General features: G+C 72.1%; 45 protein-coding genes, 1 rRNA gene, 3 pseudogenes and 1 riboswitch. Of the genes and pseudogenes, 30 read left to right on the top strand and 19 right to left on the bottom strand.

Annotation, left to right across the window (positions count from 1 at the left end; translation table 11 throughout):
* From rrf to ABVB68_RS33085, 11 genes and pseudogenes are all read left to right on the top strand, one after another.
* A 5S ribosomal RNA gene (rrf, locus tag ABVB68_RS33135) occupies positions 1-95 on the top strand; the annotation flags it as partial.
* 108 nt (positions 96-203) lie between these two features.
* Positions 204-812 carry a cardiolipin synthase ClsA gene (gene clsA, locus ABVB68_RS33130; protein ID WP_353604884.1) on the top strand — a complete coding sequence of 203 codons (609 nt, stop codon included), beginning with the start codon at positions 204-206 and terminating at the stop codon, positions 810-812.
* Between the two features lie 113 nt (positions 813-925).
* Complete coding sequence (locus ABVB68_RS33125) at positions 926-3,421, top strand: sugar phosphate nucleotidyltransferase (RefSeq protein WP_353604883.1); 2,496 nt, start codon at positions 926-928, stop codon at positions 3,419-3,421.
* A gap of 168 nt (positions 3,422-3,589) precedes the next feature.
* Positions 3,590-4,504 carry a DUF881 domain-containing protein gene (locus tag ABVB68_RS33120; protein ID WP_353604882.1) on the top strand — a complete coding sequence of 305 codons (915 nt, stop codon included), beginning with the start codon at positions 3,590-3,592 and terminating at the stop codon, positions 4,502-4,504.
* Complete coding sequence (locus tag ABVB68_RS33115; RefSeq protein ID WP_003988855.1) at positions 4,501-4,833, top strand: small basic family protein; 333 nt, start codon at positions 4,501-4,503, stop codon at positions 4,831-4,833. The genes ABVB68_RS33120 and ABVB68_RS33115 overlap by 4 nt, the downstream gene beginning before the upstream one ends.
* A 5-nt stretch (positions 4,834-4,838) precedes the next feature.
* Positions 4,839-5,687, top strand: a complete 849-nt coding sequence (locus ABVB68_RS33110) for a DUF881 domain-containing protein (RefSeq protein ID WP_353604881.1) — start codon at positions 4,839-4,841, stop codon at positions 5,685-5,687.
* Positions 5,688-5,877: 190 nt separating this feature from the next.
* Entirely contained in the window at positions 5,878-6,708 is an 831-nt protein-coding gene (locus tag ABVB68_RS33105; RefSeq protein WP_353604880.1) for a zinc-ribbon and FHA domain-containing protein, read from the top strand.
* Between the two features lie 43 nt (positions 6,709-6,751).
* Complete coding sequence (gene ftsR / locus ABVB68_RS33100; protein WP_353604879.1) at positions 6,752-7,489, top strand: transcriptional regulator FtsR; 738 nt, start codon at positions 6,752-6,754, stop codon at positions 7,487-7,489.
* 85 nt (positions 7,490-7,574) lie between these two features.
* Complete coding sequence (locus tag ABVB68_RS33095; RefSeq protein WP_004934251.1) at positions 7,575-8,048, top strand: bifunctional nuclease family protein; 474 nt, start codon at positions 7,575-7,577, stop codon at positions 8,046-8,048.
* A gap of 259 nt (positions 8,049-8,307) precedes the next feature.
* Positions 8,308-8,997, top strand: coding sequence for a MerR family transcriptional regulator (locus tag ABVB68_RS33090; RefSeq protein ID WP_353604878.1), 690 nt, complete (start codon positions 8,308-8,310; stop codon positions 8,995-8,997).
* 219 nt (positions 8,998-9,216) lie between these two features.
* A pseudogene (locus tag ABVB68_RS33085) lies at positions 9,217-10,545 on the top strand (DNA polymerase IV); the annotation flags it as partial.
* Between the two features lie 380 nt (positions 10,546-10,925).
* Here ABVB68_RS33085 and ABVB68_RS33080 read toward each other — a convergent pair.
* The gene (locus tag ABVB68_RS33080) at positions 10,926-11,297 is read right to left on the bottom strand and encodes a PRC-barrel domain-containing protein (protein WP_353604877.1); all 372 of its coding nucleotides are present in this window, start codon (positions 11,295-11,297) and stop codon (positions 10,926-10,928) included.
* A 119-nt stretch (positions 11,298-11,416) separates the two neighbouring features.
* Positions 11,417-11,511, top strand: a riboswitch (glycine riboswitch).
* 167 nt (positions 11,512-11,678) lie between these two features.
* Between ABVB68_RS33080 and gcvP the strand changes: the two genes are divergently transcribed.
* On the top strand, positions 11,679-14,564 hold the full coding sequence (gene gcvP, locus ABVB68_RS33075; protein ID WP_353604876.1) for an aminomethyl-transferring glycine dehydrogenase: 2,886 nt from the start codon (positions 11,679-11,681) through the stop codon (positions 14,562-14,564).
* Positions 14,565-14,613: 49 nt separating this feature from the next.
* On the opposite strand, the gene ABVB68_RS33070 is transcribed toward gcvP, so the two are convergent.
* From ABVB68_RS33070 to modA, 4 genes are read right to left on the bottom strand one after another with little or no spacing between them, the layout of a single operon-like run.
* Positions 14,614-15,033 carry a TOBE domain-containing protein gene (locus ABVB68_RS33070; RefSeq protein WP_353604875.1) on the bottom strand — a complete coding sequence of 140 codons (420 nt, stop codon included), beginning with the start codon at positions 15,031-15,033 and terminating at the stop codon, positions 14,614-14,616.
* Between the two features lie 28 nt (positions 15,034-15,061).
* Positions 15,062-16,147, bottom strand: coding sequence for an ABC transporter ATP-binding protein (locus ABVB68_RS33065; RefSeq protein ID WP_353604874.1), 1,086 nt, complete (start codon positions 16,145-16,147; stop codon positions 15,062-15,064).
* Positions 16,148-16,200: 53 nt separating this feature from the next.
* Positions 16,201-17,076 carry a molybdate ABC transporter permease subunit gene (gene modB, locus ABVB68_RS33060; protein ID WP_353604873.1) on the bottom strand — a complete coding sequence of 292 codons (876 nt, stop codon included), beginning with the start codon at positions 17,074-17,076 and terminating at the stop codon, positions 16,201-16,203.
* Positions 17,073-17,894 carry a molybdate ABC transporter substrate-binding protein gene (gene modA / locus ABVB68_RS33055; RefSeq protein WP_353604872.1) on the bottom strand — a complete coding sequence of 274 codons (822 nt, stop codon included), beginning with the start codon at positions 17,892-17,894 and terminating at the stop codon, positions 17,073-17,075. The genes modB and modA overlap by 4 nt, the downstream gene beginning before the upstream one ends.
* A gap of 224 nt (positions 17,895-18,118) precedes the next feature.
* Here modA and ABVB68_RS33050 point away from each other — a divergent pair.
* Positions 18,119-18,381 (top strand): annotated as a pseudogene (locus ABVB68_RS33050) (hypothetical protein); the annotation flags it as partial.
* A gap of 186 nt (positions 18,382-18,567) precedes the next feature.
* Here ABVB68_RS33050 and ABVB68_RS33045 read toward each other — a convergent pair.
* The 5 genes from ABVB68_RS33045 to ABVB68_RS33025 form a co-directional block, all read right to left on the bottom strand.
* A complete protein-coding gene (locus ABVB68_RS33045; protein WP_353604871.1) occupies positions 18,568-18,963 on the bottom strand; it encodes a TOBE domain-containing protein in 396 nt (131 codons plus the stop codon).
* A gap of 305 nt (positions 18,964-19,268) precedes the next feature.
* Positions 19,269-21,227 (bottom strand): APC family permease, encoded by a 1,959-nt coding sequence (locus ABVB68_RS33040; protein WP_353604870.1) that lies wholly within the window; start codon positions 21,225-21,227, stop codon positions 19,269-19,271.
* A 482-nt stretch (positions 21,228-21,709) separates the two neighbouring features.
* A complete protein-coding gene (locus ABVB68_RS33035; RefSeq protein WP_353604869.1) occupies positions 21,710-22,240 on the bottom strand; it encodes a universal stress protein in 531 nt (176 codons plus the stop codon).
* A gap of 346 nt (positions 22,241-22,586) precedes the next feature.
* Complete coding sequence (locus ABVB68_RS33030; protein WP_353604868.1) at positions 22,587-22,793, bottom strand: DUF5999 family protein; 207 nt, start codon at positions 22,791-22,793, stop codon at positions 22,587-22,589.
* Between the two features lie 281 nt (positions 22,794-23,074).
* Positions 23,075-23,659: a hypothetical protein gene (locus ABVB68_RS33025; RefSeq protein ID WP_353604867.1), complete on the bottom strand. Its 585-nt coding sequence runs from the start codon at positions 23,657-23,659 to the stop codon at positions 23,075-23,077.
* Between the two features lie 568 nt (positions 23,660-24,227).
* On the opposite strand from ABVB68_RS33025, the gene ABVB68_RS33020 reads away from it, so the two are divergent.
* Together ABVB68_RS33020 and ABVB68_RS33015 are read left to right on the top strand one after the other, a co-directional pair.
* A complete protein-coding gene (locus ABVB68_RS33020; RefSeq protein WP_353604866.1) occupies positions 24,228-25,745 on the top strand; it encodes a glutamate-cysteine ligase family protein in 1,518 nt (505 codons plus the stop codon).
* A 351-nt stretch (positions 25,746-26,096) separates the two neighbouring features.
* Positions 26,097-26,891 carry a CPBP family intramembrane glutamic endopeptidase gene (locus ABVB68_RS33015; protein WP_353604865.1) on the top strand — a complete coding sequence of 265 codons (795 nt, stop codon included), beginning with the start codon at positions 26,097-26,099 and terminating at the stop codon, positions 26,889-26,891.
* Between the two features lie 325 nt (positions 26,892-27,216).
* Here ABVB68_RS33015 and ABVB68_RS33010 read toward each other — a convergent pair whose 3' ends face one another.
* A complete protein-coding gene (locus ABVB68_RS33010; RefSeq protein ID WP_353604864.1) occupies positions 27,217-28,029 on the bottom strand; it encodes a PhzF family phenazine biosynthesis protein in 813 nt (270 codons plus the stop codon).
* Between the two features lie 460 nt (positions 28,030-28,489).
* Between ABVB68_RS33010 and ABVB68_RS33005 the strand changes: the two genes are divergently transcribed.
* Positions 28,490-29,116 carry a PadR family transcriptional regulator gene (locus ABVB68_RS33005; protein ID WP_353604863.1) on the top strand — a complete coding sequence of 209 codons (627 nt, stop codon included), beginning with the start codon at positions 28,490-28,492 and terminating at the stop codon, positions 29,114-29,116.
* Between the two features lie 296 nt (positions 29,117-29,412).
* Here the strand turns inward: ABVB68_RS33005 and ABVB68_RS33000 are convergent, their stop codons facing one another.
* Entirely contained in the window at positions 29,413-29,841 is a 429-nt protein-coding gene (locus tag ABVB68_RS33000; protein ID WP_353604862.1) for a type II toxin-antitoxin system Rv0910 family toxin, read from the bottom strand.
* Between the two features lie 289 nt (positions 29,842-30,130).
* Positions 30,131-30,235: pseudogene (locus tag ABVB68_RS32995) on the bottom strand (oxidoreductase); the annotation flags it as partial.
* A gap of 172 nt (positions 30,236-30,407) precedes the next feature.
* Between ABVB68_RS32995 and ABVB68_RS37085 the strand changes: the two are divergent.
* The 3 genes from ABVB68_RS37085 (at position 30,408) to ABVB68_RS32975 (ending at position 33,407) form a co-directional block, all read left to right on the top strand.
* Entirely contained in the window at positions 30,408-31,196 is a 789-nt protein-coding gene (locus ABVB68_RS37085) for a Clp protease N-terminal domain-containing protein (RefSeq protein ID WP_503006437.1), read from the top strand.
* Between the two features lie 69 nt (positions 31,197-31,265).
* Entirely contained in the window at positions 31,266-32,270 is a 1,005-nt protein-coding gene (locus tag ABVB68_RS32980; protein ID WP_353604861.1) for an EamA family transporter, read from the top strand.
* A 192-nt stretch (positions 32,271-32,462) separates the two neighbouring features.
* Positions 32,463-33,407, top strand: coding sequence for a DMT family transporter (locus ABVB68_RS32975; protein WP_353604860.1), 945 nt, complete (start codon positions 32,463-32,465; stop codon positions 33,405-33,407).
* A 219-nt stretch (positions 33,408-33,626) separates the two neighbouring features.
* Here ABVB68_RS32975 and ABVB68_RS32970 read toward each other — a convergent pair whose 3' ends face one another.
* A complete protein-coding gene (locus ABVB68_RS32970; protein WP_353604859.1) occupies positions 33,627-34,307 on the bottom strand; it encodes a pyridoxamine 5'-phosphate oxidase family protein in 681 nt (226 codons plus the stop codon).
* A 50-nt stretch (positions 34,308-34,357) separates the two neighbouring features.
* Here ABVB68_RS32970 and ABVB68_RS32965 point away from each other — a divergent pair, with 50 nt between their 5' ends.
* A complete protein-coding gene (locus tag ABVB68_RS32965; RefSeq protein WP_353604858.1) occupies positions 34,358-35,689 on the top strand; it encodes an aminotransferase class I/II-fold pyridoxal phosphate-dependent enzyme in 1,332 nt (443 codons plus the stop codon).
* Between the two features lie 169 nt (positions 35,690-35,858).
* Here ABVB68_RS32965 and ABVB68_RS32960 read toward each other — a convergent pair whose 3' ends face one another.
* Positions 35,859-36,791 (bottom strand): DMT family transporter, encoded by a 933-nt coding sequence (locus tag ABVB68_RS32960; RefSeq protein WP_353604857.1) that lies wholly within the window; start codon positions 36,789-36,791, stop codon positions 35,859-35,861.
* A gap of 74 nt (positions 36,792-36,865) precedes the next feature.
* Here ABVB68_RS32960 and ABVB68_RS32955 point away from each other — a divergent pair, with 74 nt between their 5' ends.
* A complete protein-coding gene (locus ABVB68_RS32955) occupies positions 36,866-37,768 on the top strand; it encodes a LysR family transcriptional regulator (RefSeq protein ID WP_353604856.1) in 903 nt (300 codons plus the stop codon).
* A gap of 60 nt (positions 37,769-37,828) precedes the next feature.
* Here the strand turns inward: ABVB68_RS32955 and ABVB68_RS32950 are convergent, their stop codons facing one another.
* Entirely contained in the window at positions 37,829-38,299 is a 471-nt protein-coding gene (locus tag ABVB68_RS32950) for a pyridoxamine 5'-phosphate oxidase family protein (protein ID WP_353604855.1), read from the bottom strand.
* Positions 38,300-38,449: 150 nt separating this feature from the next.
* Here ABVB68_RS32950 and ABVB68_RS32945 point away from each other — a divergent pair, with 150 nt between their 5' ends.
* The gene (locus ABVB68_RS32945; protein WP_353604854.1) at positions 38,450-39,094 is read left to right on the top strand and encodes a cysteine hydrolase family protein; all 645 of its coding nucleotides are present in this window, start codon (positions 38,450-38,452) and stop codon (positions 39,092-39,094) included.
* 177 nt (positions 39,095-39,271) lie between these two features.
* Here ABVB68_RS32945 and ABVB68_RS32940 read toward each other — a convergent pair whose 3' ends face one another.
* Complete coding sequence (locus tag ABVB68_RS32940) at positions 39,272-39,835, bottom strand: Rieske (2Fe-2S) protein (RefSeq protein ID WP_503006435.1); 564 nt, start codon at positions 39,833-39,835, stop codon at positions 39,272-39,274.
* 172 nt (positions 39,836-40,007) lie between these two features.
* Between ABVB68_RS32940 and ABVB68_RS32935 the strand changes: the two genes are divergently transcribed.
* The 7 genes from ABVB68_RS32935 to ABVB68_RS32905 all read left to right on the top strand — a co-directional run bounded on the left by ABVB68_RS32935 (position 40,008) and on the right by ABVB68_RS32905 (position 46,101).
* The gene (locus ABVB68_RS32935; protein ID WP_353604853.1) at positions 40,008-40,778 is read left to right on the top strand and encodes a HipA family kinase; all 771 of its coding nucleotides are present in this window, start codon (positions 40,008-40,010) and stop codon (positions 40,776-40,778) included.
* Positions 40,779-40,795: 17 nt separating this feature from the next.
* Positions 40,796-41,224: a DUF3037 domain-containing protein gene (locus ABVB68_RS32930; RefSeq protein ID WP_353604885.1), complete on the top strand. Its 429-nt coding sequence runs from the start codon at positions 40,796-40,798 to the stop codon at positions 41,222-41,224.
* A 149-nt stretch (positions 41,225-41,373) separates the two neighbouring features.
* On the top strand, positions 41,374-42,135 hold the full coding sequence (gene fabG / locus ABVB68_RS32925; protein WP_353604852.1) for a 3-oxoacyl-ACP reductase FabG: 762 nt from the start codon (positions 41,374-41,376) through the stop codon (positions 42,133-42,135).
* 30 nt (positions 42,136-42,165) lie between these two features.
* Positions 42,166-42,927: an SDR family oxidoreductase gene (locus ABVB68_RS32920; protein ID WP_353604851.1), complete on the top strand. Its 762-nt coding sequence runs from the start codon at positions 42,166-42,168 to the stop codon at positions 42,925-42,927.
* Positions 42,928-43,120: 193 nt separating this feature from the next.
* Positions 43,121-44,698: an ABC transporter substrate-binding protein gene (locus tag ABVB68_RS32915; protein WP_353604850.1), complete on the top strand. Its 1,578-nt coding sequence runs from the start codon at positions 43,121-43,123 to the stop codon at positions 44,696-44,698.
* A gap of 97 nt (positions 44,699-44,795) precedes the next feature.
* Positions 44,796-45,479: a uracil-DNA glycosylase gene (gene ung / locus ABVB68_RS32910; RefSeq protein ID WP_353604849.1), complete on the top strand. Its 684-nt coding sequence runs from the start codon at positions 44,796-44,798 to the stop codon at positions 45,477-45,479.
* A gap of 106 nt (positions 45,480-45,585) precedes the next feature.
* Positions 45,586-46,101, top strand: a complete 516-nt coding sequence (locus ABVB68_RS32905) for a hypothetical protein (protein ID WP_353604848.1) — start codon at positions 45,586-45,588, stop codon at positions 46,099-46,101.
* Positions 46,102-46,120: 19 nt separating this feature from the next.
* On the opposite strand, the gene ABVB68_RS32900 is transcribed toward ABVB68_RS32905, so the two are convergent.
* Positions 46,121-46,597 carry a hypothetical protein gene (locus ABVB68_RS32900; protein WP_353604847.1) on the bottom strand — a complete coding sequence of 159 codons (477 nt, stop codon included), beginning with the start codon at positions 46,595-46,597 and terminating at the stop codon, positions 46,121-46,123.
* A 365-nt stretch (positions 46,598-46,962) separates the two neighbouring features.
* Between ABVB68_RS32900 and ABVB68_RS32895 the strand changes: the two genes are divergently transcribed.
* Positions 46,963-47,874 carry a Gfo/Idh/MocA family protein gene (locus ABVB68_RS32895; RefSeq protein ID WP_353604846.1) on the top strand — a complete coding sequence of 304 codons (912 nt, stop codon included), beginning with the start codon at positions 46,963-46,965 and terminating at the stop codon, positions 47,872-47,874.
* Here the strand turns inward: ABVB68_RS32895 and lnt are convergent.
* Positions 47,792-49,366, bottom strand: a complete 1,575-nt coding sequence (gene lnt, locus ABVB68_RS32890; RefSeq protein WP_353604845.1) for an apolipoprotein N-acyltransferase — start codon at positions 49,364-49,366, stop codon at positions 47,792-47,794. The two genes, ABVB68_RS32895 and lnt, sit on opposite strands and share 83 nt — an antisense overlap.
* Positions 49,367-49,543 lie beyond the last annotated feature (177 nt).

The raw sequence follows: 49,543 nt of genomic DNA, 5'->3' as shown, positions 1-49,543 counted from the left end.
AAACGCCCGGTTACATTCCGAACCCGGAAGCTAAGCCTTACAGCGCCGATGGTACTGCAGGGGGGACCCTGTGGGAGAGTAGGACACCGCCGAACTCCTATTACAGCTCCGGCTCTTGGGCATACGCCCGAGGGCCGGAGCTTTTTTGCGTTGCGGTAGGGTCAGGGAGCATCATCGGTTCTTTTCGCACAGGAGGCCCCCGGGTGGAGGTCCAGGAGACCCGCGTCCAGACAGACCGGGTCCTCACCATCCCCAACGTCCTCAGCATGGCGCGGCTCGTCGGCGTACCCGTCTTCCTCTGGCTGATCCTCAGGCCCGAGTTCGGCGGCCCCAACAGCGACGGCTGGGCCCTCCTGGTGCTGGCGTTCAGCGGGATCAGCGACTACCTCGACGGCAAGCTCGCCCGGCGCTGGAACCAGATCAGCAGCCTCGGCCGGCTCCTGGACCCCGCGGCCGACCGGCTCTACGTCCTTTCCACGCTGCTCGGTCTCACCTGGCGGGAGATTCTGCCCCTCTGGCTCACGGCCCTGTTGCTGGCGAGGGAACTGGTCCTCCTGGTGATGGTGGGCATCCTCCGCCGGCACGGGTATCCGCCGCCGCAGGTGAACTTCCTCGGGAAGGCCGCCACCTTCAACCTGATGTACGCCTTCCCGCTGCTGCTCCTCAGTGACGGATCCGGTTGGATCGCGTCACTCGCCGCGATTTTCGGATGGGCTTTCGCCGGGTGGGGTACAACCCTCTATTGGTGGGCAGGAGTGCTGTACGTGGTACAAGTCCGCCGTCTGGTTCGTGCGGACGCCATGGCCGATTGACCTCCCGCTTGTCCTGACACGACGGCTCGATGGCCCCCTGCGGAAATGTGCGGGACAATTTGGACGGGTGAAGTCGGCTAGACCGTCGTCTCTTGGAGGAGGACGCTTCCGACATGAAGGCCGTCGTGATGGCCGGTGGCGAAGGCACACGCCTGCGCCCCATGACCTCTAGCATGCCCAAGCCGCTCCTGCCGGTGGTGAACCGCCCGATCATGGAGCACGTGCTACGGCTGCTCAAAAGGCACGGGCTCACCGAGACCGTCGTCACCGTGCAGTTCCTGGCATCGCTCGTCAAGAACTACTTCGGCGACGGTGAGGAGCTCGGCATGGAGCTCACGTATGCCAATGAGGAGAAGCCACTCGGTACCGCCGGAAGCGTCAAGAACGCCGAAGAGGCGTTGAAGGACGATGCCTTCCTCGTCATCTCCGGCGATGCCCTGACCGACTTCGACCTGACCGAGCTGATCAATTTCCACAAGGAGAAGGGCGCGCTGGTCACGGTCTGCCTGACCCGTGTGCCCAATCCGCTGGAGTTCGGCATCACCATCGTCGACGAGGAAGGCAAGGTCGAGCGATTCCTGGAGAAGCCGACCTGGGGGCAGGTCTTCTCCGACACGGTCAACACCGGCATCTACGTCATGGAGCCCGAGGTCTTCGACTACGTCGACCCCGACGTTCCGGTCGACTGGTCCGGCGACGTCTTCCCTCAGCTCATGAAGGAGGGCAAGCCCGTCTACGGCTATGTCGCCGAGGGCTACTGGGAGGACGTCGGTACCCACGAGAGCTATGTGAAGGCCCAGGCCGACGTCCTCGAGGGCAAGGTCAACGTCGACATCGACGGCTTCGAGATCTCCCCCGGCGTGTGGGTGGCCGAGGGGGCGGAGGTGCACCCCGACGCCGAACTGCGCGGACCGCTGTACATCGGTGACTACGCCAAGGTCGAGGCGGGCGCGGAGCTCCGCGAGCACACCGTCGTCGGCTCGAACGTCGTCGTCAAGAGCGGTGCCTTCCTGCACAGGGCCGTCGTGCACGACAACGTGTACGTCGGACAGCACAGCAACCTGCGGGGCTGCGTCGTCGGCAAGAACACCGACATCATGCGCGCGGCCCGGATCGAGGACGGCGCGGTCATCGGCGACGAGTGCCTGATCGGTGAAGAATCGATCGTGCAGGGCAACGTCCGGGTCTACCCGTTCAAGACCATCGAGGCCGGTGCCTTCGTCAACACCTCCGTCATCTGGGAATCCCGGGGACAGGCCCATCTCTTCGGCGCCCGCGGAGTGACCGGCATCCTCAACGTGGAGATCACCCCGGAACTGGCCGTCCGGCTGGCCGGTGCGTACGCGACGACCCTGAAGAAGGGTTCCACCGTCACCACCGCCCGTGACCACTCCCGCGGCGCCCGGGCGCTCAAGCGGGCGGTCATCTCCGCGCTCCAGGCCAGCGCCATCGACGTACGGGACCTGGAGAACGTGCCGCTGCCCGTGGCCCGTCAGCAGACCGCGCGCGGCAGTGCCGGCGGCATCATGATCCGCACCTCGCCCGGCGTGCCGGACTCGGTCGACATCATGTTCTTCGACGGCAACGGCGCCGACCTGTCGCAGGGCAGCCAGCGCAAGCTGGACCGGGTGTTCGCGCGGCAGGAGTACCGCCGGGCGTTCCCCGGTGAGATCGGCGACCTGCACTTCCCCGCCAGCGTCTTCGACTCCTATACCGGGTCGCTGCTGCGGAACGTCGACACGACGGGGATCGCGGAGTCGGGACTCAAGGTCGTCGTGGACGCCTCCAACGGCAGCGCCGGGCTGGTGCTTCCGAGCCTGCTGGGCAAGCTCGGCGTCGACTCGCTGACCATCAACCCCGGTCTCGACGAGTCCAGGCCCACGGAGACGGCCGAGATGCGGCGCAACGGGCTCATGCGGCTCGGTGAGATCGTGGCCTCCTCGGGTGCCGCGTTCGGAGTCCGGTTCGACCCCGTCGGCGAACGGCTGTCGCTCGTGGACGAGAAGGGCCGGATCATCGAGGACGACCGGGCGCTGCTGGTCATGCTCGACCTGGTGGCCGCCGAGCGGCGCAGCGGGCGGGTGGCCCTGCCGGTCACCACCACCCGTATCGCCGAACAGGTGGCCGCGTACCACGGCACCCAGGTCGAGTGGACGACCACCTCGCCCGACGACCTCACGCGCGTGGGCGGTGAGGAAGGCACCATCTTCGGCGGCGACGGCAAGGGCGGATTCATCGTCCCCGAGTTCAGCAGCGTGTACGACGGCACGGCGGCCTTCGTGCGCTTGATCGGGCTGGTGGCGAGGACCCAGCTCACGCTGAGCCAGATCGACGCCCGGATTCCGCGGGCGCACGTCCTCAAGCGGGACCTGGCGACGCCTTGGGCGGTCAAGGGCCTGGTCATGCGGCGCGTGGTCGAGGCCGCCGGGGACCGCTCCGTCGACACGACCGACGGTGTGCGGGTCGTGGAGGCCGACGGGCGCTGGGTGATGGTGCTGCCCGACCCCGCCGAGGCCGTCACCCACCTGTGGGCCGAAGGCCCCGACGACGCCTCCGCGCAGGCCCTGCTGGACGAGTGGGCGGCCGTCGTGGACAGCGCCGGCCGATGATCGCGATGGCCGCGGACGGCCGCCGGCCGGACGGCGCCGCGGCCTAGCGGGAATGCGGCCGGGCGGCCCGAAAGCGCTGCACGCGTGCGTGCCGGACAAGTGTCCCCGAGGGGGCCTGTCCGGCACGCCGGTGGGGCCGTTCGGAGGTACTGGTCGCGACATGCGACGATGTGCGGCATGCCGCAGCAATCCCCCGTTCGGAGCAGCCCCGCGCGGCCGCAGCGTCCGGACGCCTCCATGTCGTTGATCACCAACGTCATGGACCACAGCCTCGACGACGGGTACGCCGAGGCGGCGGCCCGGAAGAAGTCCCTGGGTGAAGGCGGTCTGCCGAAGACCCTCAGGGCGAAGCTGGGCCTCGCCGCCGGGCTCGTCCTCGCGGCGCTGGTGGTCACCGTGGGCGCGGCGCAGGCACGGGTGGCGGCTCCCGTGGTGGCCAAGGAGCGCCAGGAACTGATCGACCGCATCGACGCCGGGACCGAGGCCGCCGACAAGCTCGAGGGCACCGTCGACACGCTGCGCGACGAGGTCGGAGCGCGCCAGCGGGCGGCCCTGAGGTCGAGCGGCGGCTCCCCGACGGACCTGGTGGGCATACTGTCGGGTGCCACCGCGGTGCACGGACCCGGCGTCAGGCTCGTCGTGAACGACGCCAAGGACGCCGCCGGCGGTGGCGACGGGAGCAATCCGCGGGAGACCGCGGGATTCTCCGACACCGGCCGGGTGCGCGACCGGGACATGCAGCGCGTGGTCAACGGACTGTGGGCTTCCGGAGCGGAGGCGGTCTCCATCAACGAGCGGCGGCTGACCGCCCTGTCCGCGATCAGGGCCGCGGGTGACGCGATACTGGTCGACAACAAGCCGCTCGTGCCGCCGTACACGGTGCTCGCGGTGGGGGATGGGGAAAGGCTGAGCACCAGTTTCCAGAACGGCGCCGACGGGCTGTACCTGCACGCCCTGGAGGAGAACTTCGGCATCCGCGCCACCATCTCCACGCAGGGTGACATCCGGTTGCCCGCAGCGCCGAGTGTGATCGTACGTACCGCACAGCCGAACGCCGAGAAAACTGAGAAGGGCACATCGTGATCGCCGTACTGGGCCTCGTCGTGGGAGTCGTGGCCGGACTGTTGGTACGACCCGAGGTTCCGGCGGTCGTCGAGCCTTATCTGCCGATCGCCGTCGTCGCGGCGCTCGATGCCGTCTTCGGTGGTCTGCGGGCCATGCTCGACGGGATCTTCGACGACAAGGTGTTCGTGGTGTCGTTCCTGTCGAACGTGGTCGTCGCCGCCCTGATCGTGTTTCTGGGCGACAAGTTGGGCGTGGGCGCGCAGCTGTCCACGGGTGTCGTCGTGGTCCTGGGTATCCGGATCTTCTCCAACGCGGCGGCGATCCGGCGACACGTGTTCCGGGCGTGAGGGGCATGAGCGACCAGAACGAGCAGCCGGAGAACAGGCTGCGCAGGGAACTGCCGGACGAGGTGCGCTCGCCGGTCCCCGAGCCCGCGCCCGCCCCCGAGCCCGCGCCGGAGCAGCCGGCCGCCGCGCCGGTCACCGGCCGGCAGCGGCTGGTGAAGGGGCTGTGGCCGCCGCGCGTGACCCGGGCCCAACTCATCGTGGCCGTCCTGCTGTTCGGACTCGGCTTCGGGCTGGCCGTGCAGGTGGCGTCGAACAGCGACAGCGGCAGTGCGCTGCGCGGCGCACGGCAGGAAGATCTCGTCCGCATCCTCGATGAACTGGATTCGCGTACGCAGCGTCTTCAGGACGAGAAGCAGGGACTGGACAAGCAGCGTCAGGAGCTGCAGAGCAGCTCCGACCAGGCGGCGGAGGCTCGCAGGCAGACGGCCGAGAAGGAGCGGCAACTCGGCATCCTCGCGGGCACCGTGGCGGCGCGTGGTCCGGGCATCACGTTGACGGTCGAGGACACGAAGGGGACGGTCCAGGCGGACATGCTGCTCGACGCGATCCAGGAGCTGCGCGCGGCCGGTGCGGAGGCCATCCAGGTCAACGGGATCCGTGTGGTCGCGAACACGTACTTCACGGACTCGGGGAAGTCGGTGAGCGTGGACGGGAACAAGATCAACGCTCCCTATCGTTTCAAGGTCATCGGCAAGCCGCAGGATCTCGAGCCGGCGCTGAACATTCCGGGAGGCGTGGTGCAGACCCTGGAGAAGGAGCAGGCCACGGCGACGGTCGAGCGGTCGGACAAGATCGTCGTGGACGCCTTGCGACAGGCGAAGCAGCCTGACTACGCTCGGTCGTCCTCCCAGTGAACCGACGGTGCATGGGGGACGTCCGGCAAGGGCATGAGGTTGCGGGGGGTCGGCGCACCGAAGGGGTGCCGCGTGATGGAAACTGTTTGGTGGATACGGACGTTGTGAGAATGTCCGGCTCGGCCGGTGTAGGCAATCAGGGTTCGTCCTGCCCCACGGGCGGGTCTGTTTCGGTCAAGGGGAATCGCCCGTGAAGTTGTTTGCGAAGTTGTTCGGCAAGAGCGCGCGAGAGGGCAGCGGCAGCGCGACCGCTCGCCATCGCGCACAGCCTGACGCGGAGGGCCAGCGCCCGCTGTTCCGGGACCAGGTCGCTGGTCCGGGCGGTGACATTTCCGGTGGTCAGGGCGCGGCGTCTGTTGACCCTGCCCAGTCCGGCGGCATAGGTTTCGGGCAACCGTCAACCTCAGGTACGGGTGGAGGGTTCACCTCCGGCCCGTACCCGTCCAACGCCCCGGCGGGGCAGCCGCGGCAGGAGGATCCGTCGATGTCGGTCCTGGTGTGTACGAGGTGCGGTAACCGCAACGCGGAGAACGCCCGCTTCTGTTCCAATTGCGGTGCGCCTCTGCGTCCGGGAGTGGCGCCCGAGCGTGCCTCCGAGACGACGTCCACGATCTCGATCTCCGGTCTCGAGGCCTACGACGCGGAGGTGACCGGTCAGACGCCGGTGCCGATGCTCTCGCCCGAGGCGCAGGCCGCGGTGGACGCGCTGCCGTTGGGCTCGGCGCTCCTGGTGGTGCGCCGGGGACCGAACTCGGGCAGCCGCTTCCTCCTGGACAGCGATCTGACCACGGCCGGCCGTCATCCGCAGAGCGACATCTTCCTCGACGACGTGACGGTCTCGCGTCGGCACGTGGAGTTCCGCCGCGCGCCGGACGGCTCGTTCACCGTGGCCGACGTGGGCAGTCTGAACGGCACGTACGTCAACCGTGAGCGGATCGACCAGGTCCCCCTGTCGAACGGTGACGAGGTGCAGATCGGCAAGTACCGGCTGGTGTTCTACGCAAGCCGGCAGGGCATCTGACCCGCCCCCGGACGGGCGTCCGGGGGGATCCGAGGGAAGGTCCATGGTTCGAACGCCGAGCGGCGGTGCCGGAAGCGGTACCGCCGCCAGGGACAGTGGGCTGATGAGCATCGGCACGGTGCTGAACGCGCTGCGTGACGAGTTCCCCGAGGTCACCATCTCCAAGATCCGCTTCCTGGAGTCGGAGGGCCTCGTCGAGCCGCAGCGGACCCCGTCCGGGTACCGCAAGTTCAGCGCCGGGGACGTCGAGCGCCTCGGGCACGTCCTGCGGATGCAGCGGGATCACTATCTGCCGCTCAAGGTCATCCGTGAGCACCTGGACGCCATGGAGCGCGGCGAGGCCGTTCCGCTGCCCCTGGTGGGGCGCCAGCGCACCGGGGAGGACGTGCCGGAGCCGGCCGAGCGGCGCACGGTGGCCCGGATCGGCAAGGGCGAGCTGCTGGCGGCGGCGGACGTCGACGAGGACGACCTGCGGGAGTGGGAGGCCTACGGGCTCATCGCTCCTTTGGAGGACGGGGCGTACGACGCCGAGGCCGCCACCGTGGCCGCGCTCGTCGCCGAGCTGGGCCGGTTCGGCATCGAGCCGCGCCACCTCCGGGTGATGAAGGCCGCCGCCGATCGCGAGGCGGGTCTCGTCGACCAGGTGGTGGCTCCGCTCAGGCGGCACCGCAATCCGCAGACCAGGGCACATGCCGAGGCCCGGACGAGGGAGCTGGCGGCCCTCACGGTGAAGCTGCACGCGGCTCTCGTGAAAACGGCTCTCGGCGTGCGGCTGCCCTGAAACCACGGGCCGGCGGGCGGCCGGATCGGGCACCTGTTCCCGGCCCGACTACCCAAACGTCCCGAGCACGGCCTAGGGTTGCTGTGTGAACGAGCTCGATGTCGTAGGTGTCCGGGTCGAAATGCCCTCCAACCAACCGATCGTGCTCCTGCGAGAAGTGGGGGGCGACCGGTACCTCCCCATCTGGATCGGGCCCGGGGAGGCGACGGCGATCGCCTTCGCCCAGCAGGGCATGGCCCCCGCGCGACCGCTGACCCACGACCTGTTCAAGGACGTGCTGGAGGCCGTCGGCCAGGAGCTGACCGAAGTACGGATCACCGATCTGCGGGAGGGCGTCTTCTACGCGGAGCTGGTCTTCGCCAGCGGGGTCGAGGTCAGTGCCCGTCCCTCGGACGCCATAGCGCTGGCCCTGCGCACCGGGACGCCGATCTACGGCAGTGACACGGTGCTGGACGACGCGGGAATCGCCATCCCGGACGAGCAGGAGGACGAGGTGGAGAAGTTCCGCGAGTTCCTCGACCAGATCTCGCCCGAGGACTTCGGCACCAGCAACCAGTGACCGCCGGGGCCGCCGGCCGTCCCACCGACCGAGGCGTGGCGAGCGGCATCGCGCGCGCCGGGCGCTCGGGCAATTGCCACCGGCCATTGAGGGCGTCCAACGGCCTGCCGCCAGCGCATTCGGCTAGCCTTTCCCCGCGGTGGGGCACGGAAAACCACTCCTAGGGTGATTATCACCCGGCGTGCCGAGTGTGGCGATCGTTGACGCGCCCCTGGTGACTGCCTACCGTCGAGAAGGCAGGTCAAGGACGGAGGTCGGCGTGAGAACGAGCGGCGACGGTACGACTGGGGGTGCCCCGGGACACGGTCTCGGGGAGAGCGGTCCGTACCCTTCCCCGAGCTCTCAGCTGCGGTCGAGCGGGGGGTACCCCCAGCACGGCAGCGCGGTCGATCACGCCCCGCAGCGACCGGCGGCGGTGGCGGTGCCGAACAGCGGAGGGGCGGCGTCCATGGCGTCCGAGGAGATCGGCTACCGCGGGCCGACGGCCTGTGCGGCCGCCGGCATCACCTACCGCCAACTGGACTACTGGGCTCGTACGGGCCTCGTCGAACCCAGCGTGCGGCCCGCGTACGGCTCTGGCACCCAGCGCCTGTACAGCTTCCGGGACGTCGTCGTCCTGAAGATCGTCAAGCGCTTCCTCGACACCGGTGTGTCGCTGCAGAACATCCGCACGACCGTCCAGCACCTCAGGGAACGCGGTTTCCGCGATCTCGAGCGGATGACGCTGATGAGTGACGGCGCCACCGTGTACGAGTGCAGCTCGCCGGACGAGGTCCACGCCCTGCTCCAGGGCGGTCAGGGCATCTTCGGGATCGCCGTGGGCGTGGTCTGGCGGGACGTGGAAAGCGCGCTCTCCCAGCTGCACGGCGAGCGCATCGACACCGGCGAGACCCTCGTCGGCCACAACCCCACGGACGAACTGGCCAGGCGCCGCAACCGGGCGGTGTGACCCCGGGCCGGCCGGGCAGCCGCAGGTGCCACCGCAGGGGCGGTGCCACGGTGTGGCGAGCGCGCCGTGGCACGGCCGGTGCGGTCCTGACGCCGGCGGGCCACCTGTGGTCGGTGCGGGGGCGTCCGGCAAGTGCGCCACCTGCGTCATCGCATGGCCGTGCGGTCGTGCGGCAAGGGCGCGAGCGCGTTGTCAGTGTCGTGGTGCAGCATCGGACATGTGAGAAACGCGCCCACGATCCTGCATCTCGACATGGATGCCTTCTTCGCCTCGGTGGAGCAGGCTTCCAAGCCGAGCCTGCGCGGGAAGGCGGTCGTCGTGGGCGGGCTCGGACCGCGCGGGGTGGTGGCCACCGCCTCGTACGAGGCCCGGGTCTTCGGGGTGCACTCGGCGATGCCCATGGCCCAGGCGCGCAGGCTCGCCCCCAACGCGGCGTACCTGGTGCCGCGCTTCGCCCTGTACCGGTCGATCAGCGAACAGGTGATGGCCCTGCTGCGGGAGCTGTCGCCGCTGGTCGAGCCGCTCAGCCTGGACGAGGCGTTCGTGGACCTGGAGGCCGGGGGGACGGCCTGGGACGAGGCTTCCGCGCGGCTCGCCGGGGTGCGGCTGCGCGCGGGCATCCGGGCGGCCACGGGACTCACGGGGTCGGTGGGCCTCGCCGCCTCCAAGATGCTCGCCAAGATCGCCTCCGAGCAGGCCAAGCCGGACGGTCTGGTGGTCATCGAGCCGGGGACCGAGCGAGCGTTGCTGGGGCCGATGCCGGTGCGGACCCTGCCGGGGGTCGGGCCGGCCACCGGGGACCATCTGCGCAGGGCCGGGATCACCACGGTCGAGGAGCTGGCCGAGGCGGGCGAGGACGAGCTGGTCCGGCTGCTCGGCAAGGCGCACGGGCACGCTCTGCACGCGATGGCGCTGGCGCGCGACGAGCGGCCCGTGGTGGCCGAGCGCGAGGCCAAGTCGGTGTCGGTCGAGGACACCTACGACGTGGACATCCACGACCGGCTGCGGGTCGGTCTGGAGGTGCGGCGGCTCGCCGACCGCTGCGTACGGCGGCTGCGCGCGGCCGGACTGTCCGGGCGGACCATCGTGCTGAAGGTGCGACGGTACGACTTCTCGACCCTCACCCGCTCGGAGACGCTCAGGGGGCCCTCGGACGACCCCGCGGTCATCAGGGAGGCGGCGGGGCGGCTGCTGGACTCCGTGGACACCACGGGCGGGGTACGGCTGCTCGGTGTGGGTGTCACCGGGCTGGCCGACTACACCCAGGAGGACCTGTTCGCCCAGGCGGCGGGTGAGCGGGCGGCGGAGGGCCTCGCCGAGGACGGCGTACCGGCGGCCGTGGTGGAACAGCCGGAGCCCACCGAGCGGCAGTGGCGTGCCGGGCAGGACGTGCGGCACGCCGAGTGGGGCCATGGATGGGTGCAGGGCAGTGGTCTGGGCCGGGTCACCGTGCGCTTCGAGACGCCGCAGTCGGAGCGCGGGCGGGTGCGGACGTTCCGGGTGGACGACGCGGCGCTGGAGCCGGCGGAGCCGTTGCCCTTGGTGGCGGCGCCCGCCTCCACGGACGCGCCGGCCCCTCTGGGCCGGCCCGACGGCGACCGGCCCGGGACTCCGCCCCGGACCCCGCGCGAACAGGCCCCTGGACAGGACCGGACTCCTCAGGCGTCCGAACAGGACCGAACCCCTGAGCTGGATCGGGTCCCTGAACACGGCCAGACCCCTGAACACGGCCAGACCCCTGAGCAGGACCGGACCCCTGAACACGGCCAGACCCCTGAGCTGGATCGGGCCCCCGAACACGCCCAGACCCCTGAGCTGGATCAGGCCGGACAGGGGCGGGCCCCCGGACAGGGCCAGGCGCCCGGGCCGGGGCGCGCTCCCGGACGGGGCCGGGCCCCTGATCGGGGAGAAGTGCAGTTGCCGGGCGGTCAGGTCTCTTCCGTGCCGGCCAGTCTGCCGAAGTCGTGATCCGGGAGCGGGGAGGAGGAGGCGATGTCGAGGCCGTAGTGGTGGTAGAGCTGCAGTTCCTGCTCGGGGGAGAGGTGGCGGCCCACGCCGAAGTCGGGGGCGTCCTTGATGAGGGCGCGTTCGAAGGGGACCCGCAGGATGCCGTCGATCAGTTCGCTCGGCTCCAGCGGGACGAAGGCGTCCCTGGAGAACAGGCCGGTGCGTATGGCGGCCCACTCGGGCACGCCGGTCGCGTCGTCGAGGTACACCTCGTCGATGGTGCCGATCTTGGTGCCATTGCGGTCGAACGCCTTGCGGCCGATCAGGTTGCGCGGATCGATGTCGGTCTGCACGGTCCCTCTCCCTCCACGTGGTCGCAACTCATCCGTAAGCACTACAAAAGAGCACATTCCAGGAGGCGGCCACTCGAAGGCTCGGGCGTTGACCCCGCTGGTAGGCTGACAGCGGCTGCTGACCCCGTGCGGGAGAGTCCTCCGACCACCTCGGAGGCGCCGAAGGAGCAACTCCTCCCCGGAATCTCTCAGGCTCACGTACCGCACGGACGAGGTCACTCTGGAAAGCAGAGCGGGTGTCGCTTCCGCTCTCACCGACGGGGAAAGCCGGGGCCCACGGGCACCGGTGAAGCTCTCAGGTTGAGATGACAGAGGGGGAGGCCGTCGGGGTACCCGCATCGTGGTGCCCCCCGAAGGTCGTCAGACCAGGAGGCCTCCGCAATGACCGCCCATCGCATTCCGCTCTCCGAACTCGAACAGGGCATCCCCTTCGAGCAGCGTCACATCGGGCCGGACCAGGAGGCGCGGGCGAAGATGCTCGCGCACGTCGGCTACGGCTCCCTCGACGAGCTGACCGCCGCCGCGGTCCCCGACGTGATCAAGAACGCCGACGCCCTGGACCTGCCGGGCGCCCGCACCGAGGCCGAGGTGCTGGCCGAGCTGCGCTCGCTCGCCGACCGGAACCAGGTCCTGGGCTCCATGATCGGGCTCGGCTACCACGGCACCTTCACGCCGCCCGTCATCCTGCGGAACGTCATGGAGAACCCGGCCTGGTACACGGCCTACACGCCGTACCAGCCGGAGATCTCCCAGGGGCGGCTCGAGGCCCTGCTGAACTTCCAGACCGTGGTCGCCGAGCTGACCGGGCTGCCCACCTCCGGCGCCTCCCTGCTCGACGAGGGCACCGCCGCCGCCGAGGCCATGGCGTTGTCCCGGCGCATGGGCAAGAACAAGAAGGGGCTGTTCCTGGTCGACGCGGACGCGCTGCCGCAGACCATCGCCGTCATCCAGACCCGCGCCGAGCCGACCGGCGTCGAGGTCGTCGTCGCCGACCTCGGCGAGGGCATCCCGGCCGAGGTCGCCGAGCGCGAGATCAACGGCGTGCTGATCCAGTACCCGGGCGCCTCCGGTGCCGTACGCGACATCAAGCCGGTCATCGACCGGGCGCACGAGCTGGGCGCGGTCGTCACCGTGGCCGCCGATCTCCTCGCGCTGACCCTGCTGGCCTCCCCGGGCGAGCTGGGCGCGGACATCGCCGTCGGCACCACCCAGCGCTTCGGCGTGCCGATGGGCTTCGGCGGACCGCACGCGGGCTACATGGCGGTGCAGGAGAAGTTCGCGCGCAGCCTGCCCGGGCGGCTCGTGGGCGTCTCGGTCGACGCCGACGGCAACAGGGCGTACCGCCTGGCGCTGCAGACGCGTGAGCAGCACATCCGCCGCGAGAAGGCGACCAGCAACATCTGCACCGCGCAGGTGCTGCTCGCCGTGATGGCCGGGATGTACGCCGTCTACCACGGCCCGGAAGGCCTGCGGACCATCGCGCGGCGCACCCACCGCTACGCCACGATCCTCGCCGGGGGCCTCGGGGCCGGCGGTGTGGAGATCGTCCACGGCTCCTACTTCGACACCGTCACCGCCCGCGTGCCCGGCAGGGCCGCCGAGGTGGTCGCCGCCGCCCGCGACAACGGCGTCAACCTCCGTCAGGTCGACGCCGACCTGGTCTCCATGGCCTGCGACGAGACCACCGGCCGGGCCCAGCTGGAGGCCGTCTTCGCCGCCTTCGGTGTCACCGGCGACATCGAGGCGCTGGACGCCACGGCCGCGGACACCCTGCCCGAGACGCTGCTGCGCGCCGACGACTACCTGACCCACCCGGTCTTCCACGACCACCGTTCCGAGACCGCGATGCTGCGCTACCTGCGCAAGCTCGCCGACCGCGACTACGCGCTCGACCGCGGCATGATCCCGCTGGGCTCCTGCACCATGAAGCTCAACGCGACCACCGAGATGGAGCCGGTCACCTGGCCCGAGTTCGGCCAGCTGCACCCCTTCGCGCCCGCCGAGCAGGCCGAGGGCTACCTCACCCTCATCCGTGAGCTGGAGGACCGGCTCGCCGAGGTCACCGGCTACGACAAGGTCTCGCTCCAGCCGAACGCCGGTTCGCAGGGCGAGCTGGCAGGTCTGCTGGCCGTACGCGGGTACCACCGGGCCAACGGCGACGAGCAGCGCACGGTCTGCCTGATCCCGTCCTCCGCGCACGGCACCAACGCGGCCAGCGCCGTGATGGCCGGCATGAAGGTCGTCGTCGTCAAGACCGCCGAGGACGGCGAGATCGACGTCGAGGACCTGCGGGCGATGATCGAGCGGCACCGCGACGAGCTGGCGGTGCTGATGATCACCTACCCGTCCACGCACGGCGTGTTCGAGGAGCACGTCGCCGACATCTGCGCCCAGGTGCACGAGGCGGGCGGCCAGGTCTACGTCGACGGGGCCAACCTCAACGCCCTGGTCGGCCTCGCCAAGCCCGGGCACTTCGGCGGCGACGTCTCCCACCTGAACCTGCACAAGACCTTCTGCATCCCGCACGGCGGCGGCGGCCCCGGTGTCGGCCCGGTCGCCGTGCGCGAGCACCTGGCGCCGTACCTGCCCAACCACCCGCTGCAGCCGGCCGCCGGCCCCGAGACGGGCGTCGGCCCGATCTCGGCGGCGCCGTGGGGCAGCGCGGGCATCCTGCCCATCTCGTGGGCGTACGTCCGCCTGATGGGCGGCGAGGGCCTGAAGCGGGCCACCCAGGTGGCCGTGCTCTCCGCGAACTACATCGCCAAGCGCCTGGAGCCGCACTACCCGGTGCTCTACAACGGCCCCGGCGGCCTGGTCGCGCACGAGTGCATCATCGACCTGCGCCCGCTGACCAAGGCGACCGGCGTCAGCGTGGACGACGTGGCCAAGCGGCTGATCGACTACGGCTTCCACGCGCCGACGATGTCCTTCCCGGTGGCCGGCACGCTGATGATCGAGCCGACCGAGTCGGAGGACCTCGGCGAGCTGGACCGTTTCTGCGATGCGATGATCGCCATCCGCGCGGAGATCGAGAAGGTCGCCGCGGGCGAGTGGCCGGCCGACGACAACCCGCTGCGGGGGGCCCCGCACACCGCGGCCGCGCTCGGCGGCGAGTGGACGCACGCCTACAGCCGCGAGGAGGCCGTCTTCCCGGCCGGTGTCTCGGCCGCCGACAAGTACTGGCCGCCGGTGCGCCGCATCGACCAGGCCTACGGCGACCGCAACCTCGTGTGCTCCTGCCCGCCGCTGGACGCCTACGAGGACTGAGCGAGCGTTCGAGGGGCCCCGTCCGCGCGGACGGGGCCCCTCGGGCTTGTCACGCCTTCGCCAGAGAGACCTCGGTCGACTTGATCAGGGCGACGACGTCGGAGCCCACGAAGAGGCCGAGGTCGCCGGCCGCGTCCTTGGTGATCGCGGCGGTGAGTTCCCCGCCGTCCATGGTGATCTGCACGGTGGCCATGGCCTCGCCGAGCGTGAGCCGGGTGACCGTGCCGGCCAGTTGGTTGCGGATGGACAGCCCGTCGACCCGGCTGGTGGAGAGGGAGACCTCGGTCGACTTCACCAGGGCGCTCACCGGGGAACCCGTGGTGAGGCCGAGTTCGTGGACGGCCTCCCGGGTGATGGCCGCCGTGAGGTCCTGGCCTCCGGTCAGCCGGACTTTCACGGTCGCCATGGCTTCGCCCGGACGCACCTCGGTGACGGTGCCGGGCAGCTGGTTGCGGATGCTCAGGGTCATGGCCCCTCACCGTAGTCCGGGAGGGCGGTCAGGCCGGGTATGCGTGCGTCTGCGCCGCTTTGACCGTCGCCCAGACCGGTGCACCGGGCCGCAGGTCGAGTTCCGCGGCGGCGACCGTGGTGAGGTCGGCCGCGAGGGTGAGGTCGCCGGTGAGGTCGGCGCGGATCTGGTCGCCGTGCGTCTCCAGGCCGGCGACCGCGCAGCGCCACAGGTTGCGGGCGCTCGTGCCTCTCGGCCGGTCCCGGAACAGCGTCACGGCGGAGGGCCGGAACGCCACGAACACCGGCCCGGTCAGCTCCTCCGTGGTGGTGATCGACGGCCCGGCGTCCAGCCGTACCGTGTGCGCCTCGGCCCGTCCCCGGTAGAGGTTGAGGCCGACCAGCTGTGCGATGTAGTCGGTCCGGGGGTGGCGGGCGATGTCGGACGGTGTGCCCTCCTGCACGACCCGGCCGTGCTCGATGACCACCAGCCGGTCGGCGAGCACCATCGCGTCCAGCGGGTCGTGGGTGACCAGGACGGCGACCGCCTCGAACTCGGCCAGGTGACGGCGGAGCTGGGCGCGGACCTCCAGGCGGGTACGGGCGTCCAGGGCCGCGAGCGGCTCGTCCAGGAGCAGCAGCCGGGGGTGCGTGGCCAGGGCGCGGGCGAGAGCGACCCGCTGTGCCTGGCCGCCGGAGAGCCGGCGGGGTTTGGCGGCCGCGTGGCCGGCGAGCCCCATGCGGTCCAGCCAGGCCGCGGCCTGGGCGCGGGCCGCCGACTTGCCCGCCCCCTGGCAGCGCGGCCCGAAGGCCACGTTGTCCAGTGCGGAGAGGTGTGGGAAGAGCAGGTAGTCCTGGAAGACCACACCGACCGGGCGGGACTCCGGCGGTGTGCGCTCCAGCGAGGCCCCGTCGAGCCGCAGGTGGCCCTCGGTGAGCGGGACCAGACCGGCCAGGGCCCGCAGGGCCGTGGTCTTGCCGGCGCCGTTGGGCCCCAGCACGGCGACCACGTCCCCGGGGGCGGCCGCCAGGGCGACGTCCAGCCTGAAGGAGCCGCGCTCGACGACGAGCCGGGCGTCGAGCCCCTGCGCCTCGGCGGCCTCGGGCCCGGCCTGACGTGCGGCGGTGTCGGTCATGGGGCGGGGTTTCTTCGTCTCGGCCGTGTCGTCTTCCCTCCTCGCGGACACCCTCACGCTCCCGTCATCCAGCGGTCCCGCAGTCCCGCCAGTACCGCGATCGACACGGTCAGCAGCACCAGGCTGAGGGCGATGGCGGCCTCGGGGTCGTTCTGCAGGGCCAGGTAGACCGCCAGGGGCATGGTCTGGGTGCGGCCGGGGAAGTTGCCCGCGAAGGTGATCGTCGCGCCGAACTCGCCGAGCGCGCGGGCCCAGGCCAGTACGGCGCCCGCCGCGATGCCGGGTGCGATCAGCGGCAGCGTGACCCGGCGGAACGCGGTGAAGCGGGACGCGCCGAGCGTGGTGGCCGCCTCCTCGTAGCGCGGATCGGCGGCGCGCAGCGTGCCCTCGACGCTGATCACCAGGAACGGCATCGCCACGAACGTCTCCGCGATCACGACCCCGGTCGTGGTGAAGGGCAGGGTGATCCCGAACCAGGCGTCCAACCACTGGCCGATGACGCCGTTGCGGCCCAGGGCGAGGAGCAGGGCCACGCCCCCGACCACCGGCGGGAGGACCAGGGGCAGCGTCACCAGGGCACGCACGAGACCCCGGCCGGGGAACTCCGTGCGGGCCAGCAGCCAGGCCAGCGGCACCCCGAGGACCAGGCTCACGGCGGTGGCCGCGGTGGCGCTGACCAGGGACAGTTGCAGCGCCTGCCACACCTCGGTGCCGGTGAGCTGGTCCGGCAGACTGCGCCAGGGCGCCCGCAGGAGCAGCGCGAGCAGCGGCAGCAGCAGGAAGGCGAGGGCCAGCAGGCCCGGCAGGAGCAGGGGCAGCGGCACTCCGCGGCGGCCGCCCGCGGTGACACGGCCCGCGGTGCCGCGGCGGCGCCGCGGCCCACCCGTGCGGGGGCGGGTCGCGGCACCGGTCCTGGGGAGCGAGGTCACGGCTTGAGGAACCCGGCCCCGCTCAGCACCCGCCGGCCCTCGGCGGACTGCACGAGGGCGATGAACGCCCTGGCGGCCCGGGCGTTGGGGGCGTCCTTGAGCAGGGTGATCGGATAGTCGTTGACGGCCCCGGCGGACTCGGGGAACTCCACGCCCTCCACCTTGTCGCCCGCGGCCTTCACGTCGGTCTTGTAGACCACCGCCGCGTCGGCCTCCTTCAGCTGCACCTTGGTCAGGGCGCTCTTGACGTCCTGCTCGTAGGAGGCGGGGGTGAGCTTCAGCTTCGCCGCGTCCAGGGCCTTCTGGGCGGCGGCGCCGCAGGGCACGGTCCTGTCGCACAGGACGACCTTCAGGCCGGACCTGGTGAGGTCCTTCAGGGAGGCGACCTTGTCCGGGTTGCCCGGCGGGGTGGCGATCTCCAGCTGGTTGCGGACGAAGGTGGCCGGGGTGCCGGCCGCGTCACCCTTGTCCGTCACGATCTTCATCGTCCTGGGGCTGGCCGCGGCGAAGACGTCCGCGGGAGCGCCGCCGGTGATGCTGGCGGCCAGGGTGTCGCTGCCGCCGAAGTTGAAGCTGACCTTGGTTCCGGGGTGCCGCTGCTCGAACTCCGTGCCGAGCCTGGTGAAGCTCTCCTTGAGGGAGGCGGCCGCGAACACGGCGACCGTGCCGGACAGCTTCGGAGAGGCCGACGTGTCCGGGGAACCGTCCGACTTCCCGGAGCCGGACGAGGAGGAGCAGGCGCTGAGTGCCATGAGGGCGGCGGCTCCCGCACCGGCCAGCTGCAGCGTCCGCCGGGTCCGGCGCACGGAACGGGTCATCACGTTCTACTCCTCGGGTTCGGTGGAACGACTGTCGCGCCCTTGCACGGCCGAGGACCGGCCCTGCGGCGATGATACTGCCGCATCTGCCAGGTGTAGGTCTCCTGTCGCATCGCATGAGCTGCGAACTTACGACTTGTAGCTTGCATGTGCGTTTGTACGGCGCTGCGGGGCGAGTACGGTGCTGCGGGAGGTGGTCGACGACGACGCTCGCGCAACTCGCCCTGACCGGAGGCCTCTACGACCCGCCCGGCTGACCGTGCCGGACCTGCGGCGCCGGCCGCGGCACCGGGCGCACGTCGGCTTCGACCGCGCGACCGGCGGCATCCAGCGCCATCGCTTCGCCGGCCCGCGCCTGTACGACGTGCTCGCCGGCCCCGGCTCCGACCCGGCACGGCGCAAGGACCGGCCGCGCTTCCTCATCGCGGTCACCGGCACCGACGGCCACCACGCGCCGCTGTCCTGGGCCGAGGTCGACCCGGACTTCGCAGGAGGGGACCAGGGCGAGGGGTTCCAGGACGTGGGGGCCCAGGAGCGGGGGGTCCAGGGTGACGCGGCGCCTGCCGTGTCCGGGCGTGCGCCGGCGGCGGCTTCCTGAGCCACCGGCCCCGCGTGCGGCGCACCCGCCGTTCGACCTACCCGGGTTCGGCGGCCCCGCCGGTCGCCGGCCGGGTCAGACGCGGTCGATGTGCACGTTGGTGGACTTCACACGGGCGGTGGCCTCCATGCCGACCTCCAGGCCCAGTTCCTCGACCGCTTCCCGGGTCAGCAGCGACACCAGCCGGTGCGGGCCCGCCTGGATCTCCACCTGTGCGGCGACGTCGCCCAGCTTGATCGCGGTGACGATCCCGGGGAAGGCGTTGCGCACGGACGTGTGGGAGGCGTCCTCCTCACCGCCGCCCGCCTTGGCCAGCTCCACCGAGAACGCGGCGAGGTCCCGGCCGTCGATGAGACGCCGGCCGGCCTCGTCACGGTGGGTGGTCACCCGGCCCGCGTCGGCCCAGCGGCGGGCGGTGTCCGGACTCACGCCGAGCAGCCGGGCGGCCTGGCCGATCGTGTAGGAGTGCATGGCGGTCACGATAGGGCCCGGCGCCGGAAACGGCGCACATGGGGTTGGCCGTCGGGTACGACGCGACATGGCGTCGGTGCGGCGGCCCAGGGCGCCTCGAGGTCGGCCGGAAGCCGTAGGGCGGGTTCCGGTGTGGCTTCGTGGTCGGCCGGAAGCCGTAGGGCGGGTTCCGGTGTGGCTTCGGGGTCGGCCCGAAGCCGCACGGCAGATCCCGCTGCGTGGTGCGAAGCCGCGTGGCGGCCCCGGTGCGTGGGCCGGGTGCCCACGCCGGATCCCTGCCCGGCCGGTCCGTGCGGGGAGGGGGCTCAGCCCACGTGGACGCGCGGTCGCCGTGCCCGGTTCGGCTCCGCCTCGCGCAGCACCTCGCGGGTGACCGGGGCGACCTCGCCCTGGCCGAAGAGGAAGAAGCGCAGGAAGTTGGCGAACGGATTGCCCTCGGTCCACTCGAAGTACATGTGCGGGATGCAGCCGGTGACGTCGCGGACGTGGAGGAGGAGAGCGGCCAGTGCGTTCGGGATGGAGGCGGACTCCAGGGTCAGCACCCGGTAGCGGCCGTGCAGTACCTCGCCGCGGACGGTCAGGCTCGCCTCGAACTCGGAGGGATCGGTGACCGTGACCTCCGCGAAGACGAAGTCCTCCTGCTCGGGCAGGTCGTTGTCGGTGCGGATCTGCTCGACCTTCTCCCGGTACTCGGCCTGGTCGCGGGGGCCCGGCTGGTTGGCGATGAAACGTATCTTCCGGCTGGCCATGTCGCGGATGAACCGTTCCGCCATCGGATCGAGGGTCACGCTGGTCACACGCAGCTCGAAGGCACGCGCCAGCCGGGACAGCAGCGAGACCAGCATGATGCCCGTGATGAAGCAGGCACCGATCTTCACACCGTCGGGGCGCTCGATGACGTTCACGACGGTGGTGTAGAGGAACACCGCGGCGATCGCCCCGAAGCCGACGGTCCAGCGGCGCTGTCCCGCCTTGCGCGCGGCGATGGTCACGGCGATCGCCGCCGAGCTGATCAGCACCAGCACGCCGGTGGCGTAGGCGCCGCCCTGCTTGTCGACGTTGGCGTCGAAGAGCCAGGTGACCAGGAAGGCGACCAGCGTGAAGACGATGACCATCGGGCGGACGGCCCGCGCCCAGTGCGGAGCCATGCCGTAGCGGGGCAGATAGCGCGGCATCAGGTTGAGCAGGCCGGCCATGGCGGAGGCGCCCGCGAACCACAGGATGGCGATGGTCGAGACGTCGTAGACCGTGCCGAAGGCGCCGCCGAGGTACTGGTGCGCGAGGTAGGCGAGCGCGCGGCCGTTGGCCTGGCCGCCGGTCCTGAACTCCCTCTCGGGGATCAGCAGCGTGGTGATGAAGCTGGTGGCGATCAGGAAGCAGCTCATGATGACCGCGGCGGTGGTCAGCAGCTTCTTGGTGTCCCGGATCCGGCCCGCCGGCCGTTCCTCGGTGTCGTCCGGGTCGCCCTGGACGTGCGGCATGACGGCCACACCGGTCTCGAAGCCGGACAGGCCCAGGGCGAGTTTCGGGAAGACGATCAGCGCCACGCCGATCATCACGAACACGTTCCCGTGCTCCGCGGTCAGGGCGCCGGCCCAGTCGGTCACCACGTGCCCGGCGGTGACGACGTGCCAGAGGCCGGTGATCACGACCACGACGTTGAGCGCGAGGTAGATGCCGACCAGGGCGACCGCGACGCCGATCGCTTCGAGGAAGCCCTTGAGGAACACCGCGCCGAGCAGTGCCACCAGGCACAGTGTGATCACCATCTGGTGGCCGTGCAGAGCGCCGGTGAGGTGCGGGTTCTCCACCAGGTGGGTTGAGGCGTCGGCGGCGGAGAGGGTGATCGTGATCAGGAAGTCGGTGGCCGCGAAGCCCAGCAGGGTGAGGACGAACAGCTTGCCCTGCCAGAAGGACAGCAGTCGCTCCAGCATCGCGATGGAGCCCTCGCCGCGCGGGCTCTCCTCGGCCACCCTGCGATAGACCGGCAGGGCACCGGCCAGGGTGACGATGACGAGCACGATCGTCGCGATCGGCGACAGCAGGCCGGCCGCCAGGGCGGCGATGCCGGGCTGGTAGCCGAGGGTGGAGAAGTAGTCGACACCGGTCAGGCACATCACCCGCCACCAGCGCTGCCCCTGGTGCGGCGGCTCCGGCACGGCGTGCGGTCCGGTGTGGCCACCGCCCTTGCCCATGTCGGACAGGCCCTCCAGCATCCAGTTCCGCAGTCGGCTGGTACTGGGAGGGTGTTCTGTCGTGACCATCGGCGTGCTCCTGATGTACGGCTCCGCTGTTACCGGCCATCACCCGGACGGCGGCACCAGCGTAAGCAGAGAGTGACGCCAAGGCCCACGGATCCGGGCTCCGTGGGCGTCAATCTTGCGTTAAGAATGGCCCGGGAAGACTGAGGGCGCATCAAGAAGACGAGGCCGGGGTGGGTCGGCCGGGCGGCCACGGCGTGACGGCCCGGTGCGGTGACTGCCTGACGACGGCCACCGAGCGTCATCACACGGGACGCCGCGGTGTGGTCCGTACGGGGGGCCGGGGCCCTGCGTGCCGTTGCCGATCGCAGAGTCCGCCTCGTTCGGGAGGTTCGCGCGTCCGGTTGGTTCGGAGGTGCTTCGGGAGGTTCGCGCGTCCGATTCGTTCGGGGGTGCTTCGGAACGTTCTCGCATCTGGTTCGCTCGGAGGTCTGCTTGGGAATGTTCGCGCATCCGGCTCGGTGGGAGCCTCTGGCGGGCTCTTGTCACAATCCCCGTGTGTCCATGCGCAGGTGCCAGGTGTTGCGCCGGTGGAAGGACAGCAGCTGTGACTCCAGCGGAGACGGGGGCACCGCGAGGACCGGGCAGACGGCGTGGGCCAGGCAGTGCCGGGACACCCGGCCGGAGAAGGCCCGCTGGAGCCCGCGCCGCCCCGCACCCACCACCAGGACGTCGTCCTCCCGGTCCGCGGTCGCCACCAGCGCCCGGCCCGGAGCGCCTCGGACGATGACCGCGTGCATCGGCACACCCGGCCCCGCCGTCGCGAAGATCTCGTCCAGCACCGCGGCCAGCCGCTGCTTGGCCAGGCGTTGCCACTCCGCCACCAGGAGATCGGCGGCGGGCGAGCGCCGCGCGGCGGGATCACCACCCGGCGGCTCCCACGCCAGTACGGGCCACAGCTCGGCTCCCAGCCGGTGGGCCAGCGCGGTGGCCCGCCGCAGGGCGCTGACGCTGCCCAGGGAGCCGCTCACACCGACCACCACACGGACGGTGTCCGAGGCGTCGTGACCGGACATGACATCCCCGTCTCGTTCCACACGGGCGCCGCCGGGACGGCCACCCGGGAAGGCGCCCGCCGGCAGCCCTGCTCTCCTTCCATCCCACTCCTGTACCGGCGATCCGACCAGCCGGACGGGCCTCGGAGCCTTCGGTCCCCCAGAGGACACGTGCCGGCTCCCTGCGGGGGCACGGGTCGACGCCGCGCACCGCGCGGACGGCACGGCTCCCTGCGGGGACACGTGCCGACGCCGCGGACCGCGCGTGGGCACCACTCGGCTACGGACCGTAGCCGAGCCCATACATGCGTCGGGGCCGGTGCGCACCCTCTTGTGCGGCCGGCCCCTCGGAATCCTCGCGCCCCGGTCAGGCGGCGGTCATCACCTGCTCCGCGCCCAGCGGACGGTGCGGTGCGATGATGCGGCCGTCGGGCAGCAGCTCGCCGGTGTCCTCGAAGAGGAGGACGCCGTTGCACAGCAGACTCCATCCCTGCTCCGGGTGGTGCGCCACGAGACGGGCGGATTCCCGGTCGGCGGACTCTGCTGGCGGGCACGTTGGCTGGTGCTGGCACATGGGTGGGATCTTTCGTTGTGTCGTGGTCATGTCCGTCCCCCGTGATGACAAGTCGGTCGGGACCCAGTGTTGCCCTCCGCGCCTTGTTCCGCAGGGATTTCGCAGCACCGCTCCTCACTGGTTGAGGACGCGTCACCCGCGCGGTGGGTTCAGCCCAACTGCACGGTCACTTCGGGTGGTTCGCCGTGGCCGGAACGGGCTAGTCCGGGTGGCGGCACCCGGTGCGGACGGCCGTACCCCGCTTCCCTTCCGGGAAGCGGGGTACGGGGGACTTCCAGGGTTCAGGCAGGTGAGCCGAGCAGCGGGACGGGAGTCGCCCGATGGGTCAGTACCGGGAGCAACTCGGCCACGCGAAAGGGCCGGTGCGCCGATATCCCGGGTGGTGCCGGGGCGAGCGGCACCAGCAGATCGGTGGCGGCCGGGTGGCCCTCCGCGCCGTCGGCGGTGCAGTCGCCGTGCAGCCACAGGGTGAGCATGTACAGACCGGGGACGGACAGCAGTCTTGCCTGGTAGGGCTGTTGCAGGGCCTCAGCCTGCTGCAGAGCGAGTTCGGTGGAGGTGACGTACGGGCCTTCGAAGAAATGCGAGAAGGCCCAGCCGTCGGGGGTGAGCATGGTCTCCGCCGCGGCCACCGCCCGGTCGCCGCAGCGGATCAGGAAGCGCCAGCCGGCCAGTCGCGTCGCGGACAGGCCTTGGGCGGTGATCCGGTCCAGTACATGGACGGGCAGCGGGAGTTCGGGGGTCGCCGGGCCCTGCGCGGCGCGCAGGGAAGGAGTACGGGCCTCACGGACCGCGGTGGGGGAACCGAGGGCGGTGAGGACGGAGCGCAGGGCGGGCGCGGGGGCAGGGGACACGTGCAGCGGCATGTGGGTCGCCTCTCATTCGACAGGCGCGGCGGCGCGAGGAGGGTGGGGCGGACGGCGCTGTCTGCTCACGGAAAGGCCGAAGGGGTTGGGGCCCGGGGTCGGTCAACAAAGGTGCGGCTCGGCCTGCCGCCCGTCGTGGTGACGGCAGGAACGCGGCAGGAACCAGGACCGAGGGCGTCAACCTTCTGCCTTGTGGACGAAGTTTATATGACGCTTGTTCCGCCGTTGTTTCGTCTATCCCATTTCGGTAAGTCCCGCAAGGCGCTATTAGGTCGCCGATTTGCGGGACTCATCCCGTTTCTCGCGCCGTCGGCCCGCCGCTGACCTGGCCTTACGCACCGGTAACGGTCGGCCGAATGTCGTCGGCGTTTTTCACGAGGCGTTCGGGGCACTCGAAGGTGCAAGTTGCGGCATGCCCCGTGAATGTGCCGCGGGGAACATTCGACAGACTAGCGGGCGCCGGGCCCGCGCGGGACGTTATCGATCGCTTCCGCTGGGCATCATCCCCCCTGACCGGGAGCCCGGCGGCCGGATCGCCGGCCCGCCCATCCGATGGAGGGAAACTTCGATGGGGGAGAAGGTCGTGGCAGGGCAGTTCGACCTGTCCGATCGCCAGCGCTACCGCGAAAAGCTCCAGAAGTGCCTGACGGGACTGGAGCGGCTGCTGGTCGAGAAGCGGTTCGACCGCGCCAAGAACCTCATGGGCGTGGAGATCGAGTTGAATCTCGCCGGTTCGGACGGTATGCCTAAAATGCTGAACGGGCAGGTGCTGGAGCGCATCGCAAGCCGTGATTTCCAGACGGAACTCGCCATGTTCAACCTGGAAGTGAACATCGCCCCACACCGGTTGGGCGGCCGGGTTTTCGACCGGCTGGCCGAGGAACTGCGCACCTCTTTGGCGTACGCGGACCGCAAGGCCGGTGAGGTGGACGCGGGAATCGTCATGATCGGCATCCTGCCCACCCTCGAGCGGGACGACCTGGTCTCCTCCAACCTCTCCGAGGTGGACCGCTACACCCTGCTGAACGACCAGATCGTGGCCGCGCGCGGGGAGGACTTCCGGCTGGACATCGAGGGTGTGGAGCATCTGACCTGCACGTCCAAGTCGATCGTGCCCGAGGCCGCGTGCACCTCCGTGCAACTGCATCTGCAGGTCACGCCGGCCCGGTTCGCCGACGTGTGGAACGCGGCGCAGGTGGCGTCCGCCGCGCAGATCGCCGTGGGCGCCAACTCACCGTTCCTCTTCGGTCACGAGCTGTGGCGCGAGTCCAGGCCGCCGCTGTTCCTGCAGTCCACGGACACCCGGCCGCCCGAGCTCCAGGCGCAGGGGGTGCGGCCGCGCACCTGGTTCGGGGAACGGTGGATCTCCTCCGCCCAGGAGCTGTTCGAGGAGAACCTGCGGTACTTCCCGGCGCTCCTGCCGATCTGTGACGACGAGGAACCGCTGGAGGTCCTGGACGCCGGCGGCACGCCCAAGCTCGCCGAACTCGTGCTGCACAACGGCACGATCTACCGCTGGAACCGGCCGGTGTACGGCATCGCGGACGGCGTCCCGCACCTCAGGGTGGAGAACCGGGTGCTGCCCGCCGGGCCGACCATCACCGACGTGATCGCCAACGCGGCCTTCTTCTACGGGCTGGTGCGCGCCCTCGCCGAGGACTCCCGTCCGGTGTGGACCCGGCTGCCCTTCGCCGCGGCCGAGGCCAACTTCGACGCGGCGTGCAGGCACGGGATCGACGCGCGCTTCGTGTGGCCCCGGCGGGGACGCTACGGCGGCACGGGCGAGGTCGACGCGGTGACCCTGGTCCGCGACGAACTGCTGCCGCTGGCCTCGGCCGGACTGGACGCGTGGGGGGTCGAGGCCGCCGACCGCGACCTCTACCTGGGCGTGATCGAGGAGCGCTGCCGGCGGCGGGTGAACGGCGCGTCCTGGCAGGCGGCCACCTTCCACCGGGCACTGGAGCAGGGACTGACCCGCGATGCCGCCCTGGCGGCCACGACCCGGCGCTACGCCGAGCTGATGCATGTGGGAGAGCCGGTCCACACCTGGCCGGTGGGCCTGCCCGAGCCGGCATCCCTGCTCTGAGGGCCTGCCGGAGCCCGCACCGCGACGGTGGACGCCCCGCGCGTGCGCCGCCGCGGCGGTGGACGAGGGCCGCGGGGCGGTGGACGAGGGCCGGGACGGTGGACGAGGGCCGGGACGGTGGCTGAGGGCCGGGGCGGTGGATGACGACCGCGCGGCGGACGACGACCGGCGCGGTGCATGAGGACCGGCGCGGTGCGTGTGGACCGGGGCGGTGGATGACGACCGCGCGGCGGACGACGGCCGGCGCGGTGCGTGAGGGCCGGGGCGGTGGCTGAGGGCCGGGGCGGTCCTTCTGCGATCCTTGCCAGGCGAAGGTGGGCCCGTGGGCCCGTGTGCCGGCTGGAGGCAGGGATGCAGGTGGAGGCTGACTCGGTGGGCGGATCCGTGGCCCCGGACCCGCGACGGATCCTGCGGGACGAGACGCTCCTCGTCCTCGGCCTCTCGCTGGGCGCGAGCGGGGTCTCCGCGCTGATCAGCTTCATCGGCTCGGTCACCAAGCCGGGCGGCCTGAAGGACCAGGCGGCCACCCTCAACGCCTCGGCCGCGCCCGGCCGCCCCTGGCTCGACCTGGCCTGGCAGCTCTTCGGCATCGCCTCCGCGCTGGTCCCCGTGGCCCTCGTCGCCCACCTGTTGCTGCGCGAGGGCCGGAGCATGCGCACCCTGGGCTTCGACCGCAGCCGCCCCTGGTTCGACCTCGGCCGCGGCGCCGGGGTCGCGGCCGTGATCGGCAGCACCGGCATCGCCTTCTACCTCGCCGCGCGCGGCCTCGGCTTCAACCTCACGGTCGTCCCCGAGGCACTGCCGGACGTGTGGTGGAAGTTCCCGGTGCTGATCCTGTCCGCCCTGCAGAACGCGATCCTCGAAGAGGTCATCGTCGTCGGTTATCTGCTGCGCAGGCTCGGCCAGTTGGGCTGGAGGCCGGGGGCCGCGCTGGCGGCCAGCGCGGTCCTGCGCGGCTCGTACCACCTCTACCAGGGCATCGGCGGCTTCCTCGGGAACTTGGTCATGGGCGTGGTGTTCGTCCTGCTCTACCGCCGCTGGGGCCGGGTCGGCCCGCTGGTCGTGGCGCACTCGCTGCTCGACATCGGCGCGTTCGTCGGTTACGCCCTCCTCGCGGGCAAGGTCGGCTGGCTGCCGACGGCCTGAGCGCCGCCGGCGGGCCCTTCAGGCAACGCAACCCGCCCTCGATGCCCCGCCATCCCGCTCAGGCGGCAGCTCGTCTTCGATGCCCCGCCATCCCGCTCAGGCGGCAGCTCGTCTTCGATGCCCCGCCATCCCGCTCAGGCGGCAGCTCGTCTTCGATGCCCCGCCACCCGCTCAGGCCGCGGCTCGTCTTCGGTGGCCTGCCACCCCGCTCAGGCAACGCAACCCGCCCTCGATGCCCCGCCACCCGCTCAGGCCGCGGCTCGTCTTCGGAGGCCTGCCACCCCCGCTCGGGCACGCAGTCCTCTTCGGTGACCTGCCACCCCGCTCAGGCGCGCAGTTCGCCCTCGATCACCGTCACCGCGCTGCCGGTGAGCAGGGTGCGCTCGCCGCGCAGTCCGGTGCGGACCAGGCCGGTGCGGCGGGAGGCCTGGAGGCCGGTGAGGTCGACCCGGCCGAGGCGGGCGGACCAGTGCGGGGCGAGCGCGGTGTGGGCGCTGCCGGTGACCGGGTCCTCGTCGATACCGACGTTCGGGAAGAAGCAGCGCGAGACGAAGTCGTACCCGCGGTCCGGAGCGTCGGCGCGGGCCGTGGCGATGAGGCCCCGCGAGGAGTAGGCGCCGAGAGCCTTGTGGTCGGGGGAGAGACCGAGGACGGTCTTCTCGTCGGCCAGTTCCACGAGCAGGTCGCCGACGTTCGGGCCGGTGTCGAAGGCGGCGGCCGGCTGCGCGCCCAGCGCCTCGGCCACCCCGGCCGGCACCTCGACCGGGGTGAGCGGTGCGGTCGGGAAATCGAGGGTGATCGAGCCGTCCGCGGCCGGCGTGGCGATGAGTACGCCGCTGCGGGTGGCGAACCGCACCGGACCCTCGTGCGCGCCGGTGGTGTGCAGGACATGGGCCGTGGCGAGCGTGGCGTGCCCGCACATGGCGACCTCGGCGACCGGCGTGAACCAGCGCAGCGCCCAGTCCGCCTCGCCGCCGCCGGGCAGCCGGTGCGCGAACGCCGTCTCCGCGTGGTTGACCTCCATGGCGACGTTCTGGAGCCAGTCGTCGTCCGGGAAGACGTCGTCCAGGAGCAGGACGCCGGCGGGGTTGCCGGCGAAGGGGCGGTCGGTGAAGGCGTCCACGATTCGAATGCGCATGGCGCAGACGCTAGCCGTCCGGACGGCCGGTGGCCCAAGGCCAATTCGCGAGTGCCGGACCTTTTCCCGCCCGGCGGCCGCGCGGATCCGCAGCCACCGGGCGAGCAGCGCGACGCCGAACCCCGCCTCCACCGCGAGGTGGCGACGCGAAGCCGGCCGTGACGGTGAGGTCGTACCGGCCGCTGGTACGGACGAGGGGGAGGCAGGAGGGGGCAGCGGGGTTCGGCGGGGCTCCTGGGAAGGGCACTGCTGCCCCGGTCTCACCGCCCAGAACGCCCCCAGGGCAGCCGCGTCGGCGGTCACGGCCACGACCCCGTCCACCACAGCAGGCTCGCGGGCCACCCACGCACATCTCGCGGGAAGGGAGTTGTCGCCCGATCGGTTCCGATATATCGTTGAGCCATCGCGAACGATACGCGATGCATACGTGACAGGTCGACGATGGAATGGAGTGATCACGATGCGTACCCACGGTTTCGAGCGTGGACATCGGCACGAGGGCCCCGGCCGGCGGGGCATGGGTGGATTCGACGGCCGCCGGGCGGCGTTCGGGCCCTTCGGCCCGGGTGGTCCGGGATTCGGTCCGGGAGGTCCTGGGTTCGGTCCCGGTCCCTGGGGGCCACGAGGGCGTGGCGGCCCGAGGGGGCGGGCGCGGCGCGGCGACGTACGGGCCTCGATCCTGGCCCTGCTCACGGACCGGCCCATGCACGGCTACGAGATGATCCAGGAGATCGCCGAACGCAGCGGCGGCGCGTGGCGGCCCAGCCCCGGCTCGGTGTACCCGACGCTCCAACTGCTGGAGGACGAGGGCCTGATCGTCAGTGAGAGCGAGGGCGGCAAGAAGCTCTTCACCCTCACCGAGAGCGGCCGCAGCGTCGCGGAGGAAGGTCCGGACGCCCCCTGGGAGGAGGCCTCGCGCGGGGTCGACTGGGAGGCGCTCCACGAGATCCGGCAGGCCGGCACCGGTCTGATGGAGGCCTTCGGGCAGGTCTGGAAGACCGGCAGCAAGGAGCAGCGGGAGAAGGCGCTCGCCGTCGTCAACGACGCCCGCAAGAAGCTGTACCTCATCCTCGCCGACGAGGACTGAGACCTGGCCGGGGCGCCTCGTACGGCGTCCGAAGCGCCCCGTGCGATACCGGTGCGGGGCGCCTCCGGCTGAGTCCCGTGCGGGTTTCGCGCAGAGTGCCTTCCAGTCCAGTCCGGTCCAGTCCAGTCCGGTCCAGCCAGTCCGGTCCAGTCCAGTCCGGTCCAGCCAGTCCGGTCCGGTCCGGCGCGGCGGCCGCGCGGGGTTCCTTCCGGTCCAGCCCCGTGCGCAGTCCGTGCGGGGTTCCTTCCGGCCCAGCCCGGTACCGAGTCCCTGCGGGGTGCCTTCGCGTGTCCGGCTCAGGTCACCAGGCCGTCCAGTTTGCGCAGCGACTCGTTCAGGGCCGCCGTCGCCGAGTCCTTGAGCTTGCCCGCCATCAGCGACACCGCGGCCCCGGTGAACTCGCCGTCGATGCGGACGACGGTGGCGTCCCCGTCAGGGGTGAGCGTGTAGCGGGTGGCGACGGTCACCGCCATCGGGCCCTTGCCGCGAATGGCCAGGACGCGGGCCGGCTCCAGTTCCTCGATGGTCCAGTCGACCTCCGCCGGGAACCCCATCAGTTTCATGTTCTCCCGGAAGGTCCCGCCCACGGCCAGGGTCTTCGGGCCGCCCTCGGGAAAACCGGTGTGGGTCGCGTTCCACTGCCCGTGCGACGACCAGTCGGTGAGCTGGGCCCACACCTTCTCGGCCGGTGCCTGGATGCGTGTCTCCGCGCTGACTTCGGCCATGCGACCACCCCTTCGGATCGGGCGTAGCGGGCTACGGTGTCGCGGAACGTAGCCGCAAGGGCTCCAACATTCAATACTGACGAACCGTCAGGTGGTCGCAGTGCGCATCCGTGTGCGTGACGTGCGGTGAAGGTGCGGAGTGGATGCGGGGCACGCTGCACTGAGCGCCGCCCGGTCGTGCCGAGCGGCGCCCCGGGGCTCACCAGTGGAGCGCGTCGGCGGCGTTCTGCTGCCAGTACGTCAAGGCCGGGCCCGAGGCCGCCGCGGCGCAGGGGCTCGACGCCCGGCTCCAGCGCAGCGCCCAGTCCGCCTCGCCGCCGCCGGGCAGCCGGTGCGCGAACGCCGTCTCCGCGTGGTTGACCTCCATGGCGACGTTCTGGACGAGCGAGCTGTCGTACGAGACGCCCTTGGCCGGCAGGCAAGGCGGCGCGCGTCCGCGGCGGTGGATCGGCCGGATCTCCTCCCCGAGGATGAGATTCCGGAAGGCCGCGTCCACTCTGTGTGGGACGCGAAGATGGTTCCGCTCGTGGATGACCCGGCCCGACGTGGCTGATGGGGTAGAGGGTGTGCAACCCCGTACCTACCGCCGGACCGACCAGGACACGGCGACCGCGCACATGGACGACGATGCCGGGCTCGGTGCCGGACTGGCAGCGGTGGTCGCCGGTGCCCGCCGCAGGGCCGTCCGGGACGGGGACCGGCAGACCGACACCGCCCATCTGCTCCACTCGCTCCTCGAACACGACCCCGGGGTCCGCGCCGCCGTCGGCGGCCCCGCGCAGCTCACCCGGCTGCTCGGCTACCTCGTGCAGCGCAGCATCGGGTACGGGCTGCGGTGGCAGACGAGCGTGGAGACCTCCGCCGCACCGCCCGTCGTACCGGTTCCCGGTACTCCGGGCGGTCCTGCCACTTCCCTCGGCGCTCCCGGCAATCTCGCCGGGACCGGCAATCTCGCCGGGACCGGCAATCTCGCCGGGACCAGCAATCTCGCCGGGACCGGCACCAACGCCGGGACCGGCAATCCCGCCGGCGCTTCCGCCGCTTCCCACGGCACGTCCGTCGGCGCCTCGGTGACCCCGGCCGCACCCGTCGTACCCGCCGCTCGCCGCGGCGACGCGTGGGACGGCGGGGGATGGTCACCCGCCGCGGCCGCCGCACTCGGGGAGGCGCGGGCTCGCGCCCGGCGGCGTGGCGGGAGCGATGTCACCGGAACCGATCTGCTCGCCGCACTCCTCGCGGACCCGCAGTCCCGTGCCGTCGAGGTCTTCCGGCGCGCCGGCGTTCCGGCCCACGACGTGCCCGCCCGGATCGAGGCCGGTGCGGGCGGGCACGCCGGTGACGGCGCCGCCTGCTGACGCCTGGGCCGTCCACCAGCTGAGACAGGTGTCAAGGGGGGTGACGCTCCTGTCGCCTCCTGTCATCATGTGCCGGTGCATACGTCAGACATCAGGCTCGGCGGCCGCGGCAAGGGCATGGGTCTCGGCCTCGCGCTCGTCTCGGCGCTGGCCTTCGGCGGGTCGGGAGTGGCCGCCAAGCCGTTGATCGAGGCCGGTCTGGACCCGCTGCACGTGGTGTGGCTGCGGGTGACCGGTGCCGCGGTGGTCATGCTGCCGCTCGCCGTACGGCACCGCGCCCTGCCGCGCCGCCGTCCCGCCCTGCTCGCCGGGTTCGGGCTGCTCGCGGTCGCCGGTGTGCAGGCCTGCTACTTCGCCGCGCTCTCCCGCATCCCGGTGGGTGTGGCACTGCTCGTCGAATACCTGGCCCCCGCCCTGGTGCTCGGCTGGGTGCGGTTCGTGCAGCGCCGGCCCGTGACCCGCGCCGCCGGGCTCGGCGTGATCCTCGCGGCGGGCGGACTCGCCTGCGTGGTGGAGGTGTGGTCGGGGCTGAGCTTCGACGCGCTGGGGCTGCTGTTCGCGCTCGGCGCCGCCTGCTGCCAGGTCGGCTACTTCGTCCTGTCCGACCAGGGCAGCGACGCGGGTGACCAGGCCCCGGACCCGCTCGGCGTGATCGCCTACGGACTCCTCGCCGGTGCCGCCGTGCTGACGGTCGTCGCCCGTCCCTGGGGCATGGACTGGTCGGTGCTGGCCGGATCCGCGCACCTCCAGGGCACCGCCGTACCGGCCGCCGCCCTGCTGGCCTGGATCGTGCTGATCGCGACGGTGGTCGCGTACATCACCGGGGTGCTGTCCGTGCGGCGGCTGTCCCCGCAGGTCGCCGGCGTGGTCGCCTGCCTGGAGGCGGTGATCGCGACCGTGCTGGCCTGGGTGCTGCTCGGCGAGCACCTGTCGGTGCCGCAGGTCGCCGGCGGCGCGGTCGTCCTGGCCGGCGCGTTCATCGCCCAGTCCTCGGCCCCGGCCAGGGCAACCGCGGAGCCCGTCGCCTCGGGCGGGGCGGAACGGGAGTTGTCCGCCCGCGGTACCGCCGCATAGGGTTCGGGCATGCCGTCGAACGCACTCGTCCTCCCGCCTCCGGCCGCCTGAGGCGGGCCTCCCGGTCATCCGCCCCGCGCACACGCGCCGGGCCTGACGGTGCTGCCCGCAGACGAAGTCCGCGCGCCCCGCAGCAGCGGGTCGCCCCTCGAACTTCCGCACCCCGTGTGCGTTCCTGCGGAGAGAAATCCCTTGTCGAACACTGCTTCAGGCCTGCCCGTCGGGCGTGGCCTGCTCTACCTGATCATCACCGGTGCCGCCTGGGGCACCGCCGGCGCCGCCGCCTCGCTGGTCTACCGGGCCAGTGACATGGGCGCCTTCGCCCTGTCCTTCTGGCGGTGCGCGCTCGGCCTCCTGCTGCTGCTGGCCGGCCGCGGGATCCGGCCGCGCCTCCGCCCGGTCGAGGCGGGGCCCGTACGCCGCCGGGTCGCCCGGGCGGTGGCCATCGGCCTCGCCCTCGCCGTGTTCCAGACCGCGTACTTCGCGGCCGTGGAGTCCACCGGGCTGGCGGTGGCCACCGTCGTCACCCTCGGCGCGGGCCCCGTCCTCATCGCGCTCGGCGCCCGGCTGCTGCTCGGGGAGCGGCTCGGCGTCGGCGGCCTCGTGGCGGTCGGCGGTGCGCTCGCCGGGCTGGCCGTGCTGACCTTCGGCGGTTCGGCCGCGACCGTCCATCCCGCGGGCGTGCTCCTGGCGCTCGCCTCGGCGGCCGGCTACGGCACCATGACCCTGCTCACGCGCTGGTGGGGACGGGGCGGCGGCGCCGACGCCGCGGGCACGACCGTGGGGGCCTTCGCGGTGACCGCACTGTGCCTGCTGCCGTTCGCGCTGCAGGAGGGTCTGCTCCCGCACACCGCCCATCCGGCCCGGCTGCTGTGGCTCCTGATGTACGTGGCCGCCGTGCCCACGGCCCTCGCGTACGCGCTCTACTTCGCCGGAGCGGCCGTCGTACGGTCCGCCACCGTCTCCGTGATCATGCTGCTGGAGCCGGTGACCGCGGCGGTGCTGGCGGTCGCCCTCCTCGGCGAGCGGCTCACGGCGACCACGGCGGGCGGCACCCTGCTGCTGCTCGGCGCGGTGGCGGGCCTGGCGGTGAGCGAATCCCGAGGGGCCGGCCGGCAGCAGCCGGCGCCCGTGTGACCTCCGGCGGCAGGCGCCTGCTCGATCGTCCGGCTGCAGCAGCCGGCGCCCGTGTGACCTCCGGCGGCAGGCGCCTGCTCGTCCGTCCGGCTGCGGCACCGGCGCCCGCGTGACCTCCGGCGGCAGGCGCATACTTGTCCGTCCGGCCACGGCACCGGAGCCCGCCTGACCCTCCCGTGCAGCGCCCGACCCCGTACGACCGCCCCTCCCGGCGCCGCGCTACCGCGCCGCCAGATAGTCCGGCAGCTCGATGCCGGGCGCCAGGTCGGCGTTGGCGACGGGGGCGTCGTAGCCCTTGCGGAGCGGGACGACCCCGGCCCAGTACGGGAGGGCCAGGTCCTCCGGGTCGTCGTTCGCGTCGCCCGTGCGCATCTTGGCCGAGACCTCGTCCAGGTCCAGGCGGATCACCGCGGTGGCGGCCAGCTCCTTCCTGTTCGCCGGCCGCGAGTCGGCGGTCCGGCCCGGCACGACGTGGTCCACCAGCGCGTCCAGGGCCAGGCGCCGCTCCTCGGGGTCGGTGACCTCGTAGGCGACGCCGTGCACCACGACCGAGCGGTAGTTCATCGAGTGGTGGAAGGCCGAGCGTGCCAGCACCAGCCCGTCGACATGGGTGACCGTCAGGCACACCGGCAGGCCGGGGTCGGCCTGGCCGGTCATCCGCAGCGGGCGCGAACCGGTGGACCCGTGGACGTAGAGCCGCTCGCCGACCCGGCCGTACAGCGTCGGCAGTACGACCGGGGCGCCGTCGCGGACGAAGCCGAGGTGGCAGACGTACCCCTCGTCGAGTATCGCGTGCACCGTCTCCCTGTCGTACGACGCCCGGTCCGCGGAGCGCGTGGGTACGGTGCGGTCGGTCGGCGTGTAGGCGGCGGCCCGCGTTTCCTCGGTCGTGACCTGCATGAGGGTTCCTCCGGTGGCGTTGCCTATTGCACTAGTGCATAATTCTCTTTGTGCTAGGAGAGTATCGGATCCAGGGACGGGGCGCAGCCGAGATCGCGGCCGGCGTCGAGCAGGCGGTCGGTGCGGGTGACCTGGCGCCGGGCCAATCACTGCCGCCCATGCGGGAGTTGGCGGCCCGGCTGGGCGTGAATCCGAACACGGTCGCGGCCGCGTATCGCATCCTGCGGGAGCGCGGGGTGATCGAGACGGCGGGCCGCCGGGGCAGCCGTGTCCGTTCCAAGCCGGCCACCACCGGCCGGGAGGAACTGCGCGTGCAGGTCCCCGCCGGGGGCCGGGACCTGTCCACCGGCAACCCCGACCCGGCCCTGCTGCCCGCCCTGGCTCCGGCCCTCACCGCCGCCGCCGAGCAGGGCGACCGGCAGCCCGTCCGGTACGGCGACGACCCCGTCGACCCGGACCTCGCCCGCGTCGCGCGCGCCGAACTCGACGCCGACGGCGTCCCGGAGGGCCCGGTGACCGTGACGTCCGGCTCGCTCGACGCCATCGAGCGCGTCCTCGCCGCACATCTGAGACCCGGCGACGCGGTCGCCCTGGAGGATCCGGGCTGGGGCAGCATGCTCGACCTCGTCCCCGCCCTGGGGCTGCGCACGGTCCCCGTCGGCGTGGACGACGACGGGCCGCGCGCGGAGGACCTGCGCCGGGCCCTGGAGTCCGGGGCCCGCGCCGTGATCGTCACCTGCCGCGCCCAGAACCCGACGGGTGCCGCGGTGACGGCCACGCGTGCGCGTGCCCTGCGCGCGGTGCTCCGGGACCACCCGCGGACCCTGCTCATCGAGGACGACCACGGCCACGGCATCGTCGATCTGCCCCTGCACCCGCTGGCGGGCGTCACCCGGCACTGGGCCTTCGTCCGCTCCGCGGCCAAGGCCTACGGACCCGATCTGCGCCTCGCGGTCCTCGCCGGGGACGGCGTCACCGTGGACCGCGTGCACGGCCGCCAGCGGCTCGGCCCGGGCTGGGTGAGCCGGCTGCTGCAGCGCGCGGTGGTCCGGCTGTCCGCGGACGGCGCGGTGGACCGGGCGGCGGTGGCGCGGTCGTACGGCGAGCGCAGGGACGCACTGGTCGACGCGCTGGCGGAGCGGGGGGTCGTCGCCCACGGCCGCAGCGGGATGAACGTGTGGGTGCCGGTGCCCGACGAGACCGGCGCGCTGGCCCGCCTGCTGCAGGCGGGGTGGGCGGTGGCGCCGGGCGCGCGCTTCCGCCTCGCCTCGGCACCCGGCATCCGCATCACGGTCTCGGAGCTCACGGCGCAGGACATCGGCCCGCTGGCCCAGGCGGTGGCGGAGGCGGTACGGCCGTCCCCGGCGCGCGCCTACGGCTAGGGACGCCCCTGGGGGGAGCGTCGGGAACCGCGCGATCAGCGGCCTCGGGCGTCGCGCGACGCGCCGGTCCCAGCCGCCCGTTGCGGCTGGGCTCCTCCTCTTGCCGGGCGCGCCTGACCGACCTGTCCCCTTTGGTCAGGCGCGCCGCCCCTCGTACGCGCGTCCCCGGCTAGGCGCCCTTGCGCCGCACCTGGGTGAGCGCGGCCCCCGCCAGGACGACGACCGCGCCGACCGGGGTGGTCCAGCGGAGCGACTCGCCGAGGATCGCCACGCCCGCGGCCGTGGCGATGACCGGAATGAAGTACGTGACCATCTGCGCGGTGGTGGGCCCGACCTCGGCGACCAAGCCGTACTGGAGCAGCACGGCCAGCCCGGTCCCGAGGGCGCCCAGCGCGGCGACCGCCAGCAGCGGCACGGCCGCGAAACGCTCGGGAACGTCGGTGAACAGCGGCGTCACGACCGCGAGCTGGACCGTCGCCAGCAGCAACTGCCCGCCGGTCATGGACAGATGCGAGTTCCCCGTGCCGGTCAGCGTCCGCCGGACGTAGATCCATCCCACCGGGTAGCTCAGCGAGGCGAGCAGGGCCATCGCCGTACCCGTGGCATCCAGCCCGTGGAAGCCCTGCCAGGCACCCAGCACCGTCAGCACACCGAGGAAGCCCAGACCGAGCCCGGCCACGCGGACCCGGGTCGGGCGGTCCTCGGAGAGGGCGACCAGCGACAGGGCCATCCCCCACAGGGGTGACGTGGCGTTGCAGATGCCCGCCAGGGTGGACGGGATCGTCAGCTCCGAGTAGGCGAAGAGGGAGAACGGCAGGGCGTTCAGGAAGAAGGCCGCGACCGCCATGTGGCCCCACAGCCGGGCCCCGCGCGGCAGCCGCTGCCGCTTCACCGCCATCGCCGCCACCAGCACCGCCGTTCCGAACACCAGGCGCCCGAGGGTGACCTGGAAGGGGGCGTACCCTTCGGTGCCCACCTTGATCAGCAGGAAGCTGAAGCCCCAGATCAGGGACAGGGCGCCGAAGCGCAGCCGCCAGTCGAGGCGGGGCCGGGGGAGGGCCGGTACGGGGGACTGGGTGCGGGGTGTGGTGACCGTGCTCATGGCCTCAACGATGCTGGACGGCACTTCGTAGCACAATCGAGATTTCCCGTCCGGTACCTCTTAGGATCGCTTACATGTTGAACCTGGAGCGCCTGCGCACCCTGGACGCCCTCGCCCGGCACGGCTCGGTCAGTGCCGCGGCCGACGCGCTGCACGTCACCACCTCCGCGGTCTCCCAGCAGCTGGCCAAGCTGGAGCGCGAGATCGGCCAGCGGCTCCTCGCCAAGAACGGCCGCGGTGTCCGGCTCACCGACGCCGGCCGGCTGCTGTCCGAGCATGCCTCGCGCATCCTGTCGCAGGTCGAGCTGGCACAGTCCGACCTGGAGGCACACCGCGGCCAGGTCGTCGGCGAACTGCGGCTGTCGGCCTTCCCGACCGCCGCCCGCGGGCTCTTCCCCGGGGCCCTCGGTGCCCTGCGTGCCGAGCACCCCGGCCTGCGCGTGCGTTCCAGCGAGCTCGAACCGGAGCAGGGCATCGCCGGTGTCGTCCGCGGCGACCTCGACCTCGCGGTGGTCCTGGACTGGTACAACAAGCCGATGCCCGTCCCGGACGGCCTCGTCAAGGCGCCCCTGCTGGACGACCCGGCAGAGGTCGCCCTGCCCGCCGGGCACCGGCTCGCGGACCGGGACGAGGTGGACCTGACCGAGTTCGCCGAGGACGAGTGGATCACCTGGGGGCAGGGCGAGTTCTGTCACGAGTGGCTGATGTTCACCCTGCGGTCCAAGGGCATCGAGCCGATCGTCGGCCACCGGGCGGGTGAGACCCACACCCAACTCGGCCTCGTCGCGGCGGGACTGGGCGTGTGCATCGCGCCGCTGCTGGGCCGCGACCCGGTGCCCGAGGGGGTCGTCCTGGTGCCCCTCAGGCAGCGGGTCCGGCGGCACGTGTACGTCGTCTGGCGGGCGGACGCCGACCGCCGCCCCTCGATCCGTGCGGCGGTCGAGGCCCTGCGCACGACGGCCCGCCGACTCGGCTGACCCGTCCCACCCGCCGACCGCTCCGGGAGCAGCCCCGCCGGGCCCCGAGCGCCGCCTGCCCTAAGCGCCGCCCAGCTTCCGGAAGTCCCAGGAGACGATCTTGTCGGGCGACAGGCGCGCCCAGGCGTGCCGGCCGTCGTGCGGCATCTCGTCCAGGCCGAAGTTCTTGCGGGCGAACAGCGTCTCGGCCGTGTCGAGTTCCGCGCACAGCTCTCCCGTGCGCGGCACCTCGCCCACGAACTCGACCCGCCCGGACAGCTCGACCCCGCGCAGCTGGTCGTACTCCTCGCCCGAGTCGACCACGACCGCCACGCGCGGATCGCGGCTCAACTGGGTCCAGCGCCTGCTGCGCACCACCGAGTACAGCCACAGCGAGGCGCCGTCCCAGGCGAACCACAGCGCGCTCACATGCGGTGTGCCGTCCGCCGCGACGGTCGCGACCCGGCAGGTGCGCTGGGCGGTGAGGAACTCGTCCAGCTCGCCGGGCGTCATCATGATCTTCCGGCCCCGGCGTTGCTGAGTGACGGTCATGCGGCCCCCTCTTCTCCCACGTCGTGCCAGAGGACTTCCCTATGCCGGTGATCCTCTGACATCACGTCAGAAAAGGGAATGGCTCGTCTTCCGCCCGCTCCCGGATGTGGTTACTCTCACCCGGCCCGGACCTCGGCGAAAGGGTGCGTGATGCCGTCGTACGAACAGCTGCGTGAGCTGCTCGACCCGGTGAGCACCGTGCTGCTCACCGTGGAGTGCCAGCAAGGGGTCGTCGGCCCGGACGGCGCCCTGCCCGAACTCGCCCGCGAGGCCCGGTCCTCCGGCGCCCTGCACCGGGTGGCCCGGCTGGTGGCCGCCGCCCACGAGACCGGTGTGCAGGTGATCCACGCGATCGCCGAACGCCGGCCGGACGGCCGGGGCGCAAACCGCAACGCCCGCCTGTTCCGGGCCGCCGAACGGCTCCCCGTGCACCAGCTGAGCGGGAGCACGGCGGTCCGCGTCGCGCCCCCGATCGAGGTCACCGAGGCGGACTTCGTCGTACGGCGGCTGCACGGGCTGTCCCCGATCCACGGCACCGACGTCGACGCCCTGCTGCGCAACCTCGGCTGCCGCACCCTGATCGTCACCGGCGTCTCGGCCAACGTGGCCGTGCCGAACGCGGTGTTCGACGCCGTCAACCTCGGCTACACCGCCGTCGTCCCGGCCGACGCGATCGCCGGGGTGCCCGCCGACTACACGCGCGCGATGATCCGCAACACCCTGGCTCTCGTCGCCACGATCACGACCACGGACGAGGTGCTCGGCTGTCTGGAACGGCCACGCCGGAGCGCCTGAACCTGGCTGTCTGGAACGGTGACGCCGAGGCACCCGAGCTGTCTGGAACGGTGACGCCGAGGCGCCCGAGCTGTCCGGAACGGTGACGCCGAGGCGCCCGAGCTGCCCGGAACGGCGACGCCGAGGCGCCCGAGACCCGGCTGCCCGAGACGGTCGCGGCGGCGTACCCGGGACGGTTCAGGCGAGCTTGATCTCCTCGCCGGAGACGGTGATCCGGGCCGCGGGCAGCGGCTGGGTCGCCGGGCCCTGCTTCACGCTGCCGTCCTCGACGGAGAAGTGGCTGTTGTGGCACGGGCAGACGATCACGCCACCCGTCACGCTGCCCACCGCGCACCCCTGGTGGGTGCACTTGGACGAGAACGCCTTATATGTGCCGGCGACCGGCTGCGTGACCACCACACCCCGGTCCTTGAAGATCTTGCCGCCGCCCTCCGGGATGTCCGAGGTCTTGGCGAGTGGCGCACCGCCGGCGGCGGAGCCGCTGCCCCCCGCGGAGCCGGTGGACCCGGCCGTACCGGTGGAGCCGGCCGTCCCGGTGGAGCCGTTCGTGCCGGACGAACCGGCCCCGGTGCCGCTGGTGGCGGACGAGTCGTCGCCCGAGCCGCACGCGGTCAGCGCGGCGGCGAGCCCCGCCGCTCCGGCCGCCGCCATGACGGTACGACGGGCCGGTCCCGCGGGGGCGCCGCCCTGGTCGGGCGAGGCCGGGAGCTTGGGGGAGGGCTGGAGTGACGCGCTGGTCATGTGACGATTCCCTTCCGGGGAGCTTTGCGTGATCCGTCCAGGGGTACGGTCCCCGGGCACCGCCTGTTCAGCGGGGCACCCAGGTACTCGCCGCCGGGGCGTCGGCGGACCGTGCGCCAGGGCCGTGGACCGCTGTCGGCCGGGGCGCGCACGCCCCCAGTAACCTGGGGCGATGCTCAAGGAAGTCACCGCCACCCGTTACATCACGCCCTTGCGCGAGGGGGGCTCGCTGCCGGGACTCGTCGAGGCCGACGACTTCGGGACCTACGTCATGAAGTTCACCGGCGCCGGACAGGGCCGCAAGACACTGGTGGCCGAGGTGGTGTGCGGCGAACTCGCCCGGCGTCTCGGACTGCGCATGCCGCGGCTGGTCACCGTCCGGCTGGACCCGGTCCTCGGACTCGGCGAGCCCGAACAGCAGGTGCAGGACCTGCTGCGGTCCAGCGGCGGCACCAATCTCGGCATGGACTTCCTCTCCGGCGCCCTCGGCTACGACCCGCTGGCCTTCCCGGTCGGTTCCGAGGAGGCCGGCCGGATCGTCTGGTTCGACGCGCTGATCAACAACGTCGACCGGTCCTGGCGCAACCCCAACCTCCTCGTGCACCGGGGCGAACTGTGGCTCATCGACCACGGCGCCACGATGATCTGGCACCACAACTGGCCCTCCGCGGAAGCCTCGGCGGCCCGCCCCTACGACGCCGCGGACCACGCGCTCGCCCCCTTCGCCCCGGACGTCGCGGCCGCGGCGGCCGAGCTGGCACCGCGGGTCACCGCCGACCTCCTCGCCGAGGTCACCGCCGAGATCCCCGACGTCTGGCTCACCGACGAGCCGGGCTTCGACACCCCGGACGACCTGCGCCGGGCCTACGCCCGGCCCCTGCTGGCGCGGGCTGCCGTCATCGCCGGGCGCATCACCGGCATCGGTTCCGAGGAGGGCAAGTGAGCGAGCGCCACATCCACATGGCCGGCCATGTGACCGAGCGGCACATCACCAGGGCCGGCCAGGGCGGGGACCGGGACGTGTTCGAGTACGCGCTGCTGCGGGTCGTACCGCGCGTGGAACGCGGCGAGTGCATCAACGCGGGCGTGATCGTCTACTCCCGCGCGCGCGGCTATGTCGGCGCCCGCACCCACCTGGACGAGGCCCGGCTGCTCGCGCTGGACCCGGGGGCCGACGTGTCCGGTGTCCGGGCGGCGCTCGAGGCCGTGGAGAAGGTGTGCGCGGGGGGCGACGGCGCCGGACAGGCGGCCCGGGACGACGCCGGGCGGCGCTTCCGCTGGCTGATCGCCCCCCGCTCCACCGTCGTCCGGCCCGGTCCGGTGCACACCGGCCTGACCGCCGACCCGGCCGCCGAGACGGAGCGGTTGCTGGACCTCCTGGTGAGGTAATGGATCACACCGGCCGGATGTGCCGTTGACACCGGGTGCCAGGGCTTCTAGCGTCACGGGTGCTGAAGGTACTAAGCGGTCGCTCACCGCATGAGGGGTTCTCGCCGAGGACCCCGACAGGTTCTCTCAAGGGCGAGGAGAAGCAGCACATGTCCACCACTGAACAGCGGGTCGCGGTAGTCACCGGCGCGGCGCGCGGCATCGGCGCCGCCACTGCCGTACGGCTGGCCGCCGAAGGCCGTGCCGTCGCCGTGATCGACCTCGACGAGGCCGCCTGCAAGGACACCGTCCAGAAGATCACCGAGGCCGGCGGCAAGGCGATCGCGGTCGGCGCCGACGTCTCCGACGAGGCGCAGGTCGAGGCCGCCGTCGCCCGGATCGTGGCGGAGCTGGGCGCCCCGACGATCCTCGTCAACAACGCGGGTGTGCTGCGCGACAACCTGCTGTTCAAGATGAGCGTCTCCGACTGGGACACCGTCCTGAACGTGCACCTGCGCGGCTCCTTCCTGATGACCAAGGCCGTGCAGAAGCACATGGTGGACGCGGGCTTCGGCCGGGTCGTCAACCTCTCCTCCTCGTCGGCGCTCGGCAACCGCGGCCAGGCCAACTACTCCGCCGCCAAGGCCGGTCTGCAGGGCTTCACCAAGACCCTCGCCATCGAACTGGGCAAGTTCGGCATCACCGCCAACGCCGTCGCCCCCGGCTTCATCGCCACCGAGATGACCAAGGCGACCGCCGACCGCGTCGGCATGGGCTTCGACGACTTCAAGAACGCCGCCGCCACCCAGATCCCGGTCCAGCGCGTCGGCGAGCCCGAGGACATCGCCAACGCCATCGCCTTCTTCACCGGCGAGGCGGCCGGTTTCGTCTCCGGCCAGGTGCTGTACGTCGCCGGCGGACCGCTCGACTAGCGACTCCGGCAAACGCAGAGGAACACGGACATGACTGAACTCCCGGAGCTCTCCGGCAAGGCCGCCCTCGTCACGGGCGCGAGCCGCGGTATCGGTTACGGCGTCGCCGAGGCGCTCGTCGCCCGCGGCGACCGCGTGTGCATCACCGGCCGCAACGAGGACGCCCTGAAGGAGGCCGTCGAGAGGCTCGGATCCGAGCGGGTCATCGGCGTCGCCGGCAAGGCGCACGACCTCGACCACCAGAGCGAGGCCGTCGAGCGCACCATGGAGGCCTTCGGGCGCCTCGACTTCCTGGTCAACAACGCCGGCACCAACCCGGTCTTCGGACCCATCGCCGACCTCGACCTGAACGTGGCCCGCAAGGTCTTCGAGACCAACGTGGTCTCCGCGCTCGGCTTCGCCCAGAAGTCCTGGCACGCCTGGCAGAAGGACAACGGCGGCGCGATCGTCAACATCGCGTCGATCGCGGGCCTCGCGCCCTCGCCCTTCATCGGCGCCTACGGCGTCAGCAAGGCGGCGATGATCAACCTGACCCAGCAGCTGGCGCACGAGTTCGCGCCCAGGGTCCGGGTCAACGCGATCGCCCCGGCGGTCGTGAAGACCAAGTTCGCGCAGGCCCTCTACCAGGACCGCGAGGAGGAGGCGGCCGCCGGCTACCCGCTGGGCCGGCTCGGGGTGCCCTCCGACATCGGTGGCGCCGCCGCCTTCCTCACCTCGGAGCAGTCCGACTGGGTCACCGGTCAGACGCTCGTGGTGGACGGCGGGCTCTTCCTCAACGCCGGCGTGAGCTGACCCGGACAACTCTTCCGGGCGCCGATAACCGGACGGTTCGGCGCCCGGAAAGCCGTACGGACTCCGCACAGCGGAATGACAACGTCGTCAACACTCGGACGATCAAGGAGGCCCGTTTCAGGGGAGGTTCACGGCTCCGAACGCTGCGGTATGGTCTGCCGACCCTTGGTATGGCGGATCGAGGAGTGTGCGCGTGTTCAACCGGAACCGATTCCTGCGGAGAGTCGCGGCGATCGCGTCCATATCCCTGGTGGCCGGGTGCAGCCTGCTGTCCGACGGCGGCGCCGGCGGCAAGGGGCCGATCGTCGTGGGCACCACCAGCGCACCCAGCACGCTGGACCCGGCCGGTGCCTGGGACGGCTCCTGGGAGCTGTACCGGAACATCTTCCAGACGCTCCTCGCCTATCCCAACGGTGCCACCACCCCCCAGCCGGACGCCGCCGAGAGCTGCTCCTTCACCGACTCCAGCAGCCGGACCTACCGCTGCAAGCTGCGCGCGGGCGCCGAGTTCGCCGACGGCGACCCGCTGAACGCCGAGGCCGTCAAGCACTCCATCGACCGCATCCGCACGATCGACGCCCCCGGCGGCCCCGCCGGTCTGCTCGGCAGCCTGGACCGGGTGCAGGCGCTCGGCGACCGCGAGGTGGTCTTCCACCTCAACCAGCCCGACGCGACCTTCCCCTTCGTGCTGGCCACTCCGGCCATGTCGATCGTCGACCCGGACGACTACCCCGCCCGCTCGCTGCGCACGGGCACCGACGTCCACGGCTCCGGCCCGTACAAGCTCCAGTCGTACGAGGAGGACAAGCAGGCCGTCCTGGTGGGCAACGGGAAGTACAAGGGCTTCGCCGAGCGGCGGAACGACCAGGTGACCATCCGCTACTTCCAGGACTCCGCCAGCATGGTCAAGGCGCTGCGGGACAAGCGGATCGACGTCACCTACCGCGGCCTCGGCGCCGACGACATCCTCGCCCTGCAGCAGCACGACAACGCCGACCTGCAACTGGTCGACGGCGCCGGCACCGACATCAGCTACCTGGTGTTCAACCCCAAGGACCCCTGGGCGAAGCAGCCCGCCGTGCGCAAGGCCGTCGCCCAGATCGTCGACCGGGGCGCCATCTCGCACAAGGTCTACAAGGACACCGTCGACCCGCTCTACTCGATGGTCCCCAAGGGCCTGACCGGGCACGCCACCGGCTTCTTCGACGACTACGGCGACCCGAGCGCGGCGAAGGCCCGCAAGATCCTCACGGCAGCCGGGATCACCCGGCCGGTGCCGCTCACCCTCTGGTACACCACCGACCGCTACGGCTCCGAGACGGCACTGATGTTCCGCGAGCTGAAGCGGCAGCTGGAGGAATCGGGCCTGTTCACCATCACCCTCGAGAGCCGCCCCTGGAAGACCTATGTGGTCGGCTACCAGAAGGGCGAGTACCCGGTGTTCGGCCGCGGCTGGTTCCCGGACTTCCCGGACGCGGACAACTTCATCGCCCCGTTCGTCGGCGAGCACAACGCGCTCGGTACGCCGTACCCGGCCAAGGAGATCACCGGCAGGCTGCTGCCCCACTCGCGCGCGCAGAGCGACCGCGCCGAGACCGTCAAGGACCTGGAGCAGGCCCAGCAGATCATGGTGAACGACGCCCGGCTGATCCCGCTGTGGCAGGGCCGGCAGTTCGTGGCGGCCAGCGACGACATCTCCGGCGGCGAGCAGGCCCTGGACCCCTCGACGATCATGATGATGTGGATGCTGCACCGCAAGACCAGCTGGTGACAGCGCTCGGGGCACCGGCTGTCAGTGGTCGCCTGTAGGTTCTGAAGTCTGGAAGTGACCGCACGCCGTGGTCGACAGACATCGTGAGGACGTTGACGTGACCGACATCGCCATGCTGCCCGAGTCCTGGCGCGGGGTTCTGGGTGACGAGCTGCAGCAGCCCTACTTCAAGGAGCTGACCGAGTTCGTCGAGGAGGAGCGGGCGAAGGGACCGGTCTACCCACCGCGCGAGGAGGTCTTCGCGGCACTGGACGCGACGCCGTACGAGAAGGTCAAGGTCCTCGTCCTCGGCCAGGATCCCTATCACGGCGAGGGCCAGGGACACGGCCTGTGCTTCTCGGTCCGCCCCGGCGTGAAGACCCCGCCCTCCCTGCGGAACATCTACAAGGAGATGCAGCAGGAGCTGGGCCTGCCGGTCCCGGACAACGGCTACCTGATGCCCTGGGCCCAGCAGGGCGTGCTGCTGCTCAACGCGGTGCTCACGGTGCGGTCCGGCGAGGCCAACTCGCACAAGGGGAAGGGCTGGGAGAGGTTCACGGACGCGGTGATCCGCGCGGTGGCCTCCCGGCCGGACCCGGCGGTCTTCGTCCTGTGGGGCAACTACGCGCAGAAGAAGCTGCCGCTGATCGACGAGACCCGGCACGTGGTGGTCAAGGGCGCGCACCCCTCACCGCTGTCGGCGAAGCGGTTCTTCGGTTCCCGCCCCTTCACCCAGATCAACGAGGCGATCGCCCGGCAGGGCCACGAGCCCGTCGACTGGCGCATCCCGAACCTGGGCTGACCGTCGCCGGCCGCGGCGCCGTGCCGCGCGGGGCCGCCTGAGCGGGAATCCCGGCGCCGCCGGTTAGCGTCGGGAGCGGACAGCTGACGACGGCTCGGAGGACGCGGTGGCGGAGCGACAGGAACAGGCGGCGCCGGACGCCGTGCTGACGCGGATCGGTCAGGTCGTCATCCTGCACCACGGCGGCGACCGCGAGGAGGCCCGCAGCCGGTTCCTGGACCTGTGGGCGGAGATCGGCCAGGACGGCGACCCGCTGCACCGCTGCACCCTCGCCCACTACCTGGCCGACACCCAGGACGACCCGGCGGACGAACTCGCCTGGGACCTGCGGGCGTTGTCCGCGGCCGAGGAACTGGCCGACGGCCGCGGCGACGACCCGCCGGGCATCCGCGGCTTCCTGCCGTCCCTGCACCTGAACCTGGCCGCCGACTACGTGAAGCTCGGCCGCGCCGAGGCCGCCCGCGGGCATCTGCGCCGGGCCCGTACCGCCGCCGGCGACCTGTCGGACGACGGGTACGGCGACGGCGTGCGGGCCGCGATCAGCCGCCTGGCGCTGCGGCTCGGCGAGGAGGGCGCGCCGGGCGGCGACGTCTGGGGACCGCCCAGGCAGCGGCCGAGCTAGGCGCGGCGGCCCGCCGGCGTCAGTGCCCGTAGGCCTGCCGGCAGATCACCGCCTCGGGACTGCCGCCGCGCCAGCCGCCGTACTTCCTGCCGAGGGCACAGACGTCGGGGGCCTTCGGGACCGGCCGCGGCGCCCCGGGCACGTCCAGGTGCGAGCGCCGGGGGTGACCCGGGTGCGGCCGCGCGGGCGCCGCCGGGGCGGCTTGGGCGTACGGCGGCCGGTGGCCCGTCGTGGGCGCGGCAGCGGGCCGGCGGGAGACCGGCGCCCCGGTGTGCTCCGGGTGTCGGGACGACCCGACCCTCTCCAGCGCCTCTCGGGCCGGTGCCTGCACGGGCCGGGGCCGCCCACTGCCGTCCGGCCGGGGCGCCGTCGGCTGTGAGGGCGCCGTGTCCGCCGGGGGCGCGGGCGTCGCGGGGCCGTCGACCCGCATACAGCCGGAGAGGGCCGAGACGGCCACGGTGACCAGGAGCGCTGCGGTGGTGGTCGTTCGATGCACCCGCGCAACTCTGCTCGGTCGGCCCCCGGCTCGGCAGTGGGGAGCGGAGGTTGTCGCCCCGCATGGGTGATCTCGCGCCCCGCACGGGGGGTTCCGGAGGACCGAGGGTGACGCGGAACCCCTCCGCCGGGGGCCCACCCGGCTCGGGATGCCCGCGAGGACGGGCGGAGGACGGGCGAGGGCCTCGGGGTGTCCGGAGCGCACGACTCGCGACCGGCCGCCGCGGCCGCGGGGCGACACCGCGAGCGCCGCCCTGCCGACGGCCTTCTCGGCCTTCTTCCCGTTCGGCTGCGACGGCGGCGCCGGCCGGTGGCCCCCGTATGCTTCCGGACAGGCGAGCGCAGGCAAGCGGCAGGGGAGAGCACGTGAAGGTCGGCTGCATCGGACTCGGGGACATCGCGCAGAAGGCGTACCTGCCGGTGCTGGGAGCCCAGCCGGGAACCGAGCTGCACCTGCAGACCCGCACGCCCGCGACCCTCCACCGGGTCGCCGACAGCCTGCGCGTGCCCGGGGAGCGACGGCACACCGATCTGGACGCGCTGCTCGCCGCCGGCCTCGACGCGGCGTTCGTGCACGCGCCCACCACCGCCCACCCCGAGATCGTCACCCGGCTGCTGGAGGCGGGCGTACCGACGTACGTGGACAAGCCGCTCGCCTACGAACTCGCCGACTCCCAGCGGCTCGTGGAGCTCGCCGAACAGCGCGGTACGGGCCTGTTCGTCGGCTTCAACCGCAGGTACGCCCCCGGCTACACGCAGTGCCTCGACCACCCGCGCGAGCTGATCCTCCTGCAGAAGAACCGGATCGGGCTGCCGGAGGAGGCGCGCTCGATGATCCTGGACGACTTCATCCACGTCGTCGACACCCTGCGGTTCCTGGTGCCGGGCCCGGTCGACGACGTCACCGTGCGGGCCCGCGTCGAGGACGGACTCCTGCACCACGTGGTGCTCCAGCTCGGCGGCGACGGCTTCACCGCGCTCGGGGTGATGAACCGGCTCAGCGGTTCGGCGGAGGAGGTCCTGGAGGTGTCCGGGCAGGACACCAAGCGCCAGGTGCTCAACCTCGCCGAGGTGATCGACCACAAGGGACAGCCGACGCTGCGCCGCCGCGGCGACTGGGTGCCGGTGGCCCGGCAGCGCGGCATCGAGCAGGCGGTCCTCACGTTCCTCGACGCCGTCCGGGCCGGAAAGGTGCTCAGCGCCCGGGACGCGCTGGCGACCCATGAGCTGTGCGAGCGGGTGGTACGAGCGATTCGGGTTCGCTCCGGCGCAGCCTGAGCGCCCGCGCCCCCTCGGTCGCGCACAGCGCGGCCAGCACCAGCAGCGCACCGTGCACCGGCCAGTCGCCGTAGCGGACGTACGGCGTGGTGCCGTGCGCGAGCGGTACGTCGTACATGTGGGCGGTGTTCGCGCCGGTGTCGAGCCAGGGGCCGAGGGGCTCGCCGTCCGGCCCGTACCCGGCGGAGACCCCGGTGAGCGTCGCGTGCACCATCGGGCGGCCGGTCTCGGCGGCGCGCAGCGCTGCCAGCGAGGCGTGCTGCCGCGGGGCCCAGCTGCCCTGGAAGGACGAGGTGGAGGACTGGCCGAGGAGGACGTCCGCGCCGTCCTGCGCCAGGTGCCGGCTCATGTCCGGGAACGCGGTCTCGAAGCACACCAGCGGTCCGATGCGCAGCCCGTGCCCGACGTTCATCACGACCTGCTCGGTGCCGCGCCTGCGGTCCTCGCCGGCCGCCTTGCCCATCGAGGTGACCCAGCCCAGCAGGGAGCGGGCCGGGACGTACTCGCCGAACGGGACCAGCCGCATCTTGTCGTACCGGTCGCCGGTCGGGCCGTTCGGGCCGACGAGCACCGAACTCTTGTAGATGCCGGGCCGGTCCGAGCGGCGGGCGTCGACGTTCACCAGCACGTCGGCACCGGTGGCGCGGGACAGCGCGGCGAGCCGCCGGGCCAGGGCGGGCCGGTCGTCCAGGTCGAAGCCGACGCTGGACTCGCCCCAGACGACCAGGTCGGCACCCTGCCCGGCGAGTTGCCGGGTCAGCTGCTCCTCCCGCGCGAAACGCCGGCCGCCGCTGTCCTGCCCGTCCACCATCCCGGGCTGCACCACCGCGATGCGCACCCGCCCGTCGACGTCCGGCCGGGGTGCCCAGGTCCACGCGGCCGAGGTCGCGGCCGCCGTGGCGACCAGGGAGGCCACCGCGGGCACCCGCGACCCGCGCACGGACATCAGCACGGCCGCCGCCACGTTGACGGCCACCACCAGGAAGCTGAGCAGCCACACCCCGCCGACCGAGGCCAGTCGCAGCGCCGGGCCCACCTGCCACTGGCTGGCGCCCAGCATGCCCCACGGCCCGCCGAGTCCCTGCCAGGAGCGCACCAGTTCCACCGCCAGCCAGGCCGACGGCAGCACCAGCAGGGCCGCGGCACCCCGGCCGGGACCCGGTGCCCCGCCGAGGAACCGGCGCACCAGCCAGCCCCAGGGCGCCCAGAGTGCGCCCAGCAGCGCGGCTATCAGGAATATGAACACGTGCAGGCTCGGCAGCAGCCAGTGGTGCACGGCCACCAGGAAGCCGAAGCCGCCGCACCAGCCGTCGTACGCGGCCCGCCGACCGGTCGGCGCCGAGCGGGCCAGCAGGATCCACGGGACCAGTGCCACGTAGGCGAACCACCACAGTGACGGCGCCGGGAACGCGAGCACGGGCAGGGCACCCGCGAGTGCGGCGGCGCCGGAACGGCGCCAGGGGGAGGTGAGCCAGCGGTCGATCGTCCTCATAGGGACCTCCCCTACCCAGCACCGACTCCAGTGTGCGTACCGAAGGCCATCTCGTGACCGGGCGCGTCCGGCATGCCGCCGGTGGGTCCACGAGCCCGCGCCCGGCCGGCGGTGGGGGGCGCGGGCGCCGTGGGCCGGGGGGGGGGGGGGGGGCCGGGCGGCCCGGGGGGACCGCGG

Origin of the sequence: Streptomyces sp. NPDC096012, assembly GCF_040426375.1 — a bacterium.
In the GTDB taxonomy this organism is placed as follows: Bacteria; Actinomycetota; Actinomycetes; order Streptomycetales; family Streptomycetaceae; genus Streptomyces.
The sequence above is the reverse complement of the archived record's forward strand: the minus strand, read 5'-3'. Positions and strand labels throughout refer to the sequence as shown.

Coding starts and splice junctions, on each gene's coding strand:
- ABVB68_RS33125 (WP_353604883.1), top strand. CDS start 926: ATGAAGGCCGTCGTGATGGCCGGTGGCGAAGGCACACGCCTGCGCCCC.
- ABVB68_RS33120 (WP_353604882.1), top strand. CDS start 3,590: ATGTGCGGCATGCCGCAGCAATCCCCCGTTCGGAGCAGCCCCGCGCGG.
- ABVB68_RS33110 (WP_353604881.1), top strand. CDS start 4,839: ATGAGCGACCAGAACGAGCAGCCGGAGAACAGGCTGCGCAGGGAACTG.
- ftsR (WP_353604879.1), top strand. CDS start 6,752: ATGGTTCGAACGCCGAGCGGCGGTGCCGGAAGCGGTACCGCCGCCAGG.
- gcvP (WP_353604876.1), top strand. CDS start 11,679: ATGACCGCCCATCGCATTCCGCTCTCCGAACTCGAACAGGGCATCCCC.
- ABVB68_RS33070 (WP_353604875.1), bottom strand. CDS start 15,033: ATGACCCTGAGCATCCGCAACCAGCTGCCCGGCACCGTCACCGAGGTG.
- ABVB68_RS33065 (WP_353604874.1), bottom strand. CDS start 16,147: ATGACCGACACCGCCGCACGTCAGGCCGGGCCCGAGGCCGCCGAGGCG.
- modA (WP_353604872.1), bottom strand. CDS start 17,894: ATGACCCGTTCCGTGCGCCGGACCCGGCGGACGCTGCAGCTGGCCGGT.
- ABVB68_RS33045 (WP_353604871.1), bottom strand. CDS start 18,963: ATGCACTCCTACACGATCGGCCAGGCCGCCCGGCTGCTCGGCGTGAGT.
- ABVB68_RS33040 (WP_353604870.1), bottom strand. CDS start 21,227: ATGGTCACGACAGAACACCCTCCCAGTACCAGCCGACTGCGGAACTGG.
- ABVB68_RS33035 (WP_353604869.1), bottom strand. CDS start 22,240: ATGTCCGGTCACGACGCCTCGGACACCGTCCGTGTGGTGGTCGGTGTG.
- ABVB68_RS33030 (WP_353604868.1), bottom strand. CDS start 22,793: ATGTGCCAGCACCAGCCAACGTGCCCGCCAGCAGAGTCCGCCGACCGG.
- ABVB68_RS33025 (WP_353604867.1), bottom strand. CDS start 23,659: ATGCCGCTGCACGTGTCCCCTGCCCCCGCGCCCGCCCTGCGCTCCGTC.
- ABVB68_RS33020 (WP_353604866.1), top strand. CDS start 24,228: ATGGGGGAGAAGGTCGTGGCAGGGCAGTTCGACCTGTCCGATCGCCAG.
- ABVB68_RS33015 (WP_353604865.1), top strand. CDS start 26,097: ATGCAGGTGGAGGCTGACTCGGTGGGCGGATCCGTGGCCCCGGACCCG.
- ABVB68_RS33010 (WP_353604864.1), bottom strand. CDS start 28,029: ATGCGCATTCGAATCGTGGACGCCTTCACCGACCGCCCCTTCGCCGGC.
- ABVB68_RS33005 (WP_353604863.1), top strand. CDS start 28,490: ATGCGTACCCACGGTTTCGAGCGTGGACATCGGCACGAGGGCCCCGGC.
- ABVB68_RS33000 (WP_353604862.1), bottom strand. CDS start 29,841: ATGGCCGAAGTCAGCGCGGAGACACGCATCCAGGCACCGGCCGAGAAG.
- ABVB68_RS32970 (WP_353604859.1), bottom strand. CDS start 34,307: ATGCAGGTCACGACCGAGGAAACGCGGGCCGCCGCCTACACGCCGACC.
- ABVB68_RS32960 (WP_353604857.1), bottom strand. CDS start 36,791: ATGAGCACGGTCACCACACCCCGCACCCAGTCCCCCGTACCGGCCCTC.
- ABVB68_RS32955 (WP_353604856.1), top strand. CDS start 36,866: ATGTTGAACCTGGAGCGCCTGCGCACCCTGGACGCCCTCGCCCGGCAC.
- ABVB68_RS32950 (WP_353604855.1), bottom strand. CDS start 38,299: ATGACCGTCACTCAGCAACGCCGGGGCCGGAAGATCATGATGACGCCC.
- ABVB68_RS32945 (WP_353604854.1), top strand. CDS start 38,450: ATGCCGTCGTACGAACAGCTGCGTGAGCTGCTCGACCCGGTGAGCACC.
- ABVB68_RS32940 (WP_503006435.1), bottom strand. CDS start 39,835: ATGACCAGCGCGTCACTCCAGCCCTCCCCCAAGCTCCCGGCCTCGCCC.
- ABVB68_RS32935 (WP_353604853.1), top strand. CDS start 40,008: ATGCTCAAGGAAGTCACCGCCACCCGTTACATCACGCCCTTGCGCGAG.
- ABVB68_RS32930 (WP_353604885.1), top strand. CDS start 40,796: ATGGCCGGCCATGTGACCGAGCGGCACATCACCAGGGCCGGCCAGGGC.
- fabG (WP_353604852.1), top strand. CDS start 41,374: ATGTCCACCACTGAACAGCGGGTCGCGGTAGTCACCGGCGCGGCGCGC.
- ABVB68_RS32920 (WP_353604851.1), top strand. CDS start 42,166: ATGACTGAACTCCCGGAGCTCTCCGGCAAGGCCGCCCTCGTCACGGGC.
- lnt (WP_353604845.1), bottom strand. CDS start 49,366: ATGAGGACGATCGACCGCTGGCTCACCTCCCCCTGGCGCCGTTCCGGC.